The organism is Acinetobacter sp. YH12096, assembly GCF_013419215.1.
Classification (GTDB): Bacteria; Pseudomonadota; Gammaproteobacteria; order Pseudomonadales; family Moraxellaceae; genus Acinetobacter; species Acinetobacter amyesii.
Genome location: NZ_VPAM01000007.1, coordinates 1 through 55,277, shown reverse-complemented (window position 1 = coordinate 55,277; position 55,277 = coordinate 1). Strand labels below are relative to the sequence as shown.

Annotated in this window: 45 protein-coding genes, 2 tRNA genes and 3 pseudogenes; 21 read left to right on the top strand and 29 right to left on the bottom strand. The window is 40.8% G+C overall.

All coding sequences use genetic code 11. The features are described 5' to 3' along the window. Together FTU36_RS04785 and gltP are read left to right on the top strand one after the other, a co-directional pair. Window positions 1–90 (top strand): annotated as a pseudogene (locus FTU36_RS04785) (IS5/IS1182 family transposase); the annotation flags it as partial. A 34-nt stretch (window positions 91–124) separates the two neighbouring features. Continuing rightward, window positions 125–1,309, top strand: a pseudogene (gene gltP / locus FTU36_RS04780) (glutamate/aspartate:proton symporter GltP); the annotation flags it as partial. 66 nt (window positions 1,310–1,375) lie between these two features. On the opposite strand, the gene FTU36_RS04775 reads toward gltP, so the two are convergent. The 7 genes from FTU36_RS04775 to FTU36_RS04745 all read right to left on the bottom strand — a co-directional run bounded on the left by FTU36_RS04775 (window position 1,376) and on the right by FTU36_RS04745 (window position 9,718). Beyond that, window positions 1,376–1,819, bottom strand: a complete 444-nt coding sequence (locus tag FTU36_RS04775; protein WP_180116897.1) for a DUF3887 domain-containing protein — start codon at window positions 1,817–1,819, stop codon at window positions 1,376–1,378. Between the two features lie 197 nt (window positions 1,820–2,016). After that, window positions 2,017–2,487 (bottom strand): hypothetical protein, encoded by a 471-nt coding sequence (locus FTU36_RS04770; protein WP_162689711.1) that lies wholly within the window; start codon window positions 2,485–2,487, stop codon window positions 2,017–2,019. A 91-nt stretch (window positions 2,488–2,578) separates the two neighbouring features. Continuing rightward, entirely contained in the window at window positions 2,579–5,563 is a 2,985-nt protein-coding gene (gyrA, locus tag FTU36_RS04765; RefSeq protein WP_180116896.1) for a DNA gyrase subunit A, read from the bottom strand. A 290-nt stretch (window positions 5,564–5,853) separates the two neighbouring features. Beyond that, complete coding sequence (locus FTU36_RS04760; RefSeq protein WP_257224786.1) at window positions 5,854–6,297, bottom strand: hypothetical protein; 444 nt, start codon at window positions 6,295–6,297, stop codon at window positions 5,854–5,856. A gap of 584 nt (window positions 6,298–6,881) precedes the next feature. Further along, window positions 6,882–7,814: an FAD-binding protein gene (locus FTU36_RS04755; protein ID WP_111883923.1), complete on the bottom strand. Its 933-nt coding sequence runs from the start codon at window positions 7,812–7,814 to the stop codon at window positions 6,882–6,884. A gap of 18 nt (window positions 7,815–7,832) precedes the next feature. Further along, window positions 7,833–8,585, bottom strand: coding sequence for an electron transfer flavoprotein subunit beta/FixA family protein (locus FTU36_RS04750; protein ID WP_078192067.1), 753 nt, complete (start codon window positions 8,583–8,585; stop codon window positions 7,833–7,835). Window positions 8,586–9,112: 527 nt separating this feature from the next. After that, a complete protein-coding gene (locus tag FTU36_RS04745; RefSeq protein ID WP_180116895.1) occupies window positions 9,113–9,718 on the bottom strand; it encodes a LysE family translocator in 606 nt (201 codons plus the stop codon). 113 nt (window positions 9,719–9,831) lie between these two features. On the opposite strand from FTU36_RS04745, the gene FTU36_RS04740 reads away from it, so the two are divergent. Further along, window positions 9,832–10,326 (top strand): Lrp/AsnC family transcriptional regulator, encoded by a 495-nt coding sequence (locus tag FTU36_RS04740; protein WP_078190405.1) that lies wholly within the window; start codon window positions 9,832–9,834, stop codon window positions 10,324–10,326. A 500-nt stretch (window positions 10,327–10,826) separates the two neighbouring features. Here FTU36_RS04740 and FTU36_RS04735 read toward each other — a convergent pair whose 3' ends face one another. The 7 genes from FTU36_RS04735 to FTU36_RS04705 all read right to left on the bottom strand — a co-directional run bounded on the left by FTU36_RS04735 (window position 10,827) and on the right by FTU36_RS04705 (window position 17,478). After that, the gene (locus FTU36_RS04735) at window positions 10,827–11,198 is read right to left on the bottom strand and encodes a hypothetical protein (protein WP_218954377.1); all 372 of its coding nucleotides are present in this window, start codon (window positions 11,196–11,198) and stop codon (window positions 10,827–10,829) included. Between the two features lie 281 nt (window positions 11,199–11,479). Beyond that, complete coding sequence (locus FTU36_RS04730; RefSeq protein ID WP_180116894.1) at window positions 11,480–12,403, bottom strand: tyrosine recombinase XerC; 924 nt, start codon at window positions 12,401–12,403, stop codon at window positions 11,480–11,482. 71 nt (window positions 12,404–12,474) lie between these two features. Beyond that, window positions 12,475–13,308 carry an enhanced serine sensitivity protein SseB C-terminal domain-containing protein gene (locus FTU36_RS04725; protein WP_180116893.1) on the bottom strand — a complete coding sequence of 278 codons (834 nt, stop codon included), beginning with the start codon at window positions 13,306–13,308 and terminating at the stop codon, window positions 12,475–12,477. 84 nt (window positions 13,309–13,392) lie between these two features. Beyond that, complete coding sequence (gene dapF, locus FTU36_RS04720; protein WP_111883917.1) at window positions 13,393–14,238, bottom strand: diaminopimelate epimerase; 846 nt, start codon at window positions 14,236–14,238, stop codon at window positions 13,393–13,395. A 13-nt stretch (window positions 14,239–14,251) separates the two neighbouring features. Further along, complete coding sequence (gene lysA / locus FTU36_RS04715; RefSeq protein ID WP_180116892.1) at window positions 14,252–15,496, bottom strand: diaminopimelate decarboxylase; 1,245 nt, start codon at window positions 15,494–15,496, stop codon at window positions 14,252–14,254. A gap of 24 nt (window positions 15,497–15,520) precedes the next feature. Then, window positions 15,521–15,730 carry a lipoprotein gene (locus FTU36_RS04710; RefSeq protein WP_373685129.1) on the bottom strand — a complete coding sequence of 70 codons (210 nt, stop codon included), beginning with the start codon at window positions 15,728–15,730 and terminating at the stop codon, window positions 15,521–15,523. A 344-nt stretch (window positions 15,731–16,074) separates the two neighbouring features. Further along, window positions 16,075–17,478: an amino acid permease gene (locus FTU36_RS04705; RefSeq protein WP_180116891.1), complete on the bottom strand. Its 1,404-nt coding sequence runs from the start codon at window positions 17,476–17,478 to the stop codon at window positions 16,075–16,077. A 330-nt stretch (window positions 17,479–17,808) separates the two neighbouring features. On the opposite strand from FTU36_RS04705, the gene FTU36_RS04700 reads away from it, so the two are divergent. Beyond that, window positions 17,809–19,164, top strand: coding sequence for a sodium:alanine symporter family protein (locus FTU36_RS04700; RefSeq protein ID WP_180065027.1), 1,356 nt, complete (start codon window positions 17,809–17,811; stop codon window positions 19,162–19,164). Window positions 19,165–19,407: 243 nt separating this feature from the next. On the opposite strand, the pseudogene FTU36_RS04695 reads toward FTU36_RS04700, so the two are convergent. After that, a pseudogene (locus FTU36_RS04695) lies at window positions 19,408–19,764 on the bottom strand (hypothetical protein); the annotation flags it as partial. A gap of 185 nt (window positions 19,765–19,949) precedes the next feature. Between FTU36_RS04695 and radA the strand changes: the two are divergent. The 6 genes from radA (at window position 19,950) to FTU36_RS04665 (ending at window position 25,726) form a co-directional block, all read left to right on the top strand. Beyond that, window positions 19,950–21,338 (top strand): DNA repair protein RadA, encoded by a 1,389-nt coding sequence (gene radA / locus FTU36_RS04690; protein WP_180003350.1) that lies wholly within the window; start codon window positions 19,950–19,952, stop codon window positions 21,336–21,338. A gap of 123 nt (window positions 21,339–21,461) precedes the next feature. Beyond that, window positions 21,462–22,463: a Tim44 domain-containing protein gene (locus tag FTU36_RS04685; protein WP_180116890.1), complete on the top strand. Its 1,002-nt coding sequence runs from the start codon at window positions 21,462–21,464 to the stop codon at window positions 22,461–22,463. Between the two features lie 201 nt (window positions 22,464–22,664). Next, window positions 22,665–23,012 (top strand): hypothetical protein, encoded by a 348-nt coding sequence (locus FTU36_RS04680; RefSeq protein WP_180116889.1) that lies wholly within the window; start codon window positions 22,665–22,667, stop codon window positions 23,010–23,012. Window position 23,013: 1 nt separating this feature from the next. Next, the gene (locus tag FTU36_RS04675) at window positions 23,014–24,765 is read left to right on the top strand and encodes a PepSY domain-containing protein (protein ID WP_180116888.1); all 1,752 of its coding nucleotides are present in this window, start codon (window positions 23,014–23,016) and stop codon (window positions 24,763–24,765) included. Beyond that, window positions 24,762–25,100: a DUF3325 domain-containing protein gene (locus tag FTU36_RS04670; RefSeq protein WP_180116887.1), complete on the top strand. Its 339-nt coding sequence runs from the start codon at window positions 24,762–24,764 to the stop codon at window positions 25,098–25,100. Before FTU36_RS04675 ends, FTU36_RS04670 begins: the two co-directional genes overlap by 4 nt. Before the next feature lie 113 nt (window positions 25,101–25,213). Continuing rightward, window positions 25,214–25,726, top strand: coding sequence for a tetratricopeptide repeat protein (locus FTU36_RS04665; protein WP_180003360.1), 513 nt, complete (start codon window positions 25,214–25,216; stop codon window positions 25,724–25,726). Between the two features lie 66 nt (window positions 25,727–25,792). Here FTU36_RS04665 and FTU36_RS04660 read toward each other — a convergent pair whose 3' ends face one another. From FTU36_RS04660 to FTU36_RS04650, 3 genes are all read right to left on the bottom strand, one after another. Further along, the gene (locus FTU36_RS04660; protein WP_180003362.1) at window positions 25,793–26,317 is read right to left on the bottom strand and encodes a cysteine peptidase family C39 domain-containing protein; all 525 of its coding nucleotides are present in this window, start codon (window positions 26,315–26,317) and stop codon (window positions 25,793–25,795) included. Window positions 26,318–26,382: 65 nt separating this feature from the next. Continuing rightward, window positions 26,383–27,330 (bottom strand): DUF4424 family protein, encoded by a 948-nt coding sequence (locus FTU36_RS04655; protein ID WP_180003363.1) that lies wholly within the window; start codon window positions 27,328–27,330, stop codon window positions 26,383–26,385. Window positions 27,331–27,364: 34 nt separating this feature from the next. Next, on the bottom strand, window positions 27,365–27,667 hold the full coding sequence (locus FTU36_RS04650; protein ID WP_111883908.1) for a hypothetical protein: 303 nt from the start codon (window positions 27,665–27,667) through the stop codon (window positions 27,365–27,367). 236 nt (window positions 27,668–27,903) lie between these two features. On the opposite strand from FTU36_RS04650, the gene ahcY reads away from it, so the two are divergent. The 7 genes from ahcY (at window position 27,904) to FTU36_RS04615 (ending at window position 38,497) form a co-directional block, all read left to right on the top strand. Continuing rightward, window positions 27,904–29,286: an adenosylhomocysteinase gene (gene ahcY / locus FTU36_RS04645; RefSeq protein ID WP_180116886.1), complete on the top strand. Its 1,383-nt coding sequence runs from the start codon at window positions 27,904–27,906 to the stop codon at window positions 29,284–29,286. 190 nt (window positions 29,287–29,476) lie between these two features. Further along, window positions 29,477–30,313 carry a methylenetetrahydrofolate reductase [NAD(P)H] gene (gene metF / locus FTU36_RS04640; protein WP_168378282.1) on the top strand — a complete coding sequence of 279 codons (837 nt, stop codon included), beginning with the start codon at window positions 29,477–29,479 and terminating at the stop codon, window positions 30,311–30,313. 32 nt (window positions 30,314–30,345) lie between these two features. After that, window positions 30,346–31,059 (top strand): 16S rRNA (uracil(1498)-N(3))-methyltransferase, encoded by a 714-nt coding sequence (locus FTU36_RS04635; protein WP_180055741.1) that lies wholly within the window; start codon window positions 30,346–30,348, stop codon window positions 31,057–31,059. 183 nt (window positions 31,060–31,242) lie between these two features. Beyond that, the gene (locus FTU36_RS04630; protein ID WP_180003366.1) at window positions 31,243–34,119 is read left to right on the top strand and encodes an EAL domain-containing protein; all 2,877 of its coding nucleotides are present in this window, start codon (window positions 31,243–31,245) and stop codon (window positions 34,117–34,119) included. A 140-nt stretch (window positions 34,120–34,259) separates the two neighbouring features. Further along, on the top strand, window positions 34,260–36,539 hold the full coding sequence (locus FTU36_RS04625) for an NADP-dependent malic enzyme (protein WP_078192090.1): 2,280 nt from the start codon (window positions 34,260–34,262) through the stop codon (window positions 36,537–36,539). An 81-nt stretch (window positions 36,540–36,620) separates the two neighbouring features. Next, entirely contained in the window at window positions 36,621–37,862 is a 1,242-nt protein-coding gene (locus tag FTU36_RS04620; protein WP_180116885.1) for a multifunctional CCA addition/repair protein, read from the top strand. Window positions 37,863–38,023: 161 nt separating this feature from the next. Continuing rightward, on the top strand, window positions 38,024–38,497 hold the full coding sequence (locus FTU36_RS04615; RefSeq protein ID WP_111883903.1) for a hypothetical protein: 474 nt from the start codon (window positions 38,024–38,026) through the stop codon (window positions 38,495–38,497). A gap of 135 nt (window positions 38,498–38,632) precedes the next feature. On the opposite strand, the gene epmA is transcribed toward FTU36_RS04615, so the two are convergent. From epmA to greB, 6 genes are all read right to left on the bottom strand, one after another. Further along, window positions 38,633–39,601 (bottom strand): EF-P lysine aminoacylase EpmA, encoded by a 969-nt coding sequence (epmA, locus tag FTU36_RS04610; RefSeq protein ID WP_373686348.1) that lies wholly within the window; start codon window positions 39,599–39,601, stop codon window positions 38,633–38,635. A gap of 5 nt (window positions 39,602–39,606) precedes the next feature. After that, window positions 39,607–40,674 carry a 4-phosphoerythronate dehydrogenase gene (locus FTU36_RS04605; RefSeq protein WP_180116883.1) on the bottom strand — a complete coding sequence of 356 codons (1,068 nt, stop codon included), beginning with the start codon at window positions 40,672–40,674 and terminating at the stop codon, window positions 39,607–39,609. A 115-nt stretch (window positions 40,675–40,789) separates the two neighbouring features. After that, window positions 40,790–41,542 (bottom strand): class II aldolase/adducin family protein, encoded by a 753-nt coding sequence (locus FTU36_RS04600; protein ID WP_180116882.1) that lies wholly within the window; start codon window positions 41,540–41,542, stop codon window positions 40,790–40,792. Between the two features lie 165 nt (window positions 41,543–41,707). After that, window positions 41,708–41,797, bottom strand: a tRNA-Ser gene (locus FTU36_RS04595). A 228-nt stretch (window positions 41,798–42,025) separates the two neighbouring features. Next, window positions 42,026–42,115 (bottom strand) — tRNA-Ser (locus FTU36_RS04590). An 86-nt stretch (window positions 42,116–42,201) separates the two neighbouring features. Further along, window positions 42,202–42,696, bottom strand: coding sequence for a transcription elongation factor GreB (gene greB, locus FTU36_RS04585; RefSeq protein WP_180003371.1), 495 nt, complete (start codon window positions 42,694–42,696; stop codon window positions 42,202–42,204). A 365-nt stretch (window positions 42,697–43,061) separates the two neighbouring features. Between greB and FTU36_RS04580 the strand changes: the two genes are divergently transcribed. Beyond that, window positions 43,062–44,174: a transglycosylase SLT domain-containing protein gene (locus FTU36_RS04580; protein WP_180116881.1), complete on the top strand. Its 1,113-nt coding sequence runs from the start codon at window positions 43,062–43,064 to the stop codon at window positions 44,172–44,174. Between the two features lie 76 nt (window positions 44,175–44,250). Here FTU36_RS04580 and FTU36_RS04575 read toward each other — a convergent pair whose 3' ends face one another. Both FTU36_RS04575 and ttcA read right to left on the bottom strand, forming a co-directional pair. Continuing rightward, window positions 44,251–44,634 (bottom strand): SCP2 sterol-binding domain-containing protein, encoded by a 384-nt coding sequence (locus FTU36_RS04575; protein ID WP_078190434.1) that lies wholly within the window; start codon window positions 44,632–44,634, stop codon window positions 44,251–44,253. A 222-nt stretch (window positions 44,635–44,856) separates the two neighbouring features. Continuing rightward, entirely contained in the window at window positions 44,857–45,786 is a 930-nt protein-coding gene (ttcA, locus tag FTU36_RS04570; RefSeq protein WP_168378304.1) for a tRNA 2-thiocytidine(32) synthetase TtcA, read from the bottom strand. Window positions 45,787–46,286: 500 nt separating this feature from the next. On the opposite strand from ttcA, the gene FTU36_RS04565 reads away from it, so the two are divergent. Both FTU36_RS04565 and htpX read left to right on the top strand, forming a co-directional pair. Continuing rightward, a complete protein-coding gene (locus tag FTU36_RS04565) occupies window positions 46,287–47,153 on the top strand; it encodes a lytic transglycosylase domain-containing protein (RefSeq protein ID WP_180116880.1) in 867 nt (288 codons plus the stop codon). Window positions 47,154–47,286: 133 nt separating this feature from the next. Continuing rightward, window positions 47,287–48,192 carry a protease HtpX gene (gene htpX / locus FTU36_RS04560; protein ID WP_078190437.1) on the top strand — a complete coding sequence of 302 codons (906 nt, stop codon included), beginning with the start codon at window positions 47,287–47,289 and terminating at the stop codon, window positions 48,190–48,192. 149 nt (window positions 48,193–48,341) lie between these two features. Here the strand turns inward: htpX and FTU36_RS04555 are convergent, their stop codons facing one another. From FTU36_RS04555 to FTU36_RS04545, 3 genes are all read right to left on the bottom strand, one after another. After that, window positions 48,342–48,932, bottom strand: a complete 591-nt coding sequence (locus FTU36_RS04555) for a DUF4112 domain-containing protein (protein ID WP_111883898.1) — start codon at window positions 48,930–48,932, stop codon at window positions 48,342–48,344. An 80-nt stretch (window positions 48,933–49,012) separates the two neighbouring features. Beyond that, window positions 49,013–50,356, bottom strand: a complete 1,344-nt coding sequence (gene mgtE, locus FTU36_RS04550; RefSeq protein ID WP_180007504.1) for a magnesium transporter — start codon at window positions 50,354–50,356, stop codon at window positions 49,013–49,015. 232 nt (window positions 50,357–50,588) lie between these two features. After that, window positions 50,589–53,690 (bottom strand): multidrug efflux RND transporter permease subunit, encoded by a 3,102-nt coding sequence (locus FTU36_RS04545; RefSeq protein WP_180116879.1) that lies wholly within the window; start codon window positions 53,688–53,690, stop codon window positions 50,589–50,591. Between the two features lie 276 nt (window positions 53,691–53,966). On the opposite strand from FTU36_RS04545, the gene FTU36_RS04540 reads away from it, so the two are divergent. Further along, a complete protein-coding gene (locus tag FTU36_RS04540; protein ID WP_180034431.1) occupies window positions 53,967–55,154 on the top strand; it encodes a glycerophosphodiester phosphodiesterase in 1,188 nt (395 codons plus the stop codon). Window positions 55,155–55,277: the final 123 nt, after the last annotated feature.

Sequence of the window (55,277 nt, the reverse complement as noted above, 5' to 3'; positions counted from 1 at the left end):
AGAGGAATTGCCACAAGATACGATAAGCTAAAACGTAACTATCAAAGCGCTGTTGCTTTAGCTTGTATATTTATATGGTTGCCTCTTTAGCTCAATTTATCGGCTGTAAATGTCAACACACCCTAATAACTTTTTGACGCCTTTAGGTTCAATTTTTATTAACCTCATTAAGATGATCGTTATTCCGCTTGTTGTGTCGATGCTTATTTTAGGTATTGCCAATACAAGTCACGGTAGTAACTTAGGTAAACTAGGTTTCAAAACAATTATTTATTTTGAAATCATTACCACCGTTGCTATTTTAGTCGGTTTAGTTGCAGCCAACGTATTCCAACCTGGTGCCGGCATTGATATGTCTGCATTAACGCAAGTCGATATTTCAAAGTATCAAGAAACAACACATGAAGTCAGTGAACATTCTCATGGTTTGATTCAAACAATACTTTCACTTATTCCATCTAACTTTTTTGCAGCTTTGACTAGTGGTCAAATGCTCCCAATCATCTTTTTCTCTGTGATGTTTGGTGTAGGTTTAGGTGCGCTTGATCAGGAAGTAAAACAACCTTTAATTAAAGTGTTGACCGCTGTTTCTGAAACGATGTTTAAAGTTACGCACATGATCATGATGTTTGCACCTATTGGTGTATTCGGCTTGATTGCTGCAACTGTTGCGAATTTCGGCTTCAGCTCACTTGTGCCACTGCTTAAACTCGCAGTTTTAGTTTATGGTGCAATCTTCTTCTTTATTTTCATTGTATTAGGTGCAGTTGCTAAATTCTGTGGCTTCAGTGTTTGGGCCATTATCAAGATTCTAAAAGATGAATTGATTCTCGCCTATTCAACTGCAAGTTCTGAAACTGTCCTCCCCCGTATTATGGAAAAAATGGAAGCTTATGGTGCTCCGAAACCGATTACCAGTTTCGTAATTCCAATTGGCTATTCATTTAACCTCGATGGTTCGACCCTATATCAAAGTATTGCGGCTATCTTTATTGCTCAGCTTTACGGGATTGATCTGACAATCACCCAACAAGTGATTCTGGTACTGACCTTGATGATTACCTCTAAAGGGATTGCAGGTGTACCAGGCGTTTCTTTCGTGGTCTTGCTGGCGACTCTCGGCAGTGTCGGTATTCCTCTTGAAGGTCTGGCATTCATTGCAGGTATTGACCGTATTTTAGATATGGCACGTACTGTACTGAATGTAATTGGTAACGCACTTGCGGTACTGGTGATCAGTAAATGGGAAGGCCAATTTGATACTGAAAAACAAAAAAATTATGCCGCTAATCTAAAAGATGCCGCTTAATTTTATGCCATAAAAAGGACGCTTCGGCGTCCTTTTTTACAGCTTTGTTTTATTTTTCACCAAATTTTATTTATTTTTTTCACCAAAAACTGAAATATTAAAATCTCGAATTTTGTTACTTCCTGCCGGCTTATCAAAACTTACATCATACTGTACAAGGTTTTTATTGGTATAACCGTACTCATAAGTGACCGTATATAAAGACGGCTTTTCAGTCGATTTTTCAATGTGCTTTGCTACTATATTTTTGCGTGAGTAATCTTGTTTCGGAATACCTCGTGCAAATTTACGCAGCTCTTTTTCATTCTGTTCAAACTTGGCTTTGAGTTCTGGTTCAAAGTAGGTATACAACTTTTCAAAATTGCCTTCACGTAATTGATCATAGGCAGCTTGGGCAACTTCAGTCTGTTCAACACTTGGGTCTGGTATTGCATTTAATGCTTTTTGGCCAATTTGGTCACAACCTGACAACGCTATGACACAACCTAGTAACAAAAAATTTGCCTTCATAACCACACTTATTCCTAATTTAAGCTTTTGAGTATATATAAAACTTCAAAGTTGATATTAAAATTAAGATATCTCTTTAACTTTTCTCTTTCCAACTTGTTGACAGTACATTAAATTAAACTCTGTTCACTTACGCAAGGTAAATGAGCTTCACTTTTTATGTATTTAAATAAAGTACCACTGAAAATTCTAAGGGTTTATTTAAGTACCAACTTTAGATGACTACCGATAATTTTAGCCAAAGGATCATCTTGTTTAAATAATACGGTGTAAAATACAGTTTGCTGCTCGTATTCATACTTAAGGTTTGCTTCAATTAGTTCACCATGCACACTATTTTTAATACTTTTATATTCCAACATTTTATAATCTAAAACTTTTTCAAAATATGGAATATATGAAGATATTTCTGGTAATAATGTTGGATCTTCCAACAAAGCCTGATAAAACTTCTCATCTGTTATTTTCTGGATTTGATCTAAATCTTTATCACGTATAGCAACATACAATTGCTCAATGTGTTTAAGTTGCAAAGGTGTCAGCTTATAAGGAATAGATGATTCTTTTTTTATACCTTCATTAAACTCTACAGACGTCGGCTCACTACATCCCATTAATGCAAAACAAATGACTATTCCTTTGGTTCTAATTAATTTTTTGAAATACATTTAAGTCACTATTCTTGTTTATATAAATTTTTGTTAATACTATTCATCTATCAAAAAGGACGCCGTAGCGCCCTCTTTTCTCAATCTTCAATTAGTCTTCTTCAGGCTCATTGAGATCTGATTCATTGTCATTTTGATCAATAATCGTTGAGTCATCTACAAGTTGCTCAGTTTCGATTGCTTCCACTTCTTCAAAAGTTTCGTCTTCTTCAACTGCTTCGATCGCCACAACACCGACTAAGATTTCGCTTTCACCTAAACGGATCAGACGAACACCTTGAGCATTACGACCTGTTTGTGCCACTTCAGACGCACGTGTACGAACCAACGTACCACCATCTGAAATTAACATTAGCTCTTTAGACGCATCAATCGCTACCGCACCAACAAGTTCGCCGTTACGTTCAGATGTTTTGATTGCAATAACACCTTTACCGCCACGTTTCTTGGTTGGGAAATCATCTACTGGTGTACGTTTACCATAACCATTAGCTGAAGCACAAAGTACTTCACCGGTTTCCGGAACAACCACCAATGACACTATACGGCTAATGAGAGCTGAATCAGAGGTATCGTCATCATCCGACTCGACATCCGCATCCTCAGCGTCTTCAGCTTGAGCTGCCGCACCAATGGTCACGCGCATACCACGGACACCTTTGGCAGAACGGCCCATTGAACGCACGTCAGTTTCTGCAAAACGAATGGCTTTACCTTCGTTTGAGAACAACATGATTTGTTGTTCGCCATCAGTAATAGCAACACCAATTAAGGTGTCATCACCATTGAGTTCAATCGCACGTAGACCGTTAGAACGAACATTCGAGAATTGTTCTAACTCAACACGTTTAATCGTACCGTATTCTGTTGCCATAAATACGTAGAAGTTTTTACGAACGGCTTCTGCTTGCTGTGCAAAGTCATTGATGATTTCATCATCAAGATCAGTGGTAGATAACTCTAGACCCAATTGTTTCAACTGAATACGAAGTGCGTCAGATAAATCATCTGCACCGTCTTCAGTCTCAGCAAGTGCAGCTTCTAAGCCCGCAAAATGACTATTAATCACTTCATTGGTTTGTAACTGTGCACTATTGGCTTTTACAAATACTTTAAAGTCAGCCAAACGTTCTTTAAATTTCTTCGGCGCATCGACCACTGGTAAAATAGCGGTGATGGTTTCGTTTTCATCTAATGGCAATAAGTTCACCATCGGACGACCTTTCGCACCACGAGATGCTTGAGGCACTTCATAGACTTTCAGACGATAAACTTTACCTACATTGGTAAAGCAAAGCACTGTTGCGTGGTTTGAAGTCACGATCAAATGTTGGATGTAATCGTCTTCTTTCATTGAAGTTGCAGACTTACCACGTCCGCCACGACGCTGTGCAGCATAGTCTGACAATGGTTGAGTTTTTGCATAGCCTGATTTAGAAACAGTTAGTACCATTTGCTCTTCAGGGATTAAATCTTCACGAGAGAAGTCGATACGTGATTCCACGATATCGGTACGACGTGCATCGCCATATTGTTGAAGGATTAAAGCCAATTCTTCTTTAATCACGTTCATCAACAAGTTGAAATCGTTCAAAATTGCAGTATATTCAGCAATTTGACCAAGAATTTCTGTATATTCAGCTTGTAACTTGTCTTGTTCTAGACCGGTTAAGCGATGTAAACGAAGTTCTAAGATCGCACCTACTTGGGTTGGAGACAGACGATAAATATCACCTGTTAAACCAAATGGACGTGCTGGATCTTCGCCTTCAATTTCATCTGGACGGACAGATACCGCGCCTGCTTTTTCAAGCAAGGCAACAACACCACCGCCTGCCCACTCGCCCGCTTGTAAACGTTCGCGCGCTTCGCTTGGGTTTGCAGATGTTTTGATGGTTTCAATGATCGCATCGATATTTGCGAGTGCAACCGTCAAACCTTCTAAGATATGTCCACGTTCACGTGCCTTACGCAATTCGAACATAGTACGGCGTGTAACCACTTCCTGACGGTGACGGATAAACGCTGCAATAATATCTTTCAAGTTCATTAACTTAGGCTGACCATTATCGAGGCAGACCATGTTAATACTGAATGAATTTTCTAATTGGGTATTTTGGAATAAGTTATTTACAATCACTTCAGCGTTTTCACCACGCTTCAAGTCAATTGCAATACGCATCCCTTCTTTATCTGATTCATCACGAAGTTCAGAAATACCTTCAAGTTTTTTCTCTTTGACCAACTCAGCAATACGTTCAATGGTTTTTGCTTTGTTAACTTGATAAGGAATTTCAGTGAAGACAATCGTGCTACGGCCCGATTTTTGGTCTTCTTCAATGTGATATTTACCACGGATATGCAAACGGCCTTTACCAGTACGGTACGCATCGACAATGCCTGATTTACCGTAAATGATGCCGCCTGTAGGGAAATCTGGACCAGAAATGTGTTCCATTAACCCTTCAATGCTAATGTGCGGATCGTTGGCATAAGCAAGACATGCATTAATGACTTCTGTCATGTTATGCGGAGCCATGTTGGTTGCCATACCTACAGCAATACCAGCTACACCGTTAATCAACAAGTTTGGCACACGTGTCGGCATGACTTGTGGAATACGTTCAGAACCGTCGTAGTTGTCTTCCCACTCTACGGTATCTTTCTCAAGATCCGCTAAAAGTTCGTGGGTCAATTTACGCATACGAACTTCGGTATAACGCATTGCTGCTGCACTGTCACCATCGACAGAACCGAAGTTACCCTGACCATCAACCAATTGATAGCGTAAGCTGAAATCTTGAGCCATACGAACAATGGTTTCGTATACAGCTAAGTCACCATGTGGGTGATATTTACCGATGACGTCACCGACTACACGGGCAGACTTTTTGTAAGCTTTGTTGTAGTCATTGCCCAATTCGTGCATTGCAAAAAGCACACGACGGTGAACAGGTTTGAGACCATCTCGGACATCTGGCAACGCACGTGACACAATCACGCTCATTGCATAATCGAGATATGAGCTCTTCAGTTCATCCTCAATGGCAATCGGTCTAATTTCCGATACGCTCATGCATACTCCTTGTTATACAAGCAGAATTCTGCCCGCATTTATATATCGTAAATCTGTAAAAATTAGTTCAAAAAACACTGAACCAATATCAAAAATCAAGTCGGACAGTATAGCATAAAAACCCTGATTTTTGTGCCAATCATCTTGCACTAGAACCATGATTTTTTGTATTTAATTTAAGCATTTTGATTTTATTTACTGTGAAAAAAACCTCTACGAATAGAGGTTATTTAATGTTCAAAAAAAATCTTTTCGAAGCTTCAAATTTAGGCGCATAAATGTGATAAAAATCACTCTTTATGATATTGCATGACCTCTAATTCTTGAGGTACATGATCCTGCTGCATCCATGGGTATGCTGTTAAAAACAAACCTAAAATAAGCGGAAATTCATAAACTTCTTCGATGAAATCCTTGTAAGCCAAATCGTACAAAAATAAAAAACTGAGACTTCGACTATGCTCAACTGCATCAGAAATAAGTAAGCCCAATATCACCAAGCCCAATGGCCAAATTGGCAACGCCAAGGTTTTTAGCTTACGTACGATTTCTTGGCGTAAATACGGCGAAAACAGCATAAAGACGACAGGTGCAATCATGAATACCGAAATTAAACGAAAATACGGTTTAGGCACATCTGGGAAATAATCACGCCCCCAGCTAATGCTACGACCAAATAGCAACCACCACCACGCAACAGCCCACAACCAAAATTGTTTCTTTCCATCTTGCATTTCAAGTGGTCGAATATAAAAAAAAGTAAAAATCGCAAAAAAAAAGCAATAACAATGCTTGGACCGATTCAACTGCTGTAACAGTCATTCCATCAAATAAAGGAAAAGAGATACTTTGTAAAACAGGAAAAAGTAGATCATCAGCACCAATACACTGACTGGTAACTGAAAATCAAATTTCAAAGGGAGACTCCGCCTAAAGGGCAAGTTCAATAAAAAGCCATCTCAACAAAACATACAATTCTTTAAGCTTGCATTAAGTTTTAGATTTAAGCTTGAAGAATAGATCTTGATTTTTTTCTTTTTAAATCTTTGTATTTTTTATAATTTATTAATTTCCATCCTATTACCAAGCGATTGCTCCTGCTTACTTACCATTTAAGTTTCAACATACGTTTAGCTTACGCTACAGTAGTGTCTAAGACTGATAATAAGAAAATACCTCGGATGAATTTTGAAGTACTAAATTAAGAATCCCTCATCCCATTAAGCATGATCAAGAATATCTACAACGGCATTCATTCCACACAAAAAAAACGCCCCTAAACCATAAGCTTAGGAGCGTTTTGAACTGCGTTCAGAAATTAGATTTTAGATACTAATTCTGGAACTACAGTGTTCAAGTCACCCACTAACCAGTAGTCAGCTACTGAGTTAATTGGCGCTTCTTCGTCTTTGTTGATCGCAACGATCACTTTAGATTCCTTCATACCTGCCAAGTGCTGAATCGCACCTGAGATACCTACAGCGATGTACAAGTCAGGAGCAACGATTTTACCTGTTTGACCCACTTGCATATCGTTTGGTACGAAACCAGCATCAACAGCAGCACGAGATGCGCCTTGCGCAGCACCAAGCTTGTCCGCTAATGGATCAAGTACAGTGTGATAGTTTTCACCTGAACCAACACCACGACCGCCTGAAACAACTATACGCGCAGCTGTTAATTCTGGACGTTCAGATTTCACGATTTCTTCAGAAACGAACTTAGAAATACCAGCATCACCAGTAGATGCAACAGCTTCAACTGCAGCAGAGCCGCCTTCGCTTGCAACAGCATCAAATGCAGTACCACGAACAGTCGCAACTACAACAGACTCGCCAGACTCTACAGTTGCAATCGCGTTGCCTGCATAGATTGGACGTTTGAAAGTTTTAGGACCTTCAACAGCAATGATGTCAGTGATCATGCTTACGTCAAGTAGCGCAGCAGCACGTGGAAGTACGTTTTTGCCCGTTGTCGTAGAAGCAGCAAGGATGTGAGTGTAACCCGCACCGATAGAAGCAACTAATTTAGCAACGTTTTCAGCCAATTGATTAGCATAAGCAGCGTCGTCAGCAAGTAATACTTTGCTTACACCCGCAACTTTAGCTGCTTGGTCTGCAACTGCTTGAGCGCCTGAACCAGCTACTAATACAGTGATATCACCACCGATTTTTTGCGCTGCAGCAACAACGTTAAGAGTTGCACCATTTAGTGCTTTGTTGTCGTGCTCAGCGATAACTAAAATACTCATGATTTTTATCCTTCTGTATTAGATCACTTTCGCTTCGTTTTTCAATTTATCTACAAGCTCGTCTACAGACTTCACTTGTACGCCCGCTTTACGTTCTGCTGGAGCTTCAACTTTAACAGTTTTAAGCTTAGTCGCAGGTGAAACGCCATAATCAGCAGGTGACTTAGTATCAAGCGGCTTTTTACGCGCTTTCATAATGTTTGGAAGAGCAGCATAACGTGGTTCATTCAAACGTAAGTCAGTTGTAATAATTGCTGGAAGTGCAAGTTCAACAGTTTGTAAACCACCATCGATTTCACGAGTCACTTGTACTTTGTCGCCTTCAACTTTAACTTCTGAAGCGAAAGTACCTTGGCCAGCACCTAAAAGCGCACCAAGCATCTGACCAACTTGGTTAGAGTCGTCATCAATTGCTTGTTTACCAAGAAGGATCAATTGAGGTTGTTCAGCGTCTACAACACCTTTTAGGATTTTTGCAACTTCAAGTGCACCTAACTGGCTGTCGTCAGCTTCAACAAGGATACCGCGGTCTGCACCAAGCGCCATAGAAGAACGGATTTGTTCTTGAGCTTCTTTAGGACCAATAGAAACAACAACGATTTCTGAAACAGTTCCTTTTTCTTTTAAACGAACCGCTTCTTCCACTGCGATTTCACAGAATGGGTTAATTGACATTTTAACGTTCGTTAAGTCAACACCACTGTTGTCCGGCTTAACGCGAACTTTAACGTTGGCATCAACCACACGTTTTACAGCAACAAGAGCCTTCATGTAATCCTCGGCTGTTTTAGCAAATGTAAATGTTGAGAAAAGTTATATTAACTCTTCACTTTAAATTTTTTAGGTGCCCTATCTTGCAATGTGTACGGCATTTCGGTCAAGTCACAATTATCGAAAGACCTGTAAAAAAGCGTAATTTCCTTGAACTTATCGTTCACATTTTTTAAAGAATGCTTCAGTTATCCAAAAAAACGCATTATTCAGTTATTTTTTAAGCATTGATTTTTATTATTTTTTTACTTGATTTAGCTCATCAAAAGATCTGATTTAATATCAATTTTCGATCAATCTTTCTGAAATAGAGCTTTCCCTCTACACATTCGGCAACATATCTAAACTTGTCATTTAAGATAGAAGCATAATGAATTTAGCGCTAATTTCACTTTTCCGAAGCTAATTGGTGGGTTTTTCTCTCTTTCTTGTTCTTAATATCTGTCAATATTCAGCACAGATAAAAAAACCTCCGCTTTCGCGAAGGTTTTAGTTAAGGCATTTATTTCTATTTACATTTGCTGTTTTTAATTGGCAATTAACCACGTCGCAGCAAGAGCCAATAAACCGCCTGATGTACCATCGATCCACTTTTGTTTGCGTTCATCAATTTGAGTTTTTTGTGTAACACGTGCAAAGACCACACTTAAACTACAATACACCACAAAAATCAGCCCAATAAAAATGAAGGACAAAATCAAACCTTGACTCACGGTATTCGCTGATTTATCGATAAATTGCGGCAAAATTGCAAAATATATCAACATTCCTTTCGGGTTCAGTAAAGCCGTAAAAAAGCCTTTTTTAATCGGGTTGGACGCTGACTTTTTCTCAATACTTAATTTTTTACTGCTAAATACTGAACGCAGCAAATGCGTTGCCAAATATAAAAGATAAGCAATCCCCAACCAGCGGATTGTTTCAAACAGTAGTGGAAATGACACGATAATCGCAGCAATACCCAATGCCACCAAAATCGAGTGAACCAAGTAACCTGAACACACACCTACTGTAGCCATCATGCCTGCTTTTGCATCCTTACCCATCACTTGTGACAGGATAAAAAGCATATCGGGTCCTGGTGTGAAAATAAGGGGAATTACCGTTAAGGCAAATAAAGCAAATACAGACATTTCAATTTTCCCTTTCTATGTCCTGAAAGTGAAATTAGTATGTTTGAATCGCTTTAAAATAGGATATCAAATATTCTATAATAGATATTATTATTAGAATTATATTCTATTTCATGAAGACATCTTCTAAGTCAATTCTAGTTAAACTAGATCGTATTGATAAAAATATCATTCGCGCACTTCAAAATAATGGTCGCATGCAAAATAATGACTTAGCCAAGGAAATTGGACTCTCTCCATCTTCTTGTTTACGTCGGGTAAAATTACTCGAAGAAGCAGGTGTGATTCAGAATTACACCACCGTGGTCGATCCACAAAAGATTGGCTTTCAATTAATTTTGTTCTCTCGTATTTGGTTAACTGGGCAAGATGCTGAAACCATCGATACCTTTATCGAAGCTATGAAAGAACTACCTCAAGTCATGGAGTGCTACATTATTTTGGGTGAGTGCGATGCAATGCTCAAAGTTGTTGTTCCTGACCTAGAAAGTTACCGTAAATTTCAGTCTACTCACTTAACCAAGAAAAATGGCATTACCAGTGTGAAGACTGATTTACCAAGCCAAATCATCAAACAAAGCTTCCAGTTACCGTTAGAAGATTTATAAACAGAAATTGGTCTGCCAACGAGCAACTCAAGCATTAGAAACGACGAGGCTGATACTACAAGAATGACCACGTAGTAACGCAGTTATTCACAGCCTCGAATGCAAAAACCTAGCTATGCGGTATTTACTTATATTTTAAGCAAAGAAAAATAATGATTTGCGGCAAATGAACGAACACAATCTAAGGAGCCTTTGAGCTTAATTTCTTAAACAAGAATACGACTGATTGGATTTACAGGCTCTCGCTATCAAAACTGAGCGAATTGATTACTGAACAGCAAAATGGGTTTACATTTAGAGATTTTGTTTAGCATCATAAGTTTTGCAAAGACGTCCACTAGCTTATCTCAAATGTTTATTTGAAAGCTTAAAACCAAACGAGGTAGACACTTTAACGCTCTGCTCATAAGCATCACAACATGTCATGGTGCGGGTGATATAAGGGCTAAACATCCAAAACCAATGAAGATAGCCCATGAGTTGTTTATTTGACCAATGGTTTAGGCTGGCTGATTTTCCAAAAAGTCACGATGGATGTGGCTTAGGTCAATAAGTTCATATTGTGCCAAATCAAAAATACGCCAAATGGTGAGGGCATCTTCTTTACTGTCAAATTTAGCAGTTGCTTTATTGGTAAGCTGCCATTGTTTATCCGAAATCCAAATAAAGTATTGGCCCGTCGCCGCATTAAACGCCTGAACTTTTCCATCGGCATTAATCCCTTGTAGCTGCGCACCTTCAGGTAATACAGCTTCTATTTCAGGCAAACCAATTTCAACGAAGTGCTTGATTTGGCGTAAGCCGTATCCTGCAAAAATTTCTTTTTGCTGACCATTTAACTGGTCATATTTTTCTTGAATATCTGAAATCATGGTATGGCCTATATATTTTTTTAACGGTACAGCAATTTAGTAAATAGCGAATTTCACTTCGGCACTTACGTCAATTCAATAATGGACAATTTTTATACCCGATAATTTGAATTTTTATAATGCGACAATAGTTCAAAATGTCGGTCAATTTTACCAATATTTTTTCACATCCTTATTTAACTTTCATGAAGCAGACCACTTTAGGATGCAAAATGTGAAATCTAGCCTATAAATTTAAGCAATATTTAGACCACCACGAGCCAAAGTCGTATTTGCAATTGTTACGAATCTTTATGCTGCGCCCGTGGATGGGCTTGATCATAAACTTGTGCCAATCGATCAAAATCCACATGGGTATAAATTTGCGTGGTGGTTAAATTACTATGCCCCAACATTTCTTGTACAGCACGCAAGTCACCGCTATTAGACAACATATGACTGGCAAAGCAATGACGCAATAAATGCGGATGTAAATCGACATTTACACCTGCACGTTGAGCTTGAAATTTAACTCGATTTTCTATTTGTCTTACCCCCAGTGGATTACCTTTTTGGGTGATAAAAACTTGAGCTTCTGGGACAAAATCGCCATGCCATGCAGGATATAATTGCAACCAATGCATCACAGCCTCTTTGGCTTTAGAACCAAAAGGTACAATGCGGGTTTTATTCCCTTTACCCGTAATACGTAACAGTTGTCGATTAAAATCGATATCTCGAATGGTTAAGCCCTGCACTTCAGCCAAACGTAAGCCACTTGAATACAGCAACTCCAAAATCGCTTTATCACGTATCCAAAGCTGCCGTTGAGTTTCACTTTCTGGCTCAGGCTGTTCCATGATTTGTTTAATGGTTTCAATATCGACCAATCCAGGTAAAGGACGTGATTGGCGTTTGAGCTGAAAATCATCTGCGGGGTTGAAACTGAGATAATCCCCTTGTTCTGCCCATTTCATAAATTGGCGTATTGAAGATAACATGCGCTGCAAACTACTTGGACTGAGCTGAAACTGTTCCACTTTATGAGCAACAAATTCACGCAGATCTGACTTTTCGACATCATGCAGTGGCAAGTTGCGTATTGTACAAAATTGGAGAAAATCACTGACATCACGCTCATACGCTTGCAAGGTATGTTTAGACTGATTTTGAATTTCACGTTCCTTCAACCACATGACCAGTAGTTGAGTCTGATCCATCGTCATCTGTCTTCTCCCATTTCAACATGTGCTTTAGCGTTTCAGTACGTTCTCTAAAGCGATTTCACATATCTGTTTTATGAAAACAGTCTAGCAAAGAACCCCTTAGGCTTACCATCAACACGTTGGTAAAAAGCTTGCGTTTCATTAAGCAAATACCCTTCTACACCATCCACACTGTGCGGATTGACATGGATTAAATCCACTGGGCATTGCTCTTTTAAACTGTCCTGTGTGATACGACCAATTTTACTGTGTAAATCTTGAATTTGTTGTTCAGATAATCCTGCTTCTAAATCTAGTCCGATCAGCAAAGTTGGTGAATCATCTCGAACTTTATTCAGCATTTGCGCCAAATAAGCAGCTTTTACCACACGCTCTGTGCCAAAAAAAATGCTTAATTGATCAATCATAAACTGCGGATATTCCGCCGGCTGACCAATTAAAACTTCCGTATCTTCCGTAACTTCATAGTTTTCTGAGGGCTGAATATACTGCCCGTTCAGCAAATGTTGAATTTCTTCTGGTACAAAGTCCTTCGTCGCATCAGGTGATTGTGGATTCAATACAAGCCTTGCCCCCATGGTCATTTCAAATAATGCCTTGGTTGGTAGCCGGATATACGACTCCTCTTCAGATATTGCCAACCGCATTTTTTCCAAGGACGTAAAAAATGGGATGACGCAATCATAAGTCTCATCTTCCCATGATTTCAATTGAACACTGTCACCTTCATCCAAGATCAAATCTTCGGCAATACGTGAATCACGTCCCCCTGTTGTTCCCACACAATACACATTGGCTGCCAATAACTGAGCTAAAAATTCGGGTCGATACGCGGGTTCATGTAAGGCTTTATGAAAAAGTTGTTCTAAGATTTCTTCTTTTATTTCTTCGTTTATTTGTTCCATGTTGATTCCAATCCAATTGAATTATAATTTTTTATTCACTTTTTATTTTATGAAAAAAGCCCTGAATGAATCAGGGCTTTGATTTTAACCTTGGAAGTAACTTAAATCTAAGCGTCCTTCGTAAACTGTTGCAGTTGGTCCAGTCATCCAAACCACACCACCTTCTTGCCACTCAATTTGCAGCTTACCACCTGCCAACTCTATTTCGACCGAATTGGCTAATAAACCACGACGCATACCTGATACTGCCGCTGCACAAGCACCTGTACCACAGGCCATAGTTTCACCGACACCACGTTCAAATACACGTAAGCGTGCATGTTTCTCATCCACAATTTGCATAAAACCAGCATTTACACGCTGTGGAAAACGCTCATGCGATTCGACTTGTGGACCAATTTTAGCGACGTCTGCAGTAATGACATCAGGAACGATCGTCACTGCATGCGGATTACCCATACTCACTACATCAATGGTGAGCTGTTCATTATTCGCCAATGCAATGTCGTATAAGTTTTCAGGCTCTTCCGCAATAAATGGAATTTCATGCGGCAAAAAGCGTGGATAACCCATGTTGACGCGCACCCAACCATTCGCACCTAATTCAGGCTCTACGATACCTGACTTGGTTTGTACTTTGATTTTGGTTTTGCTGGTCAACTTACGTTCATGCACAAAGCGCGCAAAACAACGTACGCCATTTCCGCATTGTTCAACTTCCGAACCATCTGCATTAAAAATACGATATTTAAAATCGACATTGGGTAAATCAGGTGGTTCTACAATCAAAAGCTGATCAAAACCAATACCAAAATGACGGTCGGCCAAACGCTGAATCGTCACTGTATCTAAATAAGCTCGTTGGCTAATCAGATCGACCACCATGAAGTCATTGCCAAGGCCATGCATTTTGGTAAATTCTAATAACATCTCGAATTTCTCCTTAAGGCAATAAACGTTCACGTTCCCATAATGATTCGATGGTTTCACGCTCACGAATCAAATGAGACTGATCACCGTCAACCATTACTTCAGCAGCACGTCCTCGGCTGTTGTAGTTTGAACTCATGACAAAACCATAAGCACCTGCGCCCAATACTGCAAGCACGTCATTTTCTTGAATCGCCAACTGACGTTGCTTTCCTAAGAAATCGCCAGTTTCGCAAATCGCGCCAACAACATCCCAGTCTTTCTTTTCTGTATCAGTACGAGGCGTTACTTCCTGAATATCCATCCATGCTTCATATAAAGCAGGTCGGATTAAGTCGTTCATAGCAGCATCAATAATGGCAAAATTACGATGATTGGTCGGTTTGAGTAAATCAACTTTAGTTAACAACACACCTGCATTTGCAGAAATACTACGCCCCGGTTCCATATACACCTTAAGGCCTAATTTTTCTAAAGCCGGACGCATTGCCTGAGCATATTCTTCAACAGTTGGTGGAACTTCGTCTTTGTAAGTCACACCTAAACCACCACCGATATCGATGTGTTTTAGGTGAATCCCCATCTCTTTCAATTGATTGATCATCACAATGACACGATCAAGTGCATCAACAAAAGGCTGAGTTTCAGTCAACTGTGAACCGATATGACAATCAATCCCGATAATCTCAAGATTTGGCAATGTCGCCGCATACGCATAGGTGTCAAAAACGCTGTCTGAAGGAATACCGAATTTATTTTCTTTTAAACCCGTAGAGATATAAGGATGGGTTTTAGCATCCACATCTGGATTTACACGCAATGAAATCGGTGCTTTCTTACCCATTGCCGCAGCAACTTTTTGGATTCGATCTAGCTCTGCATGTGATTCAACGTTAAAACATGCAATACCCACGTCCAACGCTTTTTGAATATCAGCTTCAGTTTTACCCAAACCTGAGAATACAATTTTAGAAGCTTCACCACCGGCTTTTAATACACGTGCGAGTTCACCACCCGTCACGATATCAAAACCAGCGCCCTGCTTGGCAAGTACGTTTAACACCGCAAGATTAGAGTTTGACTTTACCGCAAAACAAATTTGATGGTCGATAAAGCTAAATGCACGATCCATATCTGAATAATGCTTTTCAAAAATAGCTTTTGAATAAACATAAAGCGGTGTGCCATATTGCTGTGCAAGCTGTTGTAAAGAACATTGCTCTGCATGCAATACCCCATTCGTACGGGTGAAACTCATGAAAGTATCCTTTCTATAAAAGCATTAAGGTGTAGGGTTAGAATTTGAAGATTCCGACTCAGTTGTAACAGGAGCCGCTTGTTTTTCCTGCTTTTGCTGTGCAGGCGTATCTGGATAAATCAGATATTTTGCGCGTTTATCTGCATTTGCATCAGAAGGTAAATGCAATGCACCAGACTGACCACAAGCTGTCAACAGCACAGCACTTGCTAATACAATAATTTTATAATTCATAAAACGATACATAAACGTACCTAATGAAAAGATTTTTCCGAGTATAACGTGATCAACCCGCGGATAAAAGAAAAGCCCTGTAATTCCAAGTGAGCTTTTTGCCATTCTGCACTAAATTTAAGCAAAATTTGATGGTGCTGTTTTCAACCCTTATTTGTCTTTATTTCTAGCTCGATCAGGCTATTGATTTCTCTGAAATAGCTTATCAATTTGAATGCTGTTTAATACAAATCGAAACGCTAATAAACAGTCTGTTTTAACTTAAAATAAGTCCATATCCAAATAAAAAAGCTGCCCCCTCAGGAGCAGCTTTTTATGTTTTTACATCAGATCAAAAATGTAAATTAATGGTGCTTTTTCTTATAAAAACCGAAATAGCCAATAATCAATATGATGAACCAAATCGGGCTCACCATGAGCGCTTTCATGGTATCTGCTTCTAATGACAAAACATAAATCATGCCGATGAAGAAGATAATCACGAGCCAGCAAGTATATAAGCCGCCCGGCAATTTAAAGGTTGATTTCGCATGCAGCTCAGGACGAGTTTTATAGTAAACGATATAGCTCCAGATAATCATGAGCCATACGCAGATAAATAAAATCGTCGAAAGTGTGGTTGCTAAAGTGAAGGCTTCAACCGTGTTCGGAACGAAATACTGTAATGCAGCACCTAACAACAAACAAACTGCCGAGAAATATAACGCATTTGCCGGAACTGCACGTGAGTTTAGACGGCCAAACGCTTTTGGACCTTGCTCTTCACGAGATAAACCAAACAACATACGTGAAGTCGAGAACACACCACTATTCATCGATGACATAACTGATGACAACACCACCAAGTTCATAATAATCGCAGCAGCAGCAATACCGGCTTGGCTAAACAAGTTCACGAATGGTGAAATGCTTGGGTCAATGGCATTCCATGGCGTAACGGACATCACAATCACAAGTGCAAGCACATAGAAAATAATGATACGAATCGGAATCGAGTTCACAGCTTTAGGCAAGTTGTGTTCTGGATCTTTGGTTTCTGCTGCCGTAGTACCCACGAGTTCTACGCCGACAAAGGCAAAAATGGCGATCTGGAAACCTGCCAAGAAGCCAGTTACTCCTGTTGGGAATAGACCACCATGTGACCATAAATGTATGAATGATGCGATTTCACCTGTCGATGAGGTAAAACCGGTAAAGATCATCCAAAGACCGACACCAATGAGCACCACGATTGCAATAATCTTAATCAGTGCAAACCAAAACTCTAACTCACCAAAAAGTTTAACCGTAACAAGGTTTAAACCCATGATAAAAACAATGGCGGCAACACTGATCATCACCCCTTCTTCGGGCGAGAACGGGTTACCTCCATTAAAGAATTGCAGGTAATAAATAATGGCCGATAAATCTGCAATCCCTATAGTGATCCAGCACAGCCAATAGGTCCAACCCACAAAATAACCTGCCCACGGGCCGATTAAGTCGGTTGCAAAATCGATAAAAGATTTATATTCAAGATTTGATAGTAATAACTCGCCTAATGCACGCATGACGAGGAAAACCATAAAACCAATAATCATATAGATAATAAGGATGGACGGACCAGCTAAACTGATGGTCTTTCCTGACCCCATAAATAAACCTGTACCAATCGCACCACCAATCGCAATCAATTGCAGGTGTCGGTTGGACAAGCTTCGTTTCAAATCGCCGCTATCAGCGTGCGATCCATGAATTTCATTTGACATTATTTAATTCAACTTCGCGTTCCAATTGCGACAAATTAACGTAAAAATTTCAGAAAATACAAAATTATTTTTCATCATCTATATTTTCGGATTAAGTGACAAAGTTAATTTATTTTTCTTATATATAAAAATCTTAACCTCTATCCCAAATTCAAAGCGACAAACAAAACAACAATTTACTTGTAAAAACTTCAATTCTATGCAAAAAATATTTTCCCAACGATAAAAAATTTATGCCAAAAATCATGGAAGTTTCTAACAATGGCATATCAATTGCTACAGATATCAAAAATGTAGCATTCACTCAGGACCGATAAGAAGAAAGATACTATGCAAGATCTACACACACTCATGAATACACTCAGCGGTTGGGTCTGGGGCCCATACATGTTGGTCCTCATTGTCGGAACAGGTGTATTCCTCACCTTCCGTTTACTATTCTGGCAATTCCGCATGTTGCCTTTAGCATTTAAACAAGTGTTTGGAAGGCATGAACATGCCAAATCACATGAAGGCGATATTTCACATTTTGCCTCACTTATGACTGCTTTATCTGCAACCATCGGTACAGGTAATATCGCAGGCGTTGCAACAGCCTGCGTCCTTGGTGGCCCCGGTGCAGTATTTTGGATGTGGATGACAGCCCTCTTTGGTATGGCAACCAAATATGGTGAAGGCGTACTCGCAGTCAAATATCGCGTAAAAAATGAAAATGGCGAAATGAGCGGCGGTCCAATGTACTACATTGAACGTGGACTGAAGTGGAAATGGCTCGCTGTCATTTTTGCCCTCTTTGGTACTTTAGCCTCTTTCGGCATTGGCAGTTCAGTACAGTCCAATACGGTTGCCCTCGCTGTTGAAAATAGTCTCGGACTTGAAACGTGGATTACAGGTATTGTTATTACTATTCTGTCTGCTTTAGTAATTCTCGGCGGAATTAAATCCATCTCTAAAGCATCCTCTTATATCGTACCTATTATGGCTGTCGGTTATGTATTGGGTGGACTAATCATCATTTTAAATAATCTTGAATTGGTCATTCCTTCTCTCAAATTAATCTTTACCTATGCATTTACTGGCGAAGCTGCGGCAGGTGGTGCGATTGGTGCGGCTATTCGTTATGGTGTTGCCCGTGGTGTTTTCTCTAACGAAGCAGGTATGGGTTCTGCACCTATTGCCGCGGCTGCTGCGAAAACGGATCACCCTGCACGTCAAGGTTTAGTTTCAATGACAGGTACATTTATCGATACGATTATCGTGTGTTCTATCACCGGGATTGTTTTGGTCATGGGCTTTATTATGGCAGGCAACAGTTTTGGCGACCAAACTGGTGCAGTTTTAACTATCAGCGTATTTGATAAATTATTACCGGGTTTTGGCGGCTTGATCGTCACCTTCGGGATTATTTTCTTTGCATACTCAACCATTTTAGGTTGGAGTTACTATGGTGAAAAATGCTGTACTTACTTACTTGGTGAAAAGTTTGTCTTGATTTACCGTTTGATTTACATCGCTTCAGTCTTTGTAGGCTGTGTGGCGACTCTTGATCTTGTGTGGTTATTTGCCGATACCTTTAACGGTTTGATGGCTGTACCAAACTTAATTGCGCTGTTGTTACTTTCTGGTGTTATTGCCAAAGAATCGAAGGACTTTATTGCACGTCGTAAATCAGGTGAACTGTACTAATCCTTTCACGCTACTAAACAAAAAGCCACGTGAATTCACGTGGCTTTTTTATTCGGACTGATAATCGATATTTACTTATTGAATCGTACCGATTTGACCATCATCAAATTTGTCGTTTTTCGTGTTGCTTTCATTGGATTCATCCTTTTGATCTGACTCAGCATCTTCAATAAAGCCTTCGCCAAATTGGTCACCAAACTCATTTTCAGCATATTCAGAATCTACAGCACTGGCTTCCATCAGATCCGCTTCGATTTCTAAGGCAATTTCCAAGGATAAAGAAAAGAACAATACCCCCTGAATTTTCATGTTCCCTTGTTCATCTTCAAGATATTCACTGAGAGTTTTATATGCAGGGCTGCTTTCATCAAAAGGTACGTCAAGGTATAAATCACCTGTATAGCTATCGATCAAAGACTCACCTTCTAGCCCCATACAAGGGAAATACTCGAGATTTTGCAGGTCAAACCAGTGCATAACGTCATTACGTACCGTATTTTTCTCAGGATGTTGATGATCATATTCTTCAAAATGCACAAATAACACATCACGATTTTTTTCACGTGCAATGGCATCGATATGTCGTAATAGTTCAGTCATGTGGTGACCCATTTCAAAAAATATAATGCGCTATTATAAAGTGCTTACTATATAAAAGTGCAGCTATTGAAAATAAAACGACATCAATTGACCTTCAACAGTCATTTCATGCGATAAAAACTTGGTTTTTCGATGTATTCACCGCTATGCTGTGACTCAATTTGAGTTTGTGCACAGTAAATATTATGGCGAAAGCAAAAAGTGTCTATCGATGTGAACAATGTGGTGCTGATCATCCCAAATGGGCCGGTCAATGTACCGAATGTGGTGAATGGAATTCATTAGTCGAAGTCAATATTGCACCCGCCGTTACACACCGTGCACAGCCTAAAATGGGCGGTGGCTATGCAGGTCAAGCCGCTGCTGTGACCACCTTAAATCAAGTTTCTGTTTCGCATGAAACCCGAATGGCAACAGGTATTGGTGAATTTGACCGTGTACTCGGTGGTGGACTGGTCACAGGTTCAGTTGTGCTGATTGGTGGTGACCCCGGCATTGGTAAATCCACTATTTTGCTACAAACCGCAACCTATATGGCGGCGAGTAAAAGTTCTGCCTTATATGTCACAGGTGAGGAATCTTTGTCTCAGGTGGCGCTACGTGCCCAGCGCCTAGATTTGCCGACCGATCAACTTAAAGTCATGGCAGAAACCTGTGTCGAGCGTATTTGCGAAGTATTGGCACATGAACGCCCTGCCGTGGCCATTTTAGATTCGATCCAAACCCTATACACCGAAACACTCCAGTCTGCGCCGGGCGGTGTTTCCCAAATTCGTGAATCGGCTGCACTCCTGACCCGCTTTGCCAAAAATAGTGGCACAGCATTGTTTATTGTCGGTCACGTAACAAAAGAAGGCTCTTTGGCAGGCCCTCGTGTGCTTGAGCACATGGTCGATTGTGTTTTGTATTTTGAAGGTCAGTCTGACTCTCGCTTCCGTATGATTCGGGCGGTGAAAAACCGTTTTGGTGCAGTCAACGAGCTTGGTGTATTTGGCATGACCGATAAAGGTCTGCGCGAGGTATCAAACCCCTCCGCTATTTTCCTGAGTCGTTATGATGAAGCCATTCCGGGCTCTATCGTCATGATTAGCCGTGAAGGTACACGTCCACTTTTAGTTGAAGTTCAGGCTTTGGTAGATGATGCGCACGGACAACCTCGACGCGTGGCCTTAGGTTTAGAACAAAACCGTTTAAACATGCTTTTAGCCGTTATGCACCGTCATGGTGGCGTACAAACTGCAGGACAAGATGTCTATGTCAATGTCGTGGGTGGTTTAAAAATCACTGAAACCGGTTCTGACCTTGCGGTACTTTTAGCCTGCGCCTCTAGCTTAAGAGCTAAAGCCCTGCCACAGCATTTGGCAGTATTTGGTGAAGTCGGCCTTTCAGGCGAAATCCGCCCTGTACCCAATGGACAAGAACGACTCAAAGAAGCCATTAAGCATGGTTTTAAAACCATTATTTTACCGCGTGGGAATGCACCGCAAAAACCCATTTCAGGTGTAGAGATTATTTCTGTGGCACGTTTACATGAGGCGTTGAGTCAGGCAATTACGCTGACCGATGAGTCTTAGTAACGCTGATTAGTTTATTTTGAATGAATTTTCAATTTTTTACCGATGTTCTATTGAAATTCAGTACAAATGGCGGCATAACTAGATGGCTATTTTAAATTTATATAGATATAGGAAAATTTGATGGAAGTTCGACAGCGTGGTTTGATGACTGCTCTTTTAACAGCAGCCCTTTTGGTAGCGCCGATTGCAGAAGCGAAACGTGCCGGTGGTGGTAAAAGCCATGGTATGAGCCGTCAAGCTGCTCCAACTCAGTCTTATCAGCAACCTCGTCAATCTGCTCCTGTTCAACAGCCTGCAACTGCTGGCGCTCCAGCAAAATCTGGCTCGAATGTGGGCGGAATGGTTGCTGCTGGTGTGGCTGGTGCTGCAATTGGTGCTGTCGCTGCAAATGCGATGGCAGATGACAATAACGGTCAAGCAGCTTCTGAAGCTCAAGCTCAACAACAGGAAGAGAAAGGTGGTATTCCAGGCTGGATCTGGATTTTACTTGCCGCTGCTGTTGCCTTCTTCATTTTCCGTAAGATGGGCGCAAAAAAAAAACTAGCCGCTAACAATCCTTATGCGCCAAACAGCGGTGCAAACAATGCACCGTTTGGCCAACAAAATGCTGCACCTCGTGCAGGTAATGACAATACGAATATTTTTGGTAATTCTGTAGGCGGTAATTCAGCAGCTTCAAATGCTCCATTTGGTGCAGCTGCTGCAACGAATGCGCCTTTTGGTGCTGCCTATACCAACAGCGGCAATCAATTGCCTGATGGTACAGAACCAGCAACATTTTTACGTGTTGCACGTCAGCGTTTTAACCACATTCAATCGATGAATACGGCAAGCAACATTTCTGAAATTCAGCGTTACTTAACGCCTGACCTTTACCAGTCTATGTATAACGACATTATGGCGAATAAAGATGAAGACGTTGCTGAGTTTTCTAACTTAAATGCTATGGTGGTCGATTCTGCTAACGAAAATGGTCAATACGTTGTAAGTGTGCGTTTTACAGGTACGGTAAGTGAAGACTTAAATAGCCTGCCACAGCCATTTGCTGAAGTATGGCATTTTGTTAAACCTGTGGGTTCTGATCAAGACTGGTTAGTTGCAGGCATTCAACAAGAGCAATAATGTAGAGAATTAAGCATTCTTGCATTCTAAAATAGCGACTCCGGTCGCTATTTTTTCGCCTTTAATTCTCCTCATTTAAATCCATTTCTACTCAGCATGCTGAAAAATCAATAATTTTGTGAATACATTATTCTAATTATTAATAATAATTGTTATCATTTAGATTAACTTTAATACAATTTCCAAGCGCTTAAGTATTTTATGAATAGCTCACCACCTGAGGCACTCGTGACCCCCCTCACATCTGCGCTGCCTAAAACGCGTAAAGACACCCCCTCTCTATTGACCTATCGCTTGATGATTTTCTATCGCTTTGCCCTCGCTTTAGTGGGCGGATATGTTGTCGCGATGCTATCTGCCATCGTGATCGCAGATGTGTTTAGCGAAGACCGTGGAACTGCAGCCATGAGTGCAACTTTAATTGCGTTTATCCTGTGGAGCTGTGCATTTATTTGGGTCTTTATGGTGAATAAAACCCTCAAAGCAACTTTAGGCATTGTGATCCCTGCGGTGTGTTTGTATGCCATTTACATGATGATGGGAAGCTAAAATGCGTGTTGATGCAAAAGTAGAGGGACCGCGCCAGTCCATGTCTTGGCTGCATACATGGGCTAGCCTAATCTTAGGTTGGTTGCTGTATGCTATTTTCCTGACCGGAACCCTGAGCTTCTTTAAAAATGAAATCAATGTCTGGATGACTCCTGAGCTGCATCAATCTGTTCCAGCCAGTTCACAAGTCCAACAAACTGAAGTCGCACTGAATTATTTACAGCAAAATCATCCGAATGCAGGTGCTTGGAATATTTTGCTGCCGAATACGCGTCAAAATGCCACATTAATTACCGTTCGTGAACAAGGTGAAGACCCTCGCGCACGCCGTGGCGGTAAACAAATCTACATTGATAGTGCTACAGGTGAAGTGCTTGAGCCGCGCGATACACGTGGTGGTAATTTTCTCTATCGTTTCCATTTTGAACTATATGGCATGCCACGTATGTGGACGCGATGGTTTATCGGGATAGCCACACTGTTGATGTTAGTTGCCATCATTAGTGGTGTGATTACTCATAAAAAAATCTTTAAAGATTTCTTTACCTTCCGTTCAGGCAAAGGACAACGTTCTTGGCTCGATGCACATAATGCTACAGCAGTATTTGCGCTTCCCTTCCACATCATGATCACCTTTAGTGGCCTGTTGCTGCTGTTATTTACGATCATGCCTTGGGGGATTGAACGTATTTATGAAAACCGGGGACAATTTTTACAAGAACAAAATCGTGCCTTGGTTCAAGAAAATAAACCTGAAGGACGTGAATCTGCTCAAGGACGCGAAGAACGTGGCGAACGCCCACAGCAAGCCCGTGCCAATTCTGCACAAAACCAAGGCGAAAATCGTGCTGAGGGCCGTGGTGAAGGTCGAGGAGATCGTCGCTCTAAACGTGAAGAGCAACCTATCGTTGCTGCGCCGTTGACCAACTTAGCGCCGATCGTGACTGCGGTTCAGACTGAATGGAAAACCAATCCTATTAGTACCGTTAGCATCATTGCACCGAATACAGACCAAGCTAAAATTGAACTACGTGCCTTACATGGTGAAAGTGTCGCGTATCGAAATGTCTATGCAAGCAAACAATTTGATGGCGTAACAGGCAAAGACTTAACTGACGAAAGTGCCAAGTTAAAGCACCCTTCTGTACCGATGGGTATTTACAATGTAGTCACTACGCTACATGAAGCACGCGGTGTAGATTTAGCACTACGTTGGCTGCTGTTTATTTCAGGGATTGTAGGCACCCTGATGGTCGCTACAGGTCTCATTCTGTGGTGTGTAAAACGTGCGCCGCAACAGCAAAAACAAGGCTTTAAATCATTTGGCTACCGCACGGTTGAAGTGACCAATATTGCAGCGATTATTGGTTTACCCATTGCCTGCGCAGCATTTTTCTATGCCAACCGTTTTATTCCCGCACAGCTTGAAAACCGTTCGGAATTAGAAATTCGTAGTTTCTTTATTGTTTGGCTACTGACGCTCGTTTATGCGATTTTCCGTACGCACCGTCAAGCGTGGCTAGAACTTTTAGCTTTTGCCACAGCAATTTTTGCCTTACTGCCGATTGTAAACTTCATGACTGGTGGTCAACCGCTTTGGAATACCATGGTAAATGGCCAATGGATGATTGCATCCTTTGATCTTGCAATGTGGCTCTTGGCTATCTTGTTTGCCTATTCATTTTACAAAGTGAAAAAGCATAAAGGGCTGCCTGTTAAAAAAGCGCGTGGCAAGAAGGAGGTTGAAGCATGATGTTCTTTCTCCTGATTTGGGCACTGAGTAGCTTAGGTTTTTTTGCCTTGGCAAGCAGCATGTCTAAACATCAAAAGCAGTTTTACAGCAAAGAGTTAAGTGTGGGCCAAACACGGTTAGCCACGCTGATCGGCTGGGCGCTATTGATCATCGCCTTACTACTTTGCCTCTCTCTTGGCACGCCGAGCAATAACATCAGTTATTGGTTTGGCGCGCTGACTATTGCGGCTTTATTTGTCGGGCTATGTATTAGTTATATCGCTGAATATTTTTGGAAAATTATTGGTGCATTGGTTGGCGTATTTGTATTGTCAGCTGTGTTATTGAAATTTTAATTCATTAGACAAGCTTCTCTAAACATTCTCTAAACATTGAAAGCCAATCTTCGGATTGGCTTTTTTCATGCCAACCGATTAGGCTATGCCTATTCTGCTCTTTTGGATTACACATGTCTGAACTTTCGATCTCTCCTGCTTTATATAATCGCGCCATGGCAGGCAATAAAGATGCTCAATTTGAACTGGCTGAAATTTATATGCAAAGTGAAAATGATGAGCATGTTGAACTTGCTGAAGAATGGGCACTCAAAGCAGCTCAGTTAGGTCATGTAGAAGCCATGTATTGGCTGGGTGAAGGCTATGCAGTCTATGCCAAAGATATGCTCGAAGAAGATCCTGAAGAATCTAAAACCTATTTTGAACATGCGCACCGCTGGTTAGAACAAGCGGCAAAACATGACCATCCTGCTGCAATTTTAGAATTGGCCAATTTTTACCGTCGCGGCGATGTGGTGGAAAAAGATGTCGCTAAATCCATTGAACTGGTTGAACAATCTGCAAAATTAGGTGAAGTTCAAGCCATGCGTGACTTAGCCTTTATTTATGCCAATGGCTTAGGCATCGACGCTGATGAAGAAAAAGCAGACTTTTGGAATGAAAAAGCCAACGTAGCCGAGCAATAATCCAATCATATTCAAAAAAAATAAAGCCCATCTCATGATGGGCTTTTTTGCTTTTAACAAAATGGCTCAGCTCGCCACATAGTCATTTACATCTACAGTAATGACTTGTCGGCAAATGCCTTCTGCACCACGCTGCTGTTCAAATACGTCTGCTGGCATGGCATCAAAACTGTCAAAGAAACTGATTTCTGTTTCGTCAATGTCATACACCAAAGAATGATTCCCCACGCCCTCTAGTGTGTCGTAATAGACAATCACAAACTGATTTTGTTCAAAAGCCTGCTGAATTTGTGCATAGCCAATTGCGGGTAATACAAGCAGTTCCAATTGGTCTGCTTCTGCATAGCTGCGTTTTTCACTGTCCTGCAGTTCAGGATCATGCTCTGTGTAAAACTTTACTTGAAAGCCAAACTTTTTTAGCCCTACGGCTAAACCAATAGTTGTTGTGCCATGGCCAGCTTCATAAGCGCAAACTTCGATGAGCTGCTGAATGTCTGCATCTATACCTAAGTGCTGCAGCAACATCCACACTGCATAAATGCCGCCATTGGCTTCTAAATTTGCCAACTCATCAGGTATTTCCATCGACATATATCAAAACTCAAAATTGCTTATGGACGATGATAAACAAATCGCAGCAGTTTTGCCTGCAAGTTTTAATCCAGACCTGATTTCACATGCACAAAAATAATGTCCAAATCTTGTTTGGGCACAAAATTCTTTTCAACCATTTGAAACTGCGTAGCGCTGATTTTCTTCACTTTTCCTGCCCAGCAAAAAGAAACCAGCTCTCCTGCATCACGCTCAACGGTCAATTTAAAATCTTGAATAGGCTTTGCCCAATTGGCGCCTGTTTTTAAGATATAGCCCAGCGCTTGAAATGGTGCATGCTGTGATTTGGCCTTTCTGAGTCCTTCCTTAAAGTTTTGATCCATACAATAACTTTTATTATATTCATCAGGATATAAAGCCACAGACCCACCCACCAGCGGTGCATATTGATGCTGTACACGTGTGAGCGCATTGGCTTTAAACGTTTGCTTCCAACTGTAAATCACCTGAGACGACCATGAAATGGTTTCATTCGGATCTTTGGGCAATACTTTTTGCAGCGCTACATTTTTACAGCGTCTGAGTTTTGTTTCGAAAGTTTCATATTCAACATCTTGCCTGCTCCACGGATTCAGCATGTTTTTTTCCGTAAACCCGCATTGCTTAAAACTCTCCGTCATATCAATCGGGGCTGTTTTCTCATTTTTTTGAATAAAAGTGCGCACATGCATTTCAGGCTGAATCATTTTTCCATTCACCTGAACTTTAAAACTTTTTAGCAATTTTTCAGTATTGGCAAAATCAGATTCAAAGAAGTTTTCAACTTTTGGCAGTGGAAAAAGTATGGTTTCAGTCACATCTTTATTGCTCAGATTTTTAAACTGATAATCGACCTTGATCATTTTTTTACTAATAAATAGGTCTTCACTGAACATTTGAATGTCTTTATTTTTAAGGTACTGCACCCCTCCCGTTGCCACATAGCCTGTTGAATCGTTGGCATATGTTAGTGCTGAAAAACACAAGCATATGAATGCAGTTAATTTTTTCATTATTAGCTTCCAATTTTTTATATTTAAAATTGCACTAGAATATCATCGACCATTTTTCAGGAATATACTCAGAAATTAGCCCTATCCCGATAATTATAAGGGCAATGATGCCAATCAAAATAATAAAACTCACTGCTTTTATGACTACTCTAAGGGTTAAATTTAAGCCTTTCGTATAATTTTCAATAAAGCCTGAAAATTTAAATAAGGATAAAACCCCAATCAAAATTAAAGGCAGAAAAAAAATATCTTGTGGTGAAAAGTCGCCTCGCCTTGCTGAGACAGCTTGTGAAGATACGAGTAAAACTAGGAAAATATTAAATTTTAATATATTCATGATATGTACGTTATTATCTTTTTATTATCAGATTATTCATCTACATATTAACCAATTTTTGATTGGAACTCACTCTATTTCCAAGTACAATACTGCCCTAGTCGAGGGATGCTGCGACTTTCTTATAGGCACTAAATATAAGATCGCTAGGCTCGACGATTCGGTTGGACACTCGTTCCAATCAACAACGGCATCCGCGAACTGAATGATCAATTGTTTTTATTAAGGAGATCGTGATGAACGCGGTTAATGCTTCATTTACAGATTACAAAGTTGCCGATATTTCACTAGCTGACTACGGCCGTAAAGAAATCAAACTCGCAGAAGCAGAAATGCCAGCCCTAATGGGTCTTCGCAAACGCTATGCAGCGGCTAAACCCCTTGCTGGCGCGAAAATCCTAGGCTGTATCCACATGACTATTCAAACTGCAGTTTTAATTGAAACTCTAGTTGAATTGGGCGCAGAAGTACGCTGGACTTCATGCAACATCTTCTCTACTCAAGACCACGCTGCTGCTGCAATCGCTGCTGCAGGTATTCCTGTATTTGCTTGGAAAGGCGAAACTGAAGAAGAATACATGTGGTGTCTTGAACAGCAAATCAATGTAAACGGCACACCTTGGGATGCCAACATGATTCTGGATGATGGCGGTGACTTAACTGCACTTGTTCACGAAAAATACCCAGAAGTAATTGCTAAAATCCACGGTATTACTGAAGAAACCACTACAGGTGTTCAACGTCTTTACGAAATGCACCGCGACGGTACTTTAAAAGTTCCTGCAATCAACGTAAACGACTCTGTAACTAAGTCTAAAAACGACAACAAATACGGCTGCCGCCACTCTCTAAACGATGCAATCAAACGCGGTACAGATATGCTTTTATCTGGCCGCCGTGCACTTGTAATCGGTTATGGCGACGTAGGTAAAGGTTCTGCTCAATCACTTCGTCAAGAAGGCATGATTGTACGTGTAACTGAAGTTGACCCAATCTGCGCAATGCAAGCATGCATGGACGGTTTCGAAGTTGTTGCTCCGTATAAAAATGGCATTCAAACGGGTAAGAAAGAAGACATCAACCTTGATCTTCTTCAAAATACTGACTTGATCGTAACAACAACTGGTAACTACCACGTATGTGACGCTGCAATGCTTGATTCATTAAAAGCTGGCGCTGTAGTTTGTAACATCGGTCATTTCGATACTGAAATCGACACAAATTACTTACGTGATTATAAGTGGGTTGAAGTTAAGCCACAAGTTCACCAAGTGTATCGTTCAGAAAATGAAAATGATTACCTTATTCTTCTTTCAGAAGGCCGCTTAGTGAACCTTGGTAATGCAACAGGTCACCCTTCACGTATTATGGATGGTTCTTTTGCTAACCAAGTGTTGGGGCAAATGCACTTGTTCGCTGAAAAATTTGCTGATCTTCCTGAAGATCAAAAACAAGCTGCAATCCGCGTAGAACTTATTCCTAAGAAATTAGACGAAGAAGTTGCTGCTGCAATGGTTGCTGGTTTCGGTGGCGTATTGACGACTTTGACTCAAGAACAAGCGGATTACCTCGGTGTTCAAGTTGAAGGTCCGTTCAAAGCTGAGGCTTATAAATATTAATTAGCCCTCACCCCATCCCTCTCCCAGAGGGAGAGGGTGACCGCAGAACATCTTCATTTATGAATTCACTTTCATGTTTTGAAGAAAGTTAGCTTGCTCCCCTGCATAATTCAGTAATGAATACTCCTCTCCCTATGGGAGAGGTCAGGGAGAGGGTAAACAAATAGTATTTATAAAAAAGGATTTGAACATGTCAAAACAGATTCCTATTTCCTTTGAGTTCTTCCCGACCAAAACTGATGCGGGCGCGGAAAAACTTAAAGTTGTACACCAAGAACTACAATTATTAAATCCTGAATTTTTCTCTGTAACATACGGCGCAGGCGGTTCTACCCGTGAACGTACTTTGTCTACATTGAATGATTTCAATGGTAAAGGCACGCCTGTTGCTCCTCACCTTTCTTGTATTGGTGACAGCAAAGAACGTATTGCTGAATTGCTGGATTTGTATAAATCGCAAGGCATTGACCGTATTGTTGCGCTGCGCGGTGACTTGCCGTCTGGTCAAGTAGGCTTAGGCGAATTGCCTTATGCAACAGATCTTGTGCGTTTCATCCGTGAACATACAGGTGATCACTTCAAAATTGAAGTGGCGGCTTATCCTGAAATGCATCCGCAAGCAGACAGCTTTGATCTCGACATCAAACGTTTCTGCGATAAAGCCAATGCAGGCGCTAATGCAGCACTCACACAATTCTTCTTTAATCCAGATGCCTATTTCTACTTTGTAGAGCGCATTCAAAAAGAAGGCGTGAACATTCCTGTCGCTCCAGGCATTATGCCGATTACCAATGCAAGCAATTTAATTCGTTTTGCTGATGGTACAGGTGCAGAAATTCCTCGCTGGATTCGCAAACAGCTTGCGACTTATGGCGACGACACAGCGTCAATCAAAGCCTTTGGTCATGAAGTGATTGTGAAACTTTGCGAACGCCTGATTGCTGGTGGTGCGCCAAGCCTGCACTTCTACACCATGAATACCACTGACCCTACACGTCAACTTGTGAAAGACCTCGGTCTTGCATAAGACATTTCGACCTTTTTGAGAGTAAAACTTTAATGCCACGTTTTTATATTGAAGCTGATTTAACTGTTGATACGACTGTTGAATTAACGGAAACAGTGTTTCATCACTGGGTAAAAGTTTTACGTGCTCAAGTGGGCGAAACTGCCACTTTGTTCAATGGGCAAGGTGGCGAATACCATGTTGAATTGGTTGAAGTCGCTAAAAAGTCGGCTGCCGTCCAAGTTCTGCAATTCAATCCAAGCAATCGCACACCACATTTTACAGCACTATTGGGTCAAGTGATGAGCAAAGGCGACCGCATGGATTATGCAATTCAAAAAGCGGTGGAACTCGGTGTTTCTGAAATTCAACTACTCACATCCGAACGTTGTGAAATGCGTTTGAAGTACGATCGTGATCAAAAGAAACTCGACCATTGGCAAAGCATTGCTATTGCTGCATGTGAACAATGTGGTCTCAACATTGTCCCTAAAGTACTTGCGCCCCTTTCCCTTGAAAAATGGTTGGAGAGTAATCTACCGACAACCAAGTTGGTACTCGCACCCAATAAAGATGAAGTTGATGTATTAGCAGATGCTGACCCGCACTTTGCCTTACTGATTGGCCCTGAAGGTGGCTTGAGCGAAGCCGAGATCAGCGCAGCAAATGAGAAAGGTTTTGTGAACTGGTGTATCGGTGAACGTGTCCTTCGCACAGAAACTGCACCTGTAGTTGCACTTTCAATTTTAAATTATAAATTTATTTAATTTTTACTCGATGGTTCATCTGAAAGCATCAATGATGGCATCCTTGATATTGCTTTTTATTTGTAACGCAATTACCCTAGAGTCAATAAAAACAAATGATTTGTTACTAAGAATAAACAAATACTCTCAGGAACAATACAAATACAACGATCTAAATTTGGTTAAGGCAGGGTTTTTATATTCATGACGTATAAACAAGATGAATATATCAAGCAGTACAATCATACTGCTCAAATTGCGAACACGATTCGCCATAGCCGCTATTTTTTAGTCAGTATTCTGATTATTTGCTTATATATTTTTTCGATATATCAAATTTTTTATAAATCACCATCTTTATATTTCAATATTTGGTTTATTTTTACCGAAGTTTTTGTCAGTTTATGCTGGCTGATTAGCACCGTTTATTTTAAACCTGAACAATATTCACTGATGATTGCGCATCGTTGGCTACAATTTCAGTGTTTTTCAGTCGGTACGCTTATTGCGAGCGGTATCTTTTTAATTTTTTACTATTTACCTGCGACCAATCAAAGCTTTGAACCGATTCAAGCCTTAACGCTCTCCGCCTTACTATTGATCGTGACGCAAACCTTTGGTTTGACCTATTTAACGCAAAAACTCAATTATTTTTGTTTAGCCTTTATCCCGTCTATCGTGCCGTATCTGATTGCACAGTTCTTTTTCTTAGATAGTTCAAATCACTTATTTAGCCTGAGTATTAATTTTGGGCTCATTGTGATTCTAATGTGCGCCATGACGTCATATCGGATTCACCGTCGTGTGTCGACCTTACATGCAAAAAACAACTTACTGGTTGATAGTGCCAAGCAACAAGTCAAATGGACTGATGAACTGTGTCAGCAGCTCCAAGATGAAGTCAACAAATCACGTGACATCGAATTACAATTACAACTAGGTAACCAAATCCTTGAACAAAAAGTCAAAGAGCGAACCTTCGACATTGAGCAAATGAACAAGGATTTAGAAAACCAACAGGCCAATTTAGTCCTTGCACATGAAATTGCAGGTTTACGTCCTTGGGATTGGAATATCAAAGATCGTAAAATCGTTGTCACCAACTATAAGCAAGAAAAAACCCTTAGACATTCGAAAGAGCATCAGCAACAGTTACAACATGTGATCCATCCTGATGATATTCCTCATTTTAAATCAGCAATGATTCAACATCTTCGTGGATTTAAAGACCGTTATGAGGCCACCTATCGGATTCAAAACAGTCAAGGAAAATGGAGTTGGGTACATGATATTGGGCGAGTCATTCAACGCGATCCAGATAACCGCAAGCCCTTGCGCATGGTCGGTATTCGTCGTGATATCCATCAAGAACGGACGTCTCAAGAACGTTTAAAACTTGCAGCCAGCGTACTCGAACAAGCTGCTGAAGGGATTTTCATTTTAAATGAAGAGCTGTGCTATATCGAAGTCAATCCGTTTTACGAACAATTAACCGGCTTTAACTACGACCAAATTATTGGCAAACATCTATTTGATATCACAGCAAATTACAAATCAATTCAACGCAGTATGCACTACTCGATCATTAAACAAGTGCTGAAAATTGGTGAGTATGATGGTGAATTGCACGAAAAATTTCTTTCAGGTAAAGAACTGACGCTATGGATGCATATTAATGCGATTACTGATGATCAAAACCGCGTTACCCATTATATCGGGATTGTCTCAGACCTGACCGAACGTAAATTGCAAGAACAACGTTTATCTTATTTAGAAAATTATGACACCTTAACTGATTTACCGAACCGTTTTTATTACAACTATCAACTGCATCAATATTTAGTTTCACAGCAAGATTCGATTAAACAGTTGGCCGTCATTCGTTTAAACATCGACCGTTTCCGTCCATTAAATGAATATCTCAGCAACAATGGTGGTGACGAACTGTTACGCCAAGTCGCACAGCGTTTACGTCTAACCAATGCCGAAGCATTATTTGTTGCGCATTTAAATGGCGATGATTTTGCGATTGTGTATGAAATTTCACATATCCGCCCTTCTGTGCAAGAGCATTGTGAACGCATCAATAAAGCCTTTAGCATTCCATTTAATATTTTTGGCCAAGAACATGTCATCACCTTATCGATGGGTGTAGCGTTCTATCCTGAGCATGGCCGTCAGCTAGATTATCTAAATAACTGTGCAGAACAAGCGCTGAGCGAAGCTAAAAATTTGGGAGGCAATACTACACGTTATTATTCCAATGAAAATACCGCATTATTAGAGCAAGGGATCTTCTTGGAACGCGACTTGCGTAAAGCCATTCAAAATAATGAGCTGGTGGTGTATTACCAACCGAAGATCAATTTCCGTGATAAAAATATTTACGGTTTTGAAGCCTTGGTACGCTGGAATCATCCTGAAAAAGGCTTAATACCACCGGGCTTATTTATTCCTTTAGCAGAACAAACCAGTTTAATTTCCGATATCGGGCGTTTTGTCCTGCAAAAAACCGCGCAGCAAATTCGCTTTTGGAATAATTTGGGTTATCAAAATATTTGTGTATCCGTCAATATTGTTGCACAGCAACTGCGCCGTGGACAATTATTAAATGATTTAGATGAAGCGATAGATGCCAATCAAATTGATGGTGCCAGTCTGGAACTGGAAATTACAGAATCTTCTTTGGTCGAAAATCTAGATTCAGTACGTGAACTATTAAACGAAATAAAAAAACGTAAAATCAATATTTCACTTGATGATTTTGGCACTGGCTACTCATCTCTATCCTATCTGGCTGATTTTCCAATTGATATTTTAAAAATAGATCGCAGTTTTATCTCTAAAATTGGTGAAAATAAACAATTGGCCATCGTTAGTGCCATGATTGCCATGGGTAAAGCGATGGGCATGACGGTAGTCGCTGAAGGGATTGAAACTGAACAGCAGTTACAGTATCTACAAGACTTAGAATGTGACATTGCTCAAGGCTATTTTTTCTCTAAGCCACTGCCACAAGAAGAGGCAACCGTGTTCCTTGAAAATAATATCTCTTCGCCTGCTTATACTTACTTAATATAAGTCACTATGCCTGAGCTATAAGATTGTCTGAAAAAGACGCGACTTCGACTGTCCCAACTGTGCAACTAATGTTATATTCAAGCGGATAAAGCAAGCATTGCAGCTTTATATTGGATAAACAAAACACAATCGAGATACAGATGGACGATCAATCTTTAAAACAGCAGGCTTTGTATTATCACGAATTTCCAACTCCGGGGAAAATCAGCGTTACACCAAGCAAACAATTGGTCAACCAACACGATTTAGCCCTCGCATACTCGCCAGGTGTCGCTGCACCTTGTTTAGAAATTGAACGCGACCCATCTACTGCTGCACTTTACACAGCGCGCGGTAATCTTGTTGCTGTAGTCAGTAACGGTACAGCCGTACTGGGCTTAGGTAACATTGGTCCTTTAGCGTCAAAACCTGTTATGGAAGGTAAAGGCGTTCTATTCAAAAAATTCGCTGGTGTTGATGTTTTTGACATTGAAATTGCTGAAAACGATCCAGACAAAATCGTAGATATCGTTGCAGCATTGGAACCAACTTTCGGTGGTATCAACCTTGAAGACATCAAGGCCCCAGAGTGTTTCTACATCGAGCAAAAACTTCGTGAACGCATGAATATTCCTGTGTTCCATGATGACCAACACGGTACATCAATCATTGTGGGTTCTGCATTACTGAATGCACTTCAACTCAATGGCAAAAAAATTGAAGAAATCAAAATTGTTGCTTCTGGCGCAGGTGCTGCTGCCCTTTCATGTTTGAACTTACTTTGCGCACTTGGCGTGAAAAAAGAAAACATCGTTGTGGCAGATTCACGCGGTTTATTGACGACTAAACGTGAAGGCTTGGATGAGTCGAAAAAGGCATACGTTCAAGACATCGAAGGCTCTCAGCTTGCTGATGTAATGGAAGGTGCGGACATGTTCCTCGGTCTTTCAGCAGCAGGTATTTTGACCAAAGAAATGGTTAAAGTCATGGCGAAAGATCCGATTATCTTTGCCCTTGCTAACCCAGACCCTGAAATTCTTCCTGAACATGCACATGAAGCACGTCCAGACGTGATTATGGCAACTGGTCGTTCAGACTATCCAAACCAAGTGAACAATGCACTTTGCTTCCCTTATATTTTCCGTGGTGCACTAGATGTTGGCGCAACTACGATTAATGAAGAGATGAAGATTGCTTGTGTACATGCGATTGCTCGCATGGCGCATGTCGAAGCTGATGCTGCATCGTATGGTGAAAAATCTGCTTCATTTGGTCGTGATTACCTGATTCCGCGCCCATTAGATCAACGTTTGATTCTTGAAATTGCACCTGCAATTGCACAAGCAGCGATGGATTCTGGTGTTGCAACTCGTCCGATTCAAGACTTCTCTGCATATCGTCAACGTTTATCTGAATTCGTCTACAACTCTGCGTTTATGATGAAACCAATTTTTGCGCAAGCGAAAACTGATCCGAAACGCATTGCATATGCTGAAGGTGAAGATTTACGTGTACTTCGCGCGGTGCAAATTGCTGTTGATGAAGGTTTAGCAAAACCAATTCTTGTCGGTCGTCCTGCAGTCATTGAAGCGAACATCAAGAAATTAGGTCTACGTCTTGAAGACGGCGTGAACATCACTATCGTCGATCAAGAGAAAAACCCTGATTATGATAAGTTTGCTGACGATTACTACAGCATCATGCAACGTAAAGGTGTAACACCTGAATACGCTCAGCGTGAAGCACGTCGTCGCTCTACCCTGATCGCTGCAATGCTGGTTCGTCATGGTGTGGCTGACGGTATGCTATGTGGTACTTATTCTAGCTATGACATTCACTTAGACTTCGTCAGCAATGTGATTGGGCTAAAAGAAGGCCGTAATAACTTCTTCACGCTGAATGCATTAATGCTTGAAGATCGTAACTTGTTTATTGCCGACACTTACATTAACCGTAACCCAACAGCTGAACAGCTTGCTGAAATGACTATTTTAGCGGCTGAAGAAGTCCGCCGTTTTGGTATTACGCCGCGTGTAGCATTGCTTTCTCACTCAAGTTTCGGTTCTGACCAAAATGATCCTAGCGCTCAAAAAATGCGTAAGGTTTATGATATTTTGTCAGAAATTGCACCTGAACTTGAGGTTGAAGGTGAAATGCATGGTGATGCCGCATTGGATGAAAATATTCGTCATTTCGCATACCCGAACTCACGTTTTAAAGGTTCTGCGAACTTGCTGATTATGCCTAATCTGGATGCAGCGAACATTTCGTTCAACTTGTTGAAATCAACTTCAGGTAGTAACGTGACGATTGGCCCAATTCTTTTGGGTGCTGCAAAACCCGTTCATATTTTAACGCCAACAGCGACAACTCGCCGTTTAGTGAATATGACTGCATTGACTGTTGCAGAGATTCAAGAAAACGAAAAATTAGCACTCTAATTTAGTTGACCTGAACACACTTTGTGACTTGAGAAAACCTCTGTTCTGTAGCATGATTGCTCTAAGAATAGAGGTTTTTTCATGCAAGTTTATTTAGTAGGCGGTGCAGTTCGAGATCACTTGCTCGGGCACCCCTATCACGAAAAAGATTATGTCGTTGTCGGTGCAACGCCGGAACAATTACTTGCTCAAGGTTATCAACCTGTGGGTAAAGATTTCCCTGTTTTTCTTCATCCAGAGACCAAAGACGAATATGCCTTAGCCCGTACAGAACGTAAGTCTGGACATGGGTATCATGGCTTTGAATTTTATACCGACGTCAATGTCACACTCGAACAAGATCTCATTCGACGTGACCTCACGATCAATGCGATTGCCATGGATGATGCTGGCCAAATTTATGATCCCTACCATGGTCAACAAGATTTAGAGCGACGCATCCTTCGCCATGTGTCTGATGCCTTCGTCGAAGATCCTTTGCGAGTTCTGCGGATTGCACGTTTTGCAGCACGTTATAAAGCTTTAGGTTTTAAAGTGGCTGAAGAAACACTTGCGCTGATGCAAGAGCTTGCCAAATCTGGCGAGCTTGAAGCCCTCACACCTGAACGCGTATGGAAGGAAACATCCCGTGCATTAATGGAAGACCATGCAGATGAATATTTTGAAGTCTTAAGAGCCTGTGGCGCTTTAAAAGTCTTATTCCCTGAAATTGATGCGTTATACGGTATTCCACAACGTCCTGAATATCATCCTGAAATTGATTGTGGTATTCATACCATGATGTCGCTACAACAAGCGTGTCGTGCAAATTATTCTTTGGATGTTCGTTTTGCTGTACTGGTACACGACTTGGGTAAAGCACTCACTCCAGTAGATGAGTTACCGCGCCATATCATGCATGAAGAGCGTGGGGTAAAACCTGTTACCGAAATCTGTGACCGTATGCGAGTTCCCACCAATACCAAACAATTGGCCATCTCAGTGTGTAAAGAGCATTTAAAATGCCATCAAGCTCTGAGTTTAAAACCGGGAACATTATGGCGTCTGTTACAACGTATGGATGTATTACGCCGTCCTGAACGCGTAGAGGCCTTTGTACAAGCCTGTGAATGTGATTCACGTGGTCGCTTAGGTTTAGAGGATCGTGCCTATCCGCAAGCTCAATACGTTTTAGATGCCATGCAGGTGGTTCGTAATATTAAGGCTTCTGACTTACCTTCAGATGTGAAAGGCCCTGATATTGGTGAAATGTTGATTCAGAAACGAATTGAAGCTATCGGACAATTCAAGCATGAACTCGGCCATAACACGCCTACAGCTTAAAATAAATCCTCTCAGAAATGAGAGGATTGACTTTCATCATTGCTGTTAAGCCTGCCGAAGTATTTTGAAATAAATGAAAAATTGAAATAATCTAGTGTCATCTCTGAAAATTAAATACTGATACTCAACCCAATTTAAGACTGGTAAAAAGAATAAAAATAATGAAGAAACAACTTTCCAATATATTGATTGCTATTGTCTTTTGCGGACTCCTAGTAGGGATGGGCTTTACCCAAACCCTTTTAAAAAGTTTGCCACAGCTCATCATGATATTTTTTGGAATGTTAGCCCTAGGCTCCTTAATAATTAAGCGTTCATTTATAAGCTCTATTCCTTTTTATATAGTTTTGGGAGTTATGTTTTATATTAATATTTTTCTATTGGCGAGCGCTGCTGTGGATTTTATTCATCCACATCAAGACTGGACTACACAGAATGACGGGAGTATTGATAGAAGCCCAAATTTAAACTGGCTGTGGGCGATAATTGTCTCCTTTTTTCTTTCCCCACTCAGCATTGTTTTCTATCATAAAAAAATTCAAAGAAATAAAGGTCTTGAAATAGCCTTTATTACTCTTTTTATTATTGTGACATTGATAATTTATATAAAATTTGAGCTACTCTGCTGTAATTAAATTGCATCTTTTATAAATATTTAGACATATTATCGCTAAATCACAATCTATACGTTGATAGGCCTTTTTAAATTTGAAAGCTATGCTGCTGTCTAAAATGTATAAGCATTTATAGACAGCAGCTATTCAGTTCACTTATGACACAGCTGCTGGAAAACTAATGACTTTTTCAAGTTTTAACTGATTCGTTGCCACCATTAGCAATCGATCAATGCCTAAGGCTATACCTGCACACTCACTCATATACGGTAATGCAGCAAGCAAATATTCATCAATCGGCATCACATGCAAGCCAAGTTTAGCGCGCTCTGCATTATCTGCCTCAAAACGACTGCGTAAAACATCCGCATCAATCAGTTCATCATAAGCGTTCGCTAACTCTAAACCTTCGATATAGAGCTCAAATCGTGCTGCAACCAATTCACCATCTTCGTCCACACGGGTTTTCGCCAAAGAAGCCATTTCCGGTGGAAAATCTGTCAGGAACACTGGCGTATCAAAACCGAGACTCGGCTCAACATAATGTGAGAACAATAAATCCATATAGCCTAAACGGTCTTCACCCAAATCTAAGCTTAGCCCCACACGACGACAGCAATCTTTTAGATCTTGTAAAGAAGCTTGTAACGGGTTCAAATCCAAACGATCCATAAAGGCATGCTTATAGCTCAAAATAGTCGGACGAATTTCACCAAAGCGCTGTTTCAAAGTTTCATTCAATAGGTCAGTCACTTCAAACATCAAGTCTTTTAAGCTAAAACCCGGACGGTACCATTCCAACATGGTGAATTCACTGTTGTGTTTACGTCCATGTTCATCATCACGGAAAACTTTACAGATTTGGTAAATAGATCCACTGCCACTTGCCAACAGACGTTTCATGGCAAATTCAGGTGAAGTTTGCAAATAATGCGTTTGCTTTTGACCATTCACATGGCGCTGAGCTTGTACCGATGCTAAATGCACATCGGTGACACCCGCTTGTGAAAGCACAGGTGTTTCCACTTCAAGCACATCACGTGCAGCAAAAAACTGGCGAATTTGAGCATACATCGCGGCACGTGCACGAAGTGCAGTGAGTTCACAACTCGGCTGAAAGTTCATTTGACTCATGCTGCTGGGCCTCCATGCGCAGCCCATTCACGGCGTAAAGGATAGGTTTTACGTAAATAATCAAAGGCTTTTTGATTCACCTTGCCGTCTTTTAGGCAAGCACGTAAGTTTGCATCATCACGAGCGATGTCATAAATATCTTTTAAATAACGCTGTAATACCGTCTTTAAGTCAGCACCCGTAAAATACTGCTCACAGACGGGCAACTGACTTTCAAAAGCTTTATTTATCGGTTGATTGAAAGTTTGACAGAATGCTTCATAGATCATCTGTGTGCCACGTGCTTTACCTTCCAAGCTATAGCCTGCAATATGGGGTGTCACCACGTAAATTAAATCCAACAATGCTGCTGAAATCTCTGGCTCATGTTCAAAAACATCTAAGACCACTTTACGCTGAGTTTGTTGAATATCGGCAATTAAGGCAGCTTCTTCGACCACTGGCCCACGCGCGGAATTAATCAAGATCGCAGTTGGCTTCATAGCGGCAAGTGCAGCAGCATTAATTAAATGATAGGTTGGATGCTCACCCTCTTTAGTCAGTGGCACATGGGTACTAATCGCATCTGCATTTTTTAACAGTTCTGCAAATTCAACTTGTTTCACCTGATCAGATTGCACAAATGGATCATAGCCAATGACATTCCAACCGAATAATTCTGCCATGACGGCTAAACGTGAACCAACATTACCTAAACCAACAATGCCCAAGGTAAATTTTTCATTTGCATTCAATAATTCAGGTTTAACGTACAGCAATGCCGTAATCACATATTCAGCAACCGCTTGTGCATTACAACCTGCAGCATTTGACCAAGCAATGCCCTGCTTTTCTAGAGCGGTAATATCTAAATGATCTGTTCCAATCGTAGCACTACCGACAAATTTGAGTGTGGTCTGTTGAATTAATTCTGCATTTACCTGAGTCACCGATCGCACCAATAATGCATCGGCATCTTTGACATCCTCATGGGTCAATGTTCGACCTGCCGCTTGCTTTATTTCACCAAATTCGGCAAAAAAATACTCAGTAAATGCCAGATTTTCATCTGCAACGATTTTCATAGTTCATCTCATAGTTCCACTATGAACATGATAACGCGTTGCTCATGCCATGACTATTCTTCTGCACATAAGGCATAGCGCCTATACTCTATGAGCTAGATGATTGAAAATTATATTATCTGCAATAATCTGACTGCTGATCGTCAATTAAGGACAAGGCCGCCTGCCAAGCCGCTTGAATAATGGGCTCGGCCATCGGATTTTCAAACTGCTGCAACGTATGTTCACAAACCTTCGGACTTGGATAATGCAATGTAGCACTCGACAATGCTTTTACCTGAATTTGACAAGCTCGTTCTAAAAAGTAAATTTCATGAAATGCCCGTGCCACACTATCTCCAGTCGCAAGCAAGCCGTGATTGCGTAAAATCATGCAGCGATAATGCCCCATATCTTGTACCAGTCTTTCACGCTCTTCAGTTGAAAAGGCTATGCCCTCATATTCATGATAAGCAATGTTCTGATAGAACTTTAACGCGTGTTGTGAAATTGGCAATAAACCATGTTCTTGTGCAGAAACTGCCACGCCATCCGCAGTATGCGTATGAATCACGCAATTAATATTTGCACGCGCATGATGTAAGGCAGAATGAATCACAAAGCCTGCGACATTCACCATCTTCCCTGCATCATAGGCTTCAACAATTTTACCTTCATGATCAATTTTAACTAAATCAGAAGCCGTCATTTTGTCAAAGGTCACACCATAACGATTAATCAAAAAATGCTCAGGTTCATGACTTAAACGCAGGCTGATATGGGTATCAATTAAGTCGGTCATTTTATAATAAGCCACCAAGCGATACAGTGCCGCCAATTGACAACGCGCTTGCCATTCCAGTTCATGAATAAGTTCTAGTTTCTGCATGGATGAATTCCTTTTCTAAATCGATTGATCTTGTTTTCTGTTTATTGTGAATAATTAATAGCATGTCATATCCATGCTGTATATCAGCTTCGCCTGTCGAAAAAATAATTCAAAAATTTTAGGCAAAAAAAAACCCCAATGTAAAACATTGAGGTTTTTTGAATATGGCGGAAGCGGTGAGATTCGAACTCACGGAGGACTCGCGCCCTCGTCGGTTTTCAAGACCGGTGCATTAAACCGCTCTGCCACGCTTCCATGGCCGCTATCATATAAATAAAAATTCAGCTTGGCAAATTATTTTGCCTTATTTTGAACACATGGCGAATCGTTCATACAAAATTTAGGCGATTGTAAAATTTTGGCTTCGAACTGAAAAACAGATGCTCAATCAATATATATTAAATTAAGATCATAGCTAATTACATTGCCTCAATTTACGCATATAAAAAAACCCTGATGTTAAAACATCAAGGTTTTTGAATTTGGCGGAAGCGGTGAGATTCGAACTCACGGAGGACTCGCGCCCTCGTCGGTTTTCAAGACCGGTGCATTAAACCGCTCTGCCACGCTTCCATGGCCGCCATCATATAAATAAATTTCAGCAATGGCAAATTATTTTGTAAAAAACACGTCCAATTGAACAAAATAAGAGCAGTTTGTTATTTTTCAGTACTTTCGCCCATTTCATAACGAATTGAATTGATATACCAACATTTTTTTCCCAGTGGGGTCAGGACTTCGACCTCATCATCCACTTGCTTGGACAGGAGTGCTCGAGCCATAGGTGAATCAATTGAGATATGCTGTGGATGATGATCATAAATTTCATCTACCCCCACGATCCTTAACGTTTTTTGTTCGCCTTCATCATTTTCAATATCGACCCACGCCCCAAAATAGACTTTCCCTTTTTGTTCGGGTGAATAATCGATAATACGTAGCTCCTCCAAACGTTTTCCCAAATAGCGTACACGTCGGTCAATTTTGCGTAACAATTGCTTATTATATTGATAATCCGCGTTTTCCGAACGGTCGCCAAGACTGGCCGCCCAGTTCACTTTTTTGGTAATTTCAGGTCGTTCTTCATGCCATAAATGTTGAAGTTCAGCGACCAATAAATCGTGTCCACCACGGGTAATTAAGTTAGATTTCATGATGATTTTTCGGCCTTGAGCAAGCGCTGATTTTTACAAAACATGCCTATTTTATCCTCCATTTCTACACAGGCAAAGTATATAAAATTTATTCGTAAACAAAATCAATTATTTATGTTACATATTTTAATATTTTTTCGTACAAAATTTGACAAGTATTTTTTTGCTTATTATTATGCGCACATCTTTTAGGCTTGTTTAATTTTTATCCAGTGTAGATTTTCTACACATTTCCCGAAAACCCCTAGTCATTTTTGAATGACGTCATGACTGCCCAACCCTTATTGAATTTATCAAACTTGAAAAAGTCTGAGGCGTGTTTGCCTTTGCTTTTTAGGGCATAAATTACTTGTAGCGGAGACAACATGCACAGTAGTTCAACTTCTGGGTCGAGGCTTTGCCTTAACTCTTTTAACTCTCTCCCATTTAAAGCGCTTGCACTTAGTACTGTCTTAATTCCTTTTCACAGTATTAATGCCAGCAAAACAGCTCATCAATATGATGCTGTCGTCAACAGTAATAAACTCACTGTTGTTGCCGTTGCCAATCCTGACATTGTTTTTCAGGATGGTAAACATCGACATGGTTTTGGTTACGACCTTGCACGTAACTATGCAGAAAGTTTAAATGTCCAATTAGATTTTAAAACAGTGAATGACAATGCCACTGCTTTAAAAATGGTTGCCAAAGGTCAAGCCAATTTTGCTATGACCACTGCCGAAATGAGTACCATTGAAGCCAAGCATTTGACGTCATTTTCAGCCAGTTGTGGTGATACCGTTTCTTTGAAAAAGAATGGTTTAAACAGCAACTTAAACTGGGTATTTAAAAATGCAGACGATCCACTCAGCCAAACCGCGAGTGGCTTTATTTGCCGTGCCAAACAAAATGGCGCAATTGGACAGTTGGCATCATTCTACAACCGTAATGTGGTCAAACAAGATTCTTGGAATGTGATTCAACGTGATTTAAGTAAACGTATGCCGATCTATAAGGCAAGTTTTAAAAACACGGCCAAGCAATACGACCTAGACTGGCATTTATTGGCAGCAATTGGTTATCAAGAGTCTTACCTCAAACCTGACTCGGTATCCCCAACGGGTGTTCGTGGCATTATGATGCTGACCAACAGTACAGCAAAAGCCATGGGTGTGAGCAACCGTACAGATGCGACTCAAAGCATTCAAGGTGGTGCAAAGTACTATGACCAAATGTTAAACCGTTATAGCAACATTCCCTACCCAGATCGTAATTGGTATGCCTTAGTGGCTTATAACATGGGTCCTGGTGCTGTAAGTCAGATTCAAAAGCGCATTAAATCTCAGGGTAAAAACCCAAATAAGTGGGTGAATTTATATGCTTATCTAGACCGTAACAAGGCCAGCAATGGTCGTTATCGTCAAGCTGTGCAATATGTCACGCGTATTCGTGCTTATTTGGAACATATTAAAACCACACCTCAACTGGTGAATATCTAATATACATCCACCTAACATTTACATGTGAGCGCACAAAAAAAAGCTTACCTTCGGGTAAGCTTTTTTCGTTTTAGACTTAAGCAGTTTGCTCAAGTACTTTTTTGAATAAATCTTTTTGTTCAGTACTTGGTTTTGCTGTTTGCAATGCCATCAATTGTGACATATCACCTTGTACTTTTATTTTGCCTGTCATAAACGCTTGCATCGCTGCAGCCATATCAAACTCAAGAAATACTTTACGTAACGTTTCAGCATCCATGTTCAACGTTGTTTTCGCGTTTGAAGATAAACCTTTTTTAATTGCACCACCGTCTAATGACAATTCAGTATTGCCTGCAGCGTCAGCAACTACAAGGTTAATTGCAAGATTAGCCAATGCAGGTGGTAAGTTTAAATCACCAGCTTGAGCTGTCAGAGTTTCTACAGTTGAAAACCAATCATCAGTTAAAAAAGCAGGCATGATCTTTCCTCAATTTATTTTGTTCGTGTGTGTTGCCGTTCCGGACAACATCAGTGCAAGCATATTTTGCTTGAGGCTTGTTATAGCATGATCATTTGCGAAAAGGCTAAAGTTTTTTGTACGCACCGTTCAATATTTAACTGTTTAACAACAAAATGAGAAAAATCATAAGCATAAAAAAGGCATTCCGTAGAATGCCTTTTGCGTGATGAAGTTTTCGGCTTAATCTGCCATAAAACCTAAGTTCACCATATTAATGCGTTTGCTTTCAGGCTCACCTTCTTCAGTTGAACAACTTTCGCTATTTTTGAAGTCAAATTCGCGTTGTTCATCCAAGGCTTCAAAGTCGAATAACTCACGGTCTGCCAGTTGTGAAGGCGATACATTTTGCAATGCGCCAAAAATACTGTGTAAACGTTTTGGAAATTCTTTATCCCAAGTACGCAGCATGTCATTTAGCATCGCACGTTGTAAGTTTTCCTGTGAACCACACAAGTTACATGGGATAATTGGGAACTTACGCATTTCTGCATACTTGATAATGTCTTTTTCTTCCACATAAGCCAGTGGACGAATCAAAATGTTCTTTTTATCAGAAGACAATAATTTCGGTGGCATGGCTTTTAAGCTACCGCCATGGAACAAGTTCAAGAAGAACGTCGCCAAAATATCATCACGATGATGACCTAAAGCCACTTTCGTCGCCCCAATTTCTTGAGCAAAGCCGTATAACGAACCACGACGTAAACGTGAGCATACTGCACAATACGTTTTACCTTCTGGGGTTAAACGTTTAGTAATGCTGTAGGTATCTTTTTCTAAGATGTAATACGGAATTTTGTTTTCTTCTAAATAACGTGGCAATACTTCTTCAGGGAAACCCGGTTGTTTTTGGTCAAGGTTGACCGCAACCACATCAAAATTAATCGGTGCGATACGCTTAAACTGCAACAAAATGTCGAGCAAGGTATAACTGTCTTTACCGCCTGAAATACAGACCATCACCTTGTCGCCCTCTTCGATCATTTTAAAATCACGAATGGCATGACCGACCTGACGGCGTAGCTTTTTCAATAAACGATAATACGCAGAGCTAGTTGGTAGTTCTGGTTTGAAATTAAATCCTTGTTCGGACTCAACTGGCGAGAACATAGACGAGTTAAACCTAAAAAAAAATACCGCGCAATTTTATCCGATTCGCAGACTTCTCGCATCAAAAGAATGTAATTTCCGAAAAAACTAAAAATACTGTCATGATCACGTCATCCTCAGCGCATTATTTTATACGGTCGAGTTCATTTTTTAGGCGAAACGCTTATCTTTTGGACTTTTCCACAGTTGTCCACAAAAGCTGTGGATAACTTTGTGGATTTTAAATGACTTGACAAGGTGAGCTGCCCTTATTTTAAGGCTTCTATTTAAATTGATCATTTTTTGATCAATTTATTATCCATTACTTATCAATACTTTAGATGTGTCAAGTTATGCTCATTAAAAAAAAATAAATATTTTTTTTGATTATTGAATCATCAAAATGACTTGATTTTTACAAAGTAAAGAAGAAATCAGCCCTCGAAGCCTTTTCATCTGATTTTTTTTTGATAAACTCTATTTTAACTGTTTGGGGACAGAATTTTTTTCTTCACAATAAAATGAAAAACAATACTTGGACTTTGGGGCTGTTATTAAGTGGATGTGTGGCTATCAGTTTAGCTGCACCGAGCATTTTTGCTGGCCAAACAATCTATCAATTGCGTGAAAGTAATGGCACGACGCTACTGACCAATAAGCAAGGCCGTTATAGCAATCTGAAAGTCGAGAAAAAAACCTATTATCCGGACAGTAATATTCACAGTTATAGTAACTGGGGCTCAAATGAAGCGTCTGTTTTGCCAAGCTATAGCCGTAATAAAAATGCCTTTGACAATATTATTAAACAAGCCGCGGCCCAACATGGTGTTTCCGAAGGTCTGATCAAAGCGGTGATGCATACCGAATCTGGTTTTAACACCAATGCACGCTCCCCTGTCGGTGCGCAAGGTTTAATGCAACTCATGCCTGCTACAGCACGTCGCTTCAATGTATCAAATGCTTATGATCCACATCAGAACATTATGGCTGGTGCGCGCTATTTATCTTGGCTACTGAAACGTTTTAATGGCAACACCTCACTTGCCTTAGCTGGTTATAACGCAGGTGAAGGCAATGTCGCAAAATATGGTGGCATCCCTCCTTTTCGTGAAACTCAAGACTATGTCCGCCGTGTCACTAGCCGCTACAGCAACCTATATGCTGGTAGTTTAAGTGTATCGGGTTCGAGCAGTTCAAATAGCACTTCAACAAATAGTGGTCGGATTATTGCCAGTTCGGACAATTATCATGCTGCTGCCCCTGCTGTTGCCAAGTCACCGGCACGTCAAATTATTCAAACAGACAATGGTAGTTTTACCGATGCACCGTCAGGTTCATTTGCGACAGCAAATGCGTCTGCCTCAGCACGCATTTATTTCAATGAATAAAATCACTGATTTTGTAAAATTGCATCTGTTTTACTAATTTTTCCTTGAAATTTTAAGACTTTCACCTCATATTGAGTTTAATGATTTTTATTTGTAAATCAGATCATTTTTCTATAATAAGAGGATTTACCCAATGATGCGGATTGGTTTGTTCTTGCTGACCAACCTCGCGGTACTGGTTGTAGCTGGCATAATCTTGTCACTCTTCGGTGTCGGTAGTTACCACGGTGCAGGCGGCTTAAACTTAGGCAACTTGCTCGTAATCTGTTTTGTGTTCGGTATGGTGGGTTCGATGATCTCACTATTCATGTCAAAATGGATGGCGAAAAAAACCACGGGTACAGAGCTGATTGACCCTAATGCACCACGTAGCCAAGCTGAAGCTTGGTTACTCAACGAAGTTGCGCAACTGGCACAACGTTCTGGTATCAAAATGCCAGAAGTGGGTATTTTCCCATCGTACCAGTCAAATGCCTTTGCAACAGGCTGGAACAAAAATGATGCTTTAGTGGCGGTTTCTACCGGTCTACTGGAGCGTATGAACAAAGATGAACTCCGTGCCGTACTCGCTCACGAAATTGGTCACGTAGCCAATGGTGACATGGTGACCCTTGCTTTGGTGCAAGGTGTAGTCAACGCCTTTGTCATGTTCTTTGCACGTGTAGCAGGTGACTTTATCGACCGTAATGTCTTCGGTCGTGAAGATGGTGAAGCACCGGGTATCGCATACTTCGTCATTACGATTGTATTAGATATTGTCTTTGGTATCGCAGCGTCTGCCATTGTGATGTGGTTCTCTCGCTACCGTGAATACCGTGCCGATGAAGCTGGTGCGCGTCTAGCAGGTAAACAAGCGATGATTTCTGCCCTATTACGTTTACAAGCAGAATCTGAAATGCCAGATCAAATGCCAAAAGAAATGAAAGCCTTTGCTATTTCTGCGGGTCAAGAACAAGGTTTCAGCTTAGCTGCATTGTTCCAAACACACCCAACGATTGAACAACGTGTTGCGGCATTACAACAATTAGATTGCCCATAATCGAGCATCTAATGTATGTCGTAAAAAAGCCTCCCTATGGAGGCTTTTTTATTGAGTCTAATTTTTCTCAGAGCGTTTACCGTTTTATCAATCACTTTTCAGTTGAATAGCCTTTCATTGATCGCGCTCAAGCAACAGTGCATTTCTCTCTACAATACCCCATTGGCCTTTAACCATTGCCAAAGCAATGAACCACCCATATAAATTGCAAAGATAAAGACTAATAAGAAAATCATCCCGAGTATATCTGGGATATGGATCCATATCCATGCAACCACAGGGTTGCGCCAAAAAGCAGATTGCTGTTGTTTCTGTTCTAATTTTTCATGTAAAAACGGATGTACCACATGTTGATCTGTACTGATTTGATATTCTTCACGAATGTGCGTATGTACAACATCTAAAGCTTTACGGCTCGGTCGAATAAACACATCAAAGATCGTCCCTGCAACAGGAATAAACCCCACGACAGCATCTATAACTGCGAGTTTCATCACACCATTTAATTTGGCTTGTGGTACGCCAATCTGTTTGGCTTTATAGACGGCATAACAGGTCAAGACAAATCCTGCGATATCACCAGCTACGGGAATGGTACTCAACGCTGCGTCCGCACCTACCCCTTGTCGAGTAAATGGAATCCGAACCACGGAGTCCATCATATTGGCAAACTTTGCGAGATCGCGTTCAAGACGAATGACTTCTTGCTTTGACATTTTTTGTTTTAATGGTTCAGTCATGTTTTATCCAATAAAAACCGTGTAAATCACTGAGATTAAAACATATTAGAAGTCTTCAATCTGTAGCAAAATGCTAATCTCTATAAATTGAGCAATTGTGAAGCAATCATCAAATACACCACCACGCCTGTCGCATCACAAATCGAGGTCACCAAGGGTGCAGATGCACTTGCAGGATCGAGCTTCAACTTATTGAGTACAAAGGGCAAACTCATGCCAATTAAACAACCGAGCAATACGATACCCATCATACTTAAAGCCAAGACCAAAGCGACGGTTGCATCACCACGGTAGTAGCCTAAAATCGATACAGCAATGGCCATGGTTCCACCGAGGCAAAGCGCGACGAGCGTCTCCCGACCCAATAAATAAAACCAATCACGAATTTTTACATCCCCAGTGGCAAGCGCTCGCACCATTAAGGTTGCAGACTGAGAACCCGCATTGCCTCCACTTCCGACCAATAAGGGTAAGAAAAAAACCAAGACGATATGTGCGGCAATGATGTCTTCATAATATGAAATGCCTAATCCGGACAATAAGCTGCCAAAGACCAATATCACCAACCAGAACACCCGCTTTTGATACAACTTTAAAATCGGTGCTTTATTAATGCTCATACCTGGTTCGGTACTCACCGCACTGGCTTTTAAAAAGTCTTCAGTGGTTTCAGCCTGTACCACATCCATCGCATCATCATAGGTGACAATCCCCATCAAACGCTGGGCATGATCCACAATCGGCAAGGCCATAAAATCATATTCTGCCAATTTTCGAGCAATACTTTCTTGGTCTTCATCTATCCAGCCGGTCACCACATCTTTGGTCATCACCTGTTGAATCCGTGCATCACGATCGGCCTGCAAAATTTGCCGCAGTGAAATCACCCCTTCTAATTGAGACTGATCATTGGTGACATAAATTAAATACAGGGTTTCACGGTCATGCGGTTCATGGCGTAAGGCCTCTATAGCTTGTTGCATGGTAAAGTCAGCAGGCATACTGACATAGTCTGAACTCATGATTGCACCTGCAGACTCTTCTGCATATGCAGATAACGCCTTTAGATGCTCTTGGGTATCTTGATCAAGTTGTTGATAAATCCGATCTTGTTCTGCATCAGTTAAACTTTTATATAAGTCCGTTGCATCATCAGAATGCATATCATCAAATAGTTCAATTTGTAGACGCAGTGGATAACGTGAAATCAGCTGTCGCTGTGACTCAAAAGGGAAAAACTCAAATACCAAGCCTTGATGGTCTAAACCTGAAAGTAACTCGATTTGATCTTCGATTGGAAATTGCTGAATTAAACGAGCCTGATCAGCGTAGTTCAGAGGCTGTAAAGCGAAAACTGCTGCTGCATAATTTTGTTGTTGCAGCAAAGCGGAAATTTCACGCTGTCTTTGTATTAAATCCGCCATTCAACTCACTCTTATTTTAATCTTTCTATGTAGAGCACATTTTGAAGGATAAACTAAAGAGTTTCAAATCTCTTCAATATGTTCTCGGTGAACGTTCTTTGCGAAAATTCTCTGTGAACATTCCCTGTCGAAAGTTTGGTGACATAAATTTGGCGACATAAAAAACCACCGCGATGTACTCAAGCTTTCACGGTGGCTTTTAGTGGAGCGATACGCTGTGCGTGAATTATTTCTAAGTTTCAGACACCGGCTTGATTTTAAAAATAGATCGGACCATCACATACATAAACGGAATAAAAATCAGCACCAAGACTGTACCGAATATTACCCCACCGAGTACGCTTACCCCGATCTCTTGACGACTGGCTGCACCTGCGCCAAAAGCAAGAACTAAAGGAACCACCCCTGCACCAAATGCTAAAGAAGTCATCAAAATAGGACGTAAACGTAGTGCTGCGCCTTCCATTGCAGCCTCGATCATATGTTTGCCTTTTTCTTGTGCCATCGCTGCAAACTCTACAATCAAGATCGCATTTTTACAGGACAGACCAATGGTCGTCAGCAAGGCAATTTGGAAGTAGATGTCATTTGGAAAACCAGTCATGTAGCTAAACAAAATATTACCGCCAATCCCGAGTGGAATCGCACTCATGACTGCGGTTGGAATGCTCCAACTTTCATATAGGGCGGCAAGACAAAGGAAAATAAATCCAATCGAGACCAAATACAGCCAAATCGCTTGATGACTTGATTTTTGCTCTTCAAAGGATAAACCACTCCATGCTACATCCAGACCAGGCACCTGATCGACTAAAGCTTTAACATCCTGCATGGCTTGTCCACTTGAGACATTTTTGGCTGTATCCGCTTCCATTTGTAATGCGGTGTATCCCATAAAGCGATTGACGACTTCTGGGCCGCCACTCCAGCCAATGGTTGAAAAATTACTAAATGGAATCATTTCATTTTGATCATTGCGCACATGCCAATAGGCCAAATCTTCTGGTTTAGAACGGAATTCTGCATCTGCCTGCATCATGACGCGTTTAATACGTCCACGGTCAATGAAATCGTTGATATAACTCCCGCCCCATGCACTACTCATGGTGCTATTAATCGCATTTTGCGTTAAACCCATGGCCATCGCTTGTTTTTGATCAATATCAACTTTCAGTTCAACTTTATCTGGGTTAGAGCGTTTGTCTAAATTTTCGAAACTAATGTATTGTGCGGATTTCTGTTGCAAGCTTTTAAATTGCGCATCGAGATAAGCTCGACCTTCACCATTCATATCTCGCAGCCAAAACTCCAGACCATCGGTTTGACCAAGACCACTGACTGAAGACGGCATGCTGACATTGATTTGTGCATTGTTGAACTTTTTAAAATGTTTCATCGCACGTTCACGTATCGCTTGCGCTGAATTGTGTTGTCCTGAACGTTCATCCCAATGCTTCAGTGCAATAAAGCCTTGCCCTAAGTTTTGACCCGTACCTGAAAAATTTCGTCCGTAACGAATCATTACCAAATCAACATTTTGCTTTTCTTCAGTCAAAAAGTACTGCCGAATTTGTTCACCGATCTCACGACTTTTAGACATCGGTGCACCTTCTTGTAGTTTGAGTTGCACACTCAAAATGCCTTGGTCTTCACTAGGAATAAAACTGGTCGGCAAAGCACGATAAAACAAAGCAAATACCGTAATGAGCCCCGCAAACAAAACCACCGTCCATAAGCGATAACGAACCGTGGCTTGTGCAAGTGCTAGATATTTGGTTTTTAAAGTCTCTAATTTGGTGTTAAACCAAATCGCCCAGCGCTGTGGTTTCGGATTGGGTTTTAAAATTAAGGCACATAAGGCAGGGGTTAAAATCAGCGCAACCATCAGTGACAAGCCCATTGCAGCCACGAGTGTGATGGAAAATTGTCTATAGATCACGCCCGTTGAGCCACCAAAGAACGCCATGGGAATAAATACAGCGGTCAATACCAAAGTAATCCCGATTAATGCCCCGCTAATTTCATGCATCGACTCGATGGCCGCTTGTTTTGCTGTTAACTGTTGTTCATGCATTAAACGTTCGACGTTTTCCACCACAACAATCGCATCATCGACCAACAGACCGATGGCCAGTACCAATGCAAACAATGTGAGCGTATTAATGGTCATGCCCAAAGCATATAAAATCGCTAAAGTCCCAAGAATCACCACAGGCACCGTAATCGCAGGTATCAGCGTTGCTCGCCAATTTTGTAAGAAGATAAACATCACCAAAACCACCAGTAAAACGGCTTCGAATAACGTTTTCACCACTTCTTTAATCGATTCTTGTACAAATGGCGTGTTATCCCGTGGATAAACGATTTTATAACCGGCAGGTAATTGCTTCGCTAACTGTTCAATTTCTTGCTTAATTAAGGCTGAGGTTTCAAGTGCATTTGCCCCAGAAGCCAATGAGATCCCCATCCCTGAAGATGGATACCCGTTAATGGTATTAACCCCTGAATAATTTTCCGCACCCAATTCAACACGTGCAACGTCTTTTAAATAGACAAAACTGCCGTTTCGTGCAGATTTGACAATAATATTTTCAAATTCTTCAACTGACTTTAAACGTGAACCTGAAGTGACTTTTGCATTGAGATATTGATCCGATACACTCGGCAATTCACCTACGGCTCCGGCTGCAACCTGCGTATTTTGTGATTCAACAGCCGCACGGATATCACTGGGCATAAGGCTATATTGCTTTAACTTCAGTGGGTTGAGCCAAATGCGCATGGCAAATTGCGAACCAAAAACATCGACTTCACCAATACCCTCAATTCGAGCAATGTCCTGTTCTAGATGAGTCATCATATAGTCACCAAGTTCGATATTCGAACTCTTGCCAGTCTCATCATAGAGGCCGATAACCATATGGGTATCACCCAAAGATTTATAGACATTTACCCCTTGGCGCTGCACATCTTCAGGCAGCCGATTGATTACTCCATTTATGGCATTTTGTACTTGTACTTGAGCGGTATCTGGGTCAGTGCCATTTTCAAAACTGATGCTGATCCGGCTTCGACCTGAAGAGTCGCTGCTTGAACTAAAATATAAAAGATGATCAATTCCTTTAATTTGTTGCTCAAGAACTTGTGTGACACTTTCCTCGACTGTTTCTGCTGACGCACCGCTATAACTTGCACTGACCGTAATTCGTGGTGGTGCAATATCTGGATAGCGCTCTACCGGTAAATTGAGCACAGCAAATAGCCCGAGCGCCATGACGATGATCGCCAAGACACCTGCAAAAATCGGTCGATAAATAAAAAACTTAGACAGCATCAGTCCATGTCACTTTTCAATTAATGAAATAAAATGTGTTGATTGATTTTTTCAAAAAATCTTATTGATAATCAATCACAATGTGCTTGATTACAAGCCTAGACTACATAAAAACCTTGCTTGAAGCGAAATATGTAGAAAATATGGAGAGCCTCCACTTCAGCTATTTTAGTAAATTTATGTGACAAAACCGCCTCTGTCATGAAGTCTTAGCCACTGCCCTGCAATGTATGCCTGCAACTTCATTCATTTAAATAAAAAGATGCCGAGGCAGCCATGCAAAAACAATTAACAAAACAGTTAAATCTAGCCATAACAAGCAAAGTGAAATCCTCATGGGGCGTGTCTTCACTGCTCCTTTTTAGCGTTTTTGGTTTATCTGCATGTAATTCGGATGACGATAAAACCCATGTCACCAAGCCCCCTATTTTGCCTGATACAGGTTTTGTCATTGTTGGGCATCGTGGTGCCAGTGCTTTGCGACCCGAGCATACCCTTGCCGCATATCAAAAAGCGATTGATGATGGTGCGGATTTTATCGAACCCGATTTAGTGCCAACCAAGGATGGCTATCTGGTTGCGCGCCATGAAAGTGAAATTTCAGGGACAACCAATATTAGTACGCTGTCACAATTTGCGGATCGAAAAACCACCAAAAAAATCGATGGTATCGACTATACAGGATGGTTTACGGAAGACTTTAATTTGAATGAACTGACTCAAAATGTAAAAGCACGTGAGCGTATTGCTCAATATCGCCCTAATAACACTCAATATAATGATCAATACAGCATCCCAACGCTCGAACAAATCATTGAACTTGCCGACGCTCACTATAAAAAAACTGGGAAAATTGTTGGTTTATATATTGAAACCAAGCATCCCACATTTTTCCAACAGCAAAATCTAGCCATGGAAGATCGTTTACTCTCCACGCTTGCTAAATACAGTTATACACGTGATATCGCGCCTGTATATTTACAGTCCTTTGAAACCACCAATCTTAAATACTTACGTGATCAACTCACGCAAAAGAAAACCCTCAAACATGGCAAAATTATTCAATTATTAGATAGCCCAACTGCCATACCGGGTGACTTACAGCAACAAAGCTCACCTCAAAATTATGCAAGCTTAGCAACAGCAGAAGGCCTAAAATCAGTGGCAAAATATGCAGATGGTGTGGGTCCTAGTAAAACGTATATCTTTTCAAACACTGAGTTTAAACAAACCAGTTTTGTCAAAGATGCCCATGCTGCTGGTTTGAAAGTCCATCCTTATACGCTCAGACCTGAAAATGGTTTTTTACCTGACTATTTAAAATGTAGCTCAGTGGCAACCGAACGTTGTGATACCGGTGCGGCTAAAGAATTTGAAAACTTCTATAAAGCTGGTGTAGATGGTGTATTTGCAGATGATCCGGGACTGGCACGCAAAACCTTAACACAACTGCAAAAGCCCTAGTTTTCCTAAATTTAAAAAAGACGCCGAGGCGTCTTTTTTATTATTCAATGGAAACCTTAAAGCGGGTTTGCCAAATATTCTGCGGCTGACTGCGTTGCCACTGGCTGAGGTGCTGGAGCTGTC

Excerpts from the sequence above, each read along its gene's own strand:
- FTU36_RS04605 (WP_180116883.1), bottom strand. The coding sequence starts at position 40,674 with ATGAAAATCGTTGCAGATGAAAATCTGGCATTTACTGAGTATTTTTTT.
- FTU36_RS04615 (WP_111883903.1), top strand. The coding sequence starts at position 38,024 with ATGAAGAAACAACTTTCCAATATATTGATTGCTATTGTCTTTTGCGGA.
- FTU36_RS04650 (WP_111883908.1), bottom strand. The coding sequence starts at position 27,667 with ATGAATATATTAAAATTTAATATTTTCCTAGTTTTACTCGTATCTTCA.
- ahcY (WP_180116886.1), top strand. The coding sequence starts at position 27,904 with ATGAACGCGGTTAATGCTTCATTTACAGATTACAAAGTTGCCGATATT.
- dapF (WP_111883917.1), bottom strand. The coding sequence starts at position 14,238 with ATGTTATTAGAATTTACCAAAATGCATGGCCTTGGCAATGACTTCATG.
- FTU36_RS04635 (WP_180055741.1), top strand. The coding sequence starts at position 30,346 with ATGCCACGTTTTTATATTGAAGCTGATTTAACTGTTGATACGACTGTT.
- FTU36_RS04710 (WP_373685129.1), bottom strand. The coding sequence starts at position 15,730 with ATGAATTATAAAATTATTGTATTAGCAAGTGCTGTGCTGTTGACAGCT.
- FTU36_RS04680 (WP_180116889.1), top strand. The coding sequence starts at position 22,665 with ATGAATAGCTCACCACCTGAGGCACTCGTGACCCCCCTCACATCTGCG.
- FTU36_RS04745 (WP_180116895.1), bottom strand. The coding sequence starts at position 9,718 with ATGTCTGTATTTGCTTTATTTGCCTTAACGGTAATTCCCCTTATTTTC.
- FTU36_RS04620 (WP_180116885.1), top strand. The coding sequence starts at position 36,621 with ATGCAAGTTTATTTAGTAGGCGGTGCAGTTCGAGATCACTTGCTCGGG.
- radA (WP_180003350.1), top strand. The coding sequence starts at position 19,950 with ATGGCGAAAGCAAAAAGTGTCTATCGATGTGAACAATGTGGTGCTGAT.
- FTU36_RS04760 (WP_257224786.1), bottom strand. The coding sequence starts at position 6,297 with ATGCAAGATGGAAAGAAACAATTTTGGTTGTGGGCTGTTGCGTGGTGG.
- greB (WP_180003371.1), bottom strand. The coding sequence starts at position 42,696 with ATGAAATCTAACTTAATTACCCGTGGTGGACACGATTTATTGGTCGCT.
- FTU36_RS04540 (WP_180034431.1), top strand. The coding sequence starts at position 53,967 with ATGCAAAAACAATTAACAAAACAGTTAAATCTAGCCATAACAAGCAAA.
- FTU36_RS04660 (WP_180003362.1), bottom strand. The coding sequence starts at position 26,317 with ATGTCGATGGAAATACCTGATGAGTTGGCAAATTTAGAAGCCAATGGC.
- FTU36_RS04735 (WP_218954377.1), bottom strand. The coding sequence starts at position 11,198 with ATGATTTCAGATATTCAAGAAAAATATGACCAGTTAAATGGTCAGCAA.
- gyrA (WP_180116896.1), bottom strand. The coding sequence starts at position 5,563 with ATGAGCGTATCGGAAATTAGACCGATTGCCATTGAGGATGAACTGAAG.
- ttcA (WP_168378304.1), bottom strand. The coding sequence starts at position 45,786 with ATGTTCTCGCCAGTTGAGTCCGAACAAGGATTTAATTTCAAACCAGAA.
- FTU36_RS04685 (WP_180116890.1), top strand. The coding sequence starts at position 21,462 with ATGGAAGTTCGACAGCGTGGTTTGATGACTGCTCTTTTAACAGCAGCC.
- FTU36_RS04700 (WP_180065027.1), top strand. The coding sequence starts at position 17,809 with ATGCAAGATCTACACACACTCATGAATACACTCAGCGGTTGGGTCTGG.
- FTU36_RS04655 (WP_180003363.1), bottom strand. The coding sequence starts at position 27,330 with ATGAAAAAATTAACTGCATTCATATGCTTGTGTTTTTCAGCACTAACA.
- FTU36_RS04775 (WP_180116897.1), bottom strand. The coding sequence starts at position 1,819 with ATGAAGGCAAATTTTTTGTTACTAGGTTGTGTCATAGCGTTGTCAGGT.
- FTU36_RS04730 (WP_180116894.1), bottom strand. The coding sequence starts at position 12,403 with ATGACGATGGATCAGACTCAACTACTGGTCATGTGGTTGAAGGAACGT.
- mgtE (WP_180007504.1), bottom strand. The coding sequence starts at position 50,356 with ATGGCGGATTTAATACAAAGACAGCGTGAAATTTCCGCTTTGCTGCAA.
- FTU36_RS04665 (WP_180003360.1), top strand. The coding sequence starts at position 25,214 with ATGTCTGAACTTTCGATCTCTCCTGCTTTATATAATCGCGCCATGGCA.
- FTU36_RS04555 (WP_111883898.1), bottom strand. The coding sequence starts at position 48,932 with ATGACTGAACCATTAAAACAAAAAATGTCAAAGCAAGAAGTCATTCGT.
- FTU36_RS04600 (WP_180116882.1), bottom strand. The coding sequence starts at position 41,542 with ATGCAGAAACTAGAACTTATTCATGAACTGGAATGGCAAGCGCGTTGT.
- FTU36_RS04725 (WP_180116893.1), bottom strand. The coding sequence starts at position 13,308 with ATGGAACAAATAAACGAAGAAATAAAAGAAGAAATCTTAGAACAACTT.
- FTU36_RS04740 (WP_078190405.1), top strand. The coding sequence starts at position 9,832 with ATGAAGACATCTTCTAAGTCAATTCTAGTTAAACTAGATCGTATTGAT.
- lysA (WP_180116892.1), bottom strand. The coding sequence starts at position 15,496 with ATGAGTTTCACCCGTACGAATGGGGTATTGCATGCAGAGCAATGTTCT.
- FTU36_RS04755 (WP_111883923.1), bottom strand. The coding sequence starts at position 7,814 with ATGAGTATTTTAGTTATCGCTGAGCACGACAACAAAGCACTAAATGGT.
- FTU36_RS04705 (WP_180116891.1), bottom strand. The coding sequence starts at position 17,478 with ATGTCAAATGAAATTCATGGATCGCACGCTGATAGCGGCGATTTGAAA.
- epmA (WP_373686348.1), bottom strand. The coding sequence starts at position 39,601 with ATGAACTTTCAGCCGAGTTGTGAACTCACTGCACTTCGTGCACGTGCC.
- FTU36_RS04630 (WP_180003366.1), top strand. The coding sequence starts at position 31,243 with ATGACGTATAAACAAGATGAATATATCAAGCAGTACAATCATACTGCT.
- FTU36_RS04670 (WP_180116887.1), top strand. The coding sequence starts at position 24,762 with ATGATGTTCTTTCTCCTGATTTGGGCACTGAGTAGCTTAGGTTTTTTT.
- FTU36_RS04580 (WP_180116881.1), top strand. The coding sequence starts at position 43,062 with ATGCACAGTAGTTCAACTTCTGGGTCGAGGCTTTGCCTTAACTCTTTT.
- FTU36_RS04770 (WP_162689711.1), bottom strand. The coding sequence starts at position 2,487 with ATGTATTTCAAAAAATTAATTAGAACCAAAGGAATAGTCATTTGTTTT.
- FTU36_RS04565 (WP_180116880.1), top strand. The coding sequence starts at position 46,287 with ATGAAAAACAATACTTGGACTTTGGGGCTGTTATTAAGTGGATGTGTG.
- FTU36_RS04675 (WP_180116888.1), top strand. The coding sequence starts at position 23,014 with ATGCGTGTTGATGCAAAAGTAGAGGGACCGCGCCAGTCCATGTCTTGG.
- FTU36_RS04750 (WP_078192067.1), bottom strand. The coding sequence starts at position 8,585 with ATGAAGGCTCTTGTTGCTGTAAAACGTGTGGTTGATGCCAACGTTAAA.
- FTU36_RS04625 (WP_078192090.1), top strand. The coding sequence starts at position 34,260 with ATGGACGATCAATCTTTAAAACAGCAGGCTTTGTATTATCACGAATTT.
- FTU36_RS04545 (WP_180116879.1), bottom strand. The coding sequence starts at position 53,690 with ATGCTGTCTAAGTTTTTTATTTATCGACCGATTTTTGCAGGTGTCTTG.
- metF (WP_168378282.1), top strand. The coding sequence starts at position 29,477 with ATGTCAAAACAGATTCCTATTTCCTTTGAGTTCTTCCCGACCAAAACT.
- FTU36_RS04575 (WP_078190434.1), bottom strand. The coding sequence starts at position 44,634 with ATGCCTGCTTTTTTAACTGATGATTGGTTTTCAACTGTAGAAACTCTG.
- htpX (WP_078190437.1), top strand. The coding sequence starts at position 47,287 with ATGATGCGGATTGGTTTGTTCTTGCTGACCAACCTCGCGGTACTGGTT.